Annotated in this window: 62 protein-coding genes (1 of these 62 running past the window's edge); 31 read left to right on the top strand and 31 right to left on the bottom strand. The window is 31.5% G+C overall.

Features of this window, described 5'->3' with window-relative positions:
* From ABD771_RS09265 to rlmF, 3 genes are all read right to left on the bottom strand, one after another.
* A protein-coding gene (locus tag ABD771_RS09265; RefSeq protein WP_345093834.1) for an energy transducer TonB crosses the window boundary here: on the bottom strand, positions 1 to 142 show its 5' portion. Its footprint begins 1,070 nt before the window's first position; the window shows 142 of its 1,212 coding nt (coding positions 1-142); the start codon lies at positions 140 to 142; its stop codon lies beyond the left edge, outside the window.
* 240 nt (positions 143 to 382) lie between these two features.
* On the bottom strand, positions 383 to 2,371 hold the full coding sequence (uvrB, locus tag ABD771_RS09260) for an excinuclease ABC subunit UvrB (RefSeq protein ID WP_345093832.1): 1,989 nt from the start codon (positions 2,369 to 2,371) through the stop codon (positions 383 to 385).
* Positions 2,372 to 2,414: 43 nt separating this feature from the next.
* Positions 2,415 to 3,368 carry a 23S rRNA (adenine(1618)-N(6))-methyltransferase RlmF gene (gene rlmF / locus ABD771_RS09255; protein WP_345093830.1) on the bottom strand — a complete coding sequence of 318 codons (954 nt, stop codon included), beginning with the start codon at positions 3,366 to 3,368 and terminating at the stop codon, positions 2,415 to 2,417.
* Positions 3,369 to 3,440: 72 nt separating this feature from the next.
* Here rlmF and ABD771_RS09250 point away from each other — a divergent pair, with 72 nt between their 5' ends.
* Positions 3,441 to 4,298, top strand: coding sequence for an alpha/beta fold hydrolase (locus ABD771_RS09250; RefSeq protein ID WP_345093828.1), 858 nt, complete (start codon positions 3,441 to 3,443; stop codon positions 4,296 to 4,298).
* 3 nt (positions 4,299 to 4,301) lie between these two features.
* Here ABD771_RS09250 and ABD771_RS09245 read toward each other — a convergent pair whose 3' ends face one another.
* The 4 genes from ABD771_RS09245 to ABD771_RS09230 form a co-directional block, all read right to left on the bottom strand.
* The gene (locus ABD771_RS09245; RefSeq protein ID WP_345093826.1) at positions 4,302 to 4,964 is read right to left on the bottom strand and encodes a thiamine diphosphokinase; all 663 of its coding nucleotides are present in this window, start codon (positions 4,962 to 4,964) and stop codon (positions 4,302 to 4,304) included.
* A 36-nt stretch (positions 4,965 to 5,000) separates the two neighbouring features.
* A complete protein-coding gene (locus tag ABD771_RS09240) occupies positions 5,001 to 5,369 on the bottom strand; it encodes a four helix bundle protein (protein ID WP_345093824.1) in 369 nt (122 codons plus the stop codon).
* A gap of 81 nt (positions 5,370 to 5,450) precedes the next feature.
* The gene (locus ABD771_RS09235) at positions 5,451 to 6,263 is read right to left on the bottom strand and encodes a DUF4249 family protein (protein ID WP_345093821.1); all 813 of its coding nucleotides are present in this window, start codon (positions 6,261 to 6,263) and stop codon (positions 5,451 to 5,453) included.
* 4 nt (positions 6,264 to 6,267) lie between these two features.
* Positions 6,268 to 8,640, bottom strand: coding sequence for a TonB-dependent receptor (locus ABD771_RS09230; RefSeq protein ID WP_345093819.1), 2,373 nt, complete (start codon positions 8,638 to 8,640; stop codon positions 6,268 to 6,270).
* Between the two features lie 127 nt (positions 8,641 to 8,767).
* Here ABD771_RS09230 and ABD771_RS09225 point away from each other — a divergent pair, with 127 nt between their 5' ends.
* Complete coding sequence (locus tag ABD771_RS09225; RefSeq protein WP_345093817.1) at positions 8,768 to 9,484, top strand: hypothetical protein; 717 nt, start codon at positions 8,768 to 8,770, stop codon at positions 9,482 to 9,484.
* 45 nt (positions 9,485 to 9,529) lie between these two features.
* Here ABD771_RS09225 and ABD771_RS09220 read toward each other — a convergent pair whose 3' ends face one another.
* The 4 genes from ABD771_RS09220 to ABD771_RS09205 form a co-directional block, all read right to left on the bottom strand.
* The gene (locus ABD771_RS09220; protein WP_345093815.1) at positions 9,530 to 10,753 is read right to left on the bottom strand and encodes an NADP-dependent isocitrate dehydrogenase; all 1,224 of its coding nucleotides are present in this window, start codon (positions 10,751 to 10,753) and stop codon (positions 9,530 to 9,532) included.
* Positions 10,754 to 10,973: 220 nt separating this feature from the next.
* The gene (rplS, locus tag ABD771_RS09215; RefSeq protein WP_345093813.1) at positions 10,974 to 11,324 is read right to left on the bottom strand and encodes a 50S ribosomal protein L19; all 351 of its coding nucleotides are present in this window, start codon (positions 11,322 to 11,324) and stop codon (positions 10,974 to 10,976) included.
* Positions 11,325 to 11,454: 130 nt separating this feature from the next.
* Positions 11,455 to 12,132 carry a tRNA (guanosine(37)-N1)-methyltransferase TrmD gene (gene trmD / locus ABD771_RS09210; RefSeq protein WP_345093811.1) on the bottom strand — a complete coding sequence of 226 codons (678 nt, stop codon included), beginning with the start codon at positions 12,130 to 12,132 and terminating at the stop codon, positions 11,455 to 11,457.
* Positions 12,133 to 12,148: 16 nt separating this feature from the next.
* Positions 12,149 to 12,949, bottom strand: coding sequence for a class I SAM-dependent methyltransferase (locus ABD771_RS09205; protein WP_345093809.1), 801 nt, complete (start codon positions 12,947 to 12,949; stop codon positions 12,149 to 12,151).
* Positions 12,950 to 13,036: 87 nt separating this feature from the next.
* Here ABD771_RS09205 and ABD771_RS09200 point away from each other — a divergent pair, with 87 nt between their 5' ends.
* Both ABD771_RS09200 and ABD771_RS09195 read left to right on the top strand, forming a co-directional pair.
* Positions 13,037 to 13,969 (top strand): peptidylprolyl isomerase, encoded by a 933-nt coding sequence (locus ABD771_RS09200; protein WP_345093807.1) that lies wholly within the window; start codon positions 13,037 to 13,039, stop codon positions 13,967 to 13,969.
* 86 nt (positions 13,970 to 14,055) lie between these two features.
* Positions 14,056 to 14,385, top strand: a complete 330-nt coding sequence (locus ABD771_RS09195) for a cytochrome c (RefSeq protein ID WP_345093805.1) — start codon at positions 14,056 to 14,058, stop codon at positions 14,383 to 14,385.
* 141 nt (positions 14,386 to 14,526) lie between these two features.
* Here ABD771_RS09195 and ABD771_RS09190 read toward each other — a convergent pair whose 3' ends face one another.
* Complete coding sequence (locus tag ABD771_RS09190) at positions 14,527 to 15,384, bottom strand: alpha/beta fold hydrolase (protein WP_345093803.1); 858 nt, start codon at positions 15,382 to 15,384, stop codon at positions 14,527 to 14,529.
* A 132-nt stretch (positions 15,385 to 15,516) separates the two neighbouring features.
* Between ABD771_RS09190 and ABD771_RS09185 the strand changes: the two genes are divergently transcribed.
* A complete protein-coding gene (locus tag ABD771_RS09185) occupies positions 15,517 to 15,852 on the top strand; it encodes a tRNA-binding protein (RefSeq protein WP_345093801.1) in 336 nt (111 codons plus the stop codon).
* Here ABD771_RS09185 and ABD771_RS09180 read toward each other — a convergent pair.
* The 4 genes from ABD771_RS09180 to ABD771_RS09165 all read right to left on the bottom strand — a co-directional run bounded on the left by ABD771_RS09180 (position 15,849) and on the right by ABD771_RS09165 (position 19,142).
* Positions 15,849 to 16,064, bottom strand: coding sequence for a hypothetical protein (locus tag ABD771_RS09180; protein WP_345093799.1), 216 nt, complete (start codon positions 16,062 to 16,064; stop codon positions 15,849 to 15,851). The genes ABD771_RS09185 and ABD771_RS09180 overlap by 4 nt on opposite strands.
* A gap of 12 nt (positions 16,065 to 16,076) precedes the next feature.
* Complete coding sequence (locus ABD771_RS09175; protein WP_345093797.1) at positions 16,077 to 16,868, bottom strand: WG repeat-containing protein; 792 nt, start codon at positions 16,866 to 16,868, stop codon at positions 16,077 to 16,079.
* Positions 16,869 to 16,935: 67 nt separating this feature from the next.
* A complete protein-coding gene (locus tag ABD771_RS09170) occupies positions 16,936 to 17,316 on the bottom strand; it encodes a PUR family DNA/RNA-binding protein (RefSeq protein ID WP_298302381.1) in 381 nt (126 codons plus the stop codon).
* 68 nt (positions 17,317 to 17,384) lie between these two features.
* Positions 17,385 to 19,142, bottom strand: a complete 1,758-nt coding sequence (locus ABD771_RS09165; RefSeq protein ID WP_345093795.1) for an ABC transporter ATP-binding protein — start codon at positions 19,140 to 19,142, stop codon at positions 17,385 to 17,387.
* Positions 19,143 to 19,335: 193 nt separating this feature from the next.
* Between ABD771_RS09165 and ABD771_RS09160 the strand changes: the two genes are divergently transcribed.
* From ABD771_RS09160 to yajC, 3 genes are all read left to right on the top strand, one after another.
* A complete protein-coding gene (locus ABD771_RS09160) occupies positions 19,336 to 20,439 on the top strand; it encodes a Glu/Leu/Phe/Val family dehydrogenase (protein ID WP_345093793.1) in 1,104 nt (367 codons plus the stop codon).
* 84 nt (positions 20,440 to 20,523) lie between these two features.
* Positions 20,524 to 21,465, top strand: coding sequence for a transcription antitermination factor NusB (gene nusB / locus ABD771_RS09155; protein ID WP_345093791.1), 942 nt, complete (start codon positions 20,524 to 20,526; stop codon positions 21,463 to 21,465).
* A gap of 31 nt (positions 21,466 to 21,496) precedes the next feature.
* Positions 21,497 to 21,769, top strand: coding sequence for a preprotein translocase subunit YajC (gene yajC / locus ABD771_RS09150; protein WP_345093789.1), 273 nt, complete (start codon positions 21,497 to 21,499; stop codon positions 21,767 to 21,769).
* Positions 21,770 to 21,836: 67 nt separating this feature from the next.
* Here yajC and ABD771_RS09145 read toward each other — a convergent pair whose 3' ends face one another.
* The 7 genes from ABD771_RS09145 to ABD771_RS09115 form a co-directional block, all read right to left on the bottom strand.
* Positions 21,837 to 22,412: a YdeI/OmpD-associated family protein gene (locus ABD771_RS09145; protein WP_345093786.1), complete on the bottom strand. Its 576-nt coding sequence runs from the start codon at positions 22,410 to 22,412 to the stop codon at positions 21,837 to 21,839.
* A gap of 32 nt (positions 22,413 to 22,444) precedes the next feature.
* Positions 22,445 to 23,698, bottom strand: a complete 1,254-nt coding sequence (gene pepT / locus ABD771_RS09140; protein WP_345093784.1) for a peptidase T — start codon at positions 23,696 to 23,698, stop codon at positions 22,445 to 22,447.
* Positions 23,699 to 23,704: 6 nt separating this feature from the next.
* Positions 23,705 to 24,046, bottom strand: a complete 342-nt coding sequence (locus tag ABD771_RS09135) for a hypothetical protein (RefSeq protein ID WP_345093782.1) — start codon at positions 24,044 to 24,046, stop codon at positions 23,705 to 23,707.
* A gap of 75 nt (positions 24,047 to 24,121) precedes the next feature.
* Positions 24,122 to 27,472, bottom strand: coding sequence for a preprotein translocase subunit SecA (gene secA / locus ABD771_RS09130; RefSeq protein ID WP_345093780.1), 3,351 nt, complete (start codon positions 27,470 to 27,472; stop codon positions 24,122 to 24,124).
* Positions 27,473 to 27,578: 106 nt separating this feature from the next.
* Complete coding sequence (locus ABD771_RS09125) at positions 27,579 to 27,800, bottom strand: DUF2795 domain-containing protein (RefSeq protein ID WP_022828503.1); 222 nt, start codon at positions 27,798 to 27,800, stop codon at positions 27,579 to 27,581.
* A gap of 120 nt (positions 27,801 to 27,920) precedes the next feature.
* The gene (locus tag ABD771_RS09120; RefSeq protein ID WP_345093778.1) at positions 27,921 to 28,490 is read right to left on the bottom strand and encodes a cob(I)yrinic acid a,c-diamide adenosyltransferase; all 570 of its coding nucleotides are present in this window, start codon (positions 28,488 to 28,490) and stop codon (positions 27,921 to 27,923) included.
* A 226-nt stretch (positions 28,491 to 28,716) separates the two neighbouring features.
* Positions 28,717 to 29,415, bottom strand: coding sequence for an ABC transporter ATP-binding protein (locus ABD771_RS09115; RefSeq protein ID WP_345093776.1), 699 nt, complete (start codon positions 29,413 to 29,415; stop codon positions 28,717 to 28,719).
* A gap of 157 nt (positions 29,416 to 29,572) precedes the next feature.
* On the opposite strand from ABD771_RS09115, the gene ABD771_RS09110 reads away from it, so the two are divergent.
* A complete protein-coding gene (locus ABD771_RS09110; protein WP_345093774.1) occupies positions 29,573 to 30,250 on the top strand; it encodes a hypothetical protein in 678 nt (225 codons plus the stop codon).
* A 58-nt stretch (positions 30,251 to 30,308) separates the two neighbouring features.
* Here ABD771_RS09110 and ABD771_RS09105 read toward each other — a convergent pair whose 3' ends face one another.
* The gene (locus ABD771_RS09105) at positions 30,309 to 31,088 is read right to left on the bottom strand and encodes an O-methyltransferase (protein WP_345093772.1); all 780 of its coding nucleotides are present in this window, start codon (positions 31,086 to 31,088) and stop codon (positions 30,309 to 30,311) included.
* A 77-nt stretch (positions 31,089 to 31,165) separates the two neighbouring features.
* The gene (locus ABD771_RS09100; RefSeq protein WP_345093770.1) at positions 31,166 to 33,022 is read right to left on the bottom strand and encodes an ABC-F family ATP-binding cassette domain-containing protein; all 1,857 of its coding nucleotides are present in this window, start codon (positions 33,020 to 33,022) and stop codon (positions 31,166 to 31,168) included.
* Positions 33,023 to 33,061: 39 nt separating this feature from the next.
* Here ABD771_RS09100 and ABD771_RS09095 point away from each other — a divergent pair, with 39 nt between their 5' ends.
* The 10 genes from ABD771_RS09095 to ftsY all read left to right on the top strand — a co-directional run bounded on the left by ABD771_RS09095 (position 33,062) and on the right by ftsY (position 40,795).
* Entirely contained in the window at positions 33,062 to 34,186 is a 1,125-nt protein-coding gene (locus tag ABD771_RS09095; protein WP_345093768.1) for a glycosyltransferase family 2 protein, read from the top strand.
* Between the two features lie 76 nt (positions 34,187 to 34,262).
* Positions 34,263 to 35,570, top strand: coding sequence for a dihydrolipoamide acetyltransferase family protein (locus ABD771_RS09090; protein ID WP_345093766.1), 1,308 nt, complete (start codon positions 34,263 to 34,265; stop codon positions 35,568 to 35,570).
* Between the two features lie 142 nt (positions 35,571 to 35,712).
* Positions 35,713 to 36,489, top strand: a complete 777-nt coding sequence (locus tag ABD771_RS09085) for a 3'-5' exonuclease (protein ID WP_298303249.1) — start codon at positions 35,713 to 35,715, stop codon at positions 36,487 to 36,489.
* Between the two features lie 38 nt (positions 36,490 to 36,527).
* Positions 36,528 to 37,139, top strand: coding sequence for a fumarylacetoacetate hydrolase family protein (locus tag ABD771_RS09080; RefSeq protein ID WP_345093764.1), 612 nt, complete (start codon positions 36,528 to 36,530; stop codon positions 37,137 to 37,139).
* The gene (locus ABD771_RS09075; protein WP_345093762.1) at positions 37,139 to 37,483 is read left to right on the top strand and encodes an Hpt domain-containing protein; all 345 of its coding nucleotides are present in this window, start codon (positions 37,139 to 37,141) and stop codon (positions 37,481 to 37,483) included. The genes ABD771_RS09080 and ABD771_RS09075 overlap by 1 nt, the downstream gene beginning before the upstream one ends.
* Before the next feature lie 255 nt (positions 37,484 to 37,738).
* A complete protein-coding gene (locus tag ABD771_RS09070; protein ID WP_345093760.1) occupies positions 37,739 to 38,989 on the top strand; it encodes a CinA family nicotinamide mononucleotide deamidase-related protein in 1,251 nt (416 codons plus the stop codon).
* A 74-nt stretch (positions 38,990 to 39,063) separates the two neighbouring features.
* Positions 39,064 to 39,300, top strand: a complete 237-nt coding sequence (rpmB, locus tag ABD771_RS09065) for a 50S ribosomal protein L28 (RefSeq protein WP_035126302.1) — start codon at positions 39,064 to 39,066, stop codon at positions 39,298 to 39,300.
* A 27-nt stretch (positions 39,301 to 39,327) separates the two neighbouring features.
* Positions 39,328 to 39,510 carry a 50S ribosomal protein L33 gene (gene rpmG, locus ABD771_RS09060; protein ID WP_035126304.1) on the top strand — a complete coding sequence of 61 codons (183 nt, stop codon included), beginning with the start codon at positions 39,328 to 39,330 and terminating at the stop codon, positions 39,508 to 39,510.
* 44 nt (positions 39,511 to 39,554) lie between these two features.
* Complete coding sequence (locus tag ABD771_RS09055) at positions 39,555 to 39,707, top strand: DUF4295 domain-containing protein (protein ID WP_345093755.1); 153 nt, start codon at positions 39,555 to 39,557, stop codon at positions 39,705 to 39,707.
* Positions 39,708 to 39,841: 134 nt separating this feature from the next.
* A complete protein-coding gene (gene ftsY / locus ABD771_RS09050) occupies positions 39,842 to 40,795 on the top strand; it encodes a signal recognition particle-docking protein FtsY (protein WP_345093753.1) in 954 nt (317 codons plus the stop codon).
* 227 nt (positions 40,796 to 41,022) lie between these two features.
* Here the strand turns inward: ftsY and ABD771_RS09045 are convergent, their stop codons facing one another.
* The gene (locus ABD771_RS09045; RefSeq protein WP_345093751.1) at positions 41,023 to 42,102 is read right to left on the bottom strand and encodes a serine hydrolase domain-containing protein; all 1,080 of its coding nucleotides are present in this window, start codon (positions 42,100 to 42,102) and stop codon (positions 41,023 to 41,025) included.
* 104 nt (positions 42,103 to 42,206) lie between these two features.
* Here ABD771_RS09045 and ABD771_RS09040 point away from each other — a divergent pair, with 104 nt between their 5' ends.
* Positions 42,207 to 42,626 (top strand): lipocalin family protein, encoded by a 420-nt coding sequence (locus ABD771_RS09040; protein WP_345093749.1) that lies wholly within the window; start codon positions 42,207 to 42,209, stop codon positions 42,624 to 42,626.
* A 7-nt stretch (positions 42,627 to 42,633) separates the two neighbouring features.
* The gene (locus ABD771_RS09035; RefSeq protein WP_345093747.1) at positions 42,634 to 42,930 is read left to right on the top strand and encodes a DciA family protein; all 297 of its coding nucleotides are present in this window, start codon (positions 42,634 to 42,636) and stop codon (positions 42,928 to 42,930) included.
* A 77-nt stretch (positions 42,931 to 43,007) separates the two neighbouring features.
* Here ABD771_RS09035 and ABD771_RS09030 read toward each other — a convergent pair whose 3' ends face one another.
* Both ABD771_RS09030 and bshC read right to left on the bottom strand, forming a co-directional pair.
* Entirely contained in the window at positions 43,008 to 43,427 is a 420-nt protein-coding gene (locus tag ABD771_RS09030; RefSeq protein ID WP_298115186.1) for a nucleoside-diphosphate kinase, read from the bottom strand.
* An 81-nt stretch (positions 43,428 to 43,508) separates the two neighbouring features.
* On the bottom strand, positions 43,509 to 45,101 hold the full coding sequence (bshC, locus tag ABD771_RS09025; RefSeq protein ID WP_345093744.1) for a bacillithiol biosynthesis cysteine-adding enzyme BshC: 1,593 nt from the start codon (positions 45,099 to 45,101) through the stop codon (positions 43,509 to 43,511).
* 113 nt (positions 45,102 to 45,214) lie between these two features.
* Between bshC and ABD771_RS09020 the strand changes: the two genes are divergently transcribed.
* The 10 genes from ABD771_RS09020 (at position 45,215) to ABD771_RS08975 (ending at position 54,972) form a co-directional block, all read left to right on the top strand.
* Positions 45,215 to 47,401 (top strand): B12-binding domain-containing radical SAM protein, encoded by a 2,187-nt coding sequence (locus tag ABD771_RS09020; protein WP_345093742.1) that lies wholly within the window; start codon positions 45,215 to 45,217, stop codon positions 47,399 to 47,401.
* Positions 47,402 to 47,622: 221 nt separating this feature from the next.
* Positions 47,623 to 48,114, top strand: a complete 492-nt coding sequence (locus ABD771_RS09015) for an ankyrin repeat domain-containing protein (RefSeq protein WP_345093740.1) — start codon at positions 47,623 to 47,625, stop codon at positions 48,112 to 48,114.
* 6 nt (positions 48,115 to 48,120) lie between these two features.
* Positions 48,121 to 48,885 carry a T9SS type A sorting domain-containing protein gene (locus tag ABD771_RS09010; RefSeq protein ID WP_345093738.1) on the top strand — a complete coding sequence of 255 codons (765 nt, stop codon included), beginning with the start codon at positions 48,121 to 48,123 and terminating at the stop codon, positions 48,883 to 48,885.
* Between the two features lie 63 nt (positions 48,886 to 48,948).
* Positions 48,949 to 49,335 carry an OB-fold protein gene (locus ABD771_RS09005; protein ID WP_345093736.1) on the top strand — a complete coding sequence of 129 codons (387 nt, stop codon included), beginning with the start codon at positions 48,949 to 48,951 and terminating at the stop codon, positions 49,333 to 49,335.
* Between the two features lie 11 nt (positions 49,336 to 49,346).
* Complete coding sequence (locus ABD771_RS09000) at positions 49,347 to 50,210, top strand: DUF5777 family beta-barrel protein (RefSeq protein WP_345093734.1); 864 nt, start codon at positions 49,347 to 49,349, stop codon at positions 50,208 to 50,210.
* A gap of 2 nt (positions 50,211 to 50,212) precedes the next feature.
* The gene (locus ABD771_RS08995; protein WP_345093732.1) at positions 50,213 to 50,560 is read left to right on the top strand and encodes a hypothetical protein; all 348 of its coding nucleotides are present in this window, start codon (positions 50,213 to 50,215) and stop codon (positions 50,558 to 50,560) included.
* A 12-nt stretch (positions 50,561 to 50,572) separates the two neighbouring features.
* Positions 50,573 to 51,118 carry a YceI family protein gene (locus ABD771_RS08990; protein WP_345093730.1) on the top strand — a complete coding sequence of 182 codons (546 nt, stop codon included), beginning with the start codon at positions 50,573 to 50,575 and terminating at the stop codon, positions 51,116 to 51,118.
* Between the two features lie 153 nt (positions 51,119 to 51,271).
* Complete coding sequence (locus tag ABD771_RS08985; RefSeq protein WP_345093728.1) at positions 51,272 to 51,757, top strand: biotin/lipoyl-containing protein; 486 nt, start codon at positions 51,272 to 51,274, stop codon at positions 51,755 to 51,757.
* Between the two features lie 107 nt (positions 51,758 to 51,864).
* On the top strand, positions 51,865 to 53,307 hold the full coding sequence (gene accC / locus ABD771_RS08980) for an acetyl-CoA carboxylase biotin carboxylase subunit (protein WP_425556469.1): 1,443 nt from the start codon (positions 51,865 to 51,867) through the stop codon (positions 53,305 to 53,307).
* A 123-nt stretch (positions 53,308 to 53,430) separates the two neighbouring features.
* Complete coding sequence (locus ABD771_RS08975; protein ID WP_345093724.1) at positions 53,431 to 54,972, top strand: acyl-CoA carboxylase subunit beta; 1,542 nt, start codon at positions 53,431 to 53,433, stop codon at positions 54,970 to 54,972.
* 61 nt (positions 54,973 to 55,033) lie between these two features.
* Here ABD771_RS08975 and ABD771_RS08970 read toward each other — a convergent pair whose 3' ends face one another.
* From ABD771_RS08970 to ABD771_RS08960, 3 genes are all read right to left on the bottom strand, one after another.
* On the bottom strand, positions 55,034 to 55,501 hold the full coding sequence (locus tag ABD771_RS08970) for a hypothetical protein (RefSeq protein WP_345093722.1): 468 nt from the start codon (positions 55,499 to 55,501) through the stop codon (positions 55,034 to 55,036).
* Between the two features lie 238 nt (positions 55,502 to 55,739).
* Positions 55,740 to 56,111: a peptidase associated/transthyretin-like domain-containing protein gene (locus ABD771_RS08965; protein WP_345093720.1), complete on the bottom strand. Its 372-nt coding sequence runs from the start codon at positions 56,109 to 56,111 to the stop codon at positions 55,740 to 55,742.
* 206 nt (positions 56,112 to 56,317) lie between these two features.
* The gene (locus ABD771_RS08960) at positions 56,318 to 57,250 is read right to left on the bottom strand and encodes a hypothetical protein (RefSeq protein WP_345093718.1); all 933 of its coding nucleotides are present in this window, start codon (positions 57,248 to 57,250) and stop codon (positions 56,318 to 56,320) included.
* Positions 57,251 to 57,383: the final 133 nt, after the last annotated feature.

The raw sequence follows: 57,383 nt of genomic DNA, 5'->3' as shown, positions 1-57,383 counted from the left end.
TAAAAATTTCTTGTTTACTTTCTAATTCGTAATATTCATAATTTGCATTTCCATTTTTAAATTTTCCATTATAAGTTTTTAAATTTTGTGAATAAACAAAAACTGATAAAGTAAAGAATATTAAAAGAAGTAATTTTTTCATGATGTTTTTTCCGGTTTTTCGGTACAATGACGCACAACTAGTGTATGAGTCTGACGTTATCATCCTAATACACCCAAATTGGGTAGGATTAGCGCCATTCGATTGCGTATTTTATTCAAATCTACAAAACTAAAAGTTATTTTGCAAAAAAGTACTAGTGTATCTTTTAATAATACTCCATTGGTTTCTGTCCCTTTGCAGCATGATATTTTGGTTGTTAAAGTAGTTGTTTGTACTAATTTATATTTTTTCTTGCAAGGCTTTAATTTCATCTCGATATTTAGCAGCTTGCATAAAGTCTAATTCTTTGGCTGCTTTTTCCATAGCTTTTTTTGCTTCACGGATTTTCTTTTCAATTTCGGGTTTTGATAAGTACAAACTTTCAGGTTCGGCAGCTTTTAAAACTTGGTTTTCATAATATTGTGTTGAAACCGAATTTCCTGCTAAAGCACTTCCCAAACTTTTATTTAAAGCTTTTGGTTCTAAACCGTGTTTGGTATTATAATTCATTTGTTTTTCACGACGGTAGTTCGTTTCGTCAATGGTTTTTTGCATCGATGCCGTGATTTTATCGCCATACATAATAGCCTTTCCGTTAACGTTTCGAGCCGCACGACCAACAGTTTGTGTAAGTGAGCGATGACTTCTTAAAAATCCTTCTTTGTCGGCATCCAAAATAGCAACTAATGAAACTTCGGGTAAATCTAGACCTTCACGAAGTAAGTTTACACCAATTAAGACATCAAACAAACCTTTACGTAAATCTTGCATGATTTCCACACGTTCTAGTGTATCAACATCGGAGTGAATGTAACGGCAACGAATGGCAACTTTCGTCAAATATTTGGTCAATTCTTCAGCCATTCTTTTGGTTAAAGTGGTAACTAAAACGCGTTCATCTACTTCACAACGCTGCTGAATTTCCTCAATTAAATCGTCAATTTGGTTCAAACTCGGACGTACTTCTATAATTGGATCTAATAAACCTGTAGGACGAATAACTTGTTCTACATAAATTCCTTCTGATTTTTGCAATTCATAATCGGCTGGAGTTGCTGAAACATAAATGACTTGGTTTTGCATGGATTCAAATTCCTCAAACTTCAACGGACGATTGTCCATGGCCGCAGGAAGACGGAAACCATATTCAACCAAATTCTCTTTTCGACTTCTATCGCCACCATACATAGCATGTACTTGCGAAATCGTTACGTGGCTTTCATCAACAACCATCAAGAAATCGTCTGGAAAATAATCCAACAAACAGAAAGGTCGTGTTCCAGGTAAACGTCGGTCTAAATAGCGAGAATAGTTTTCAATTCCGGAGCAATACCCTAGTTCTCGAATCATTTCTAAATCGAAATTGGTGCGTTCTTCCAATCGTTTTGCTTCTAAATGTTTGCCAATTTCTTTGAAATAATCGACTTGTTTTACCAAATCTTGTTGGATATCCCAAATGGCCGCTTGTAGAACATCAGGTGAAGTCACAAACATATTTGCTGGATAGATATTTAGTTTTTCGTATTTTTCTAAAACTTGTGAACTTCTGGCATCAAAGGCTTCAATTTCTTCAATTTCATCGCCAAAAAAGTGAATTCTAAAAGGTTCGTCGCCATAACTTGGGAAGATTTCGACAGTATCGCCTTTAATTCTGAAATTTCCTGGAGTGAATTCGGCTTCGGTTCTTGAATATAAACTTTGAACTAATTTGTGTAATAATTTGGTTCGAGAAATCACTTGATTTTTTTGAACAGAAACCACATTTTTCTGAAATTCTACTGGATTTCCAATTCCATAAAGGCAAGAAACAGAAGAAATTACAATAATATCACGGCGTCCAGAAAGTAGGGCAGAAGTAGTGCTTAAACGAAGTTTTTCTAATTCTTCATTGATGGATAAATCTTTTTCAATATAAGTTCCAGTTACAGGAATAAATGCTTCTGGCTGGTAATAATCGTAGTAAGAAACGAAGTATTGTACCGAATTATTTGGAAAAAACTGCTTAAATTCTGAATATAATTGTGCCGCTAATGTTTTGTTGTGCGCCAAAACCAATGTAGGTTTTTCTACATTTTGAATTACATTGGCAACGGTAAATGTCTTTCCCGAACCTGTAACTCCTAATAGCGTTTGGTATTTTTCGCCATTGAGAATTCCATTTGAAAGTTTTTCAATGGCTTGTGGCTGGTCGCCTGTAGGTTCGTAGGAAGAGATTACTTGGAATTTCATTTTTGGCAAAATTTCAGAAGAGCAAAGTTACAAAGTTTGATAGTTATTCAGCAGAAAACTTCCATTCTTTCTGTTGTTTTTCGCTCAAGAAAGTCCAAGCTACAAAACGACTTATTTTTTGTCCTTGAGCCATTTCTACCGTTTTAATTTCAACTGCTCCAACTTTGTTTAAAGTTTTGTAAATGCTTCGTAAATTATCTTTTTTGGAAACTAAAGAAGTGAACCAAAAAACTTGCAAAGGATATTTTACACTTTCATAAATCATTTGAGTTATGAAACCAATTTCGCCACCAGTGCACCAAAGTTCTGCGTTTTGACCACCAAAATTTAGAACTGGCTTAGTTGATTTAGTATCTTCCAAATTATTTACTTTTCGTAAAGAAACTTTAGTTGCTTCCTCTTGCGATGAATGAAATGGCGGATTGCAAATTGTAAAAGCAAATTTATCTTCTGGAAGGATAATATTTTTAAAAATAAATCTTGGTTCCACTTGCAATTGTAAACTGATGGCTTCAATCAAATGTGGATTTTTTCCAATGATTTTTTTGCAATTTTGAAGTGCATTTTCATCGATATCAGTTCCTACAAAACTCCATTGGTATTCATGATTTCCTATTATTGGATAAATACAATTGGCTCCAATGCCAACATCTAAACCAATTACATTTTCACCTTCAGGAATGATTTTGTTATTTGAATCTGCTAATAAATCAGCTAAATAGTGGATATAATCAGCTCTTCCTGGAATTGGCGGACACAAATAATTTTTAGGAATTTCCCAATATTCAATTCCGTAATTTGAAATTAATATAGCTTTGTTTAATGCTTTTACCGCTTCAGGATTTGCAAAATCTATAGTCTCAATATCGTGTTCATTGACGAAAATATAATTTTTTAAAATAGGATAATTGTAAATTAATTTTTCAAAATCGTATCTAAATCTATGTTGATTTCTTGGATGTAATGTAGTTTTTTCTGTGATTGTTTTGTTCTTCATTTTGTCATTTCTCTATATCAAATATAGGAAAAAATACCTTACTTTTATAAGATAATAAAATAAAAAATAGTCATGAAGGAAATCAAATTTAGAAAGCGTTATATTCTCTACATTGTTATGATTTCCTATTTGATTATTTGTCAATCTTGTATGAAAATGCGAATGAGTAGTAAAAAAACGAAAGTCTTTTTTACAACTTCAAAAATTGAATTTACTGATTCTATTATAAAGTTAGATGAGCATAACGTTCATTATATTCAAACAGGTCAAAAAGATTTTCCTACTTTATTTTTTATTCATGGTTCGCCTGGAAGTTGGGATGCCTATAAAGAATATTTGAAAGATATGTTGCTGTTGAAAAAGTATAGAATGATTGCTATTGATAGGCCAGGATTTGGGTTTAGTGATTTTGGAACTGCAGAAAATCTACAAGTTCAATCGAAAATTATATTTGATTTTATTGAAAAAGTTGCTAATAATAAACCAATTATTCTTGTTGGTCATTCGATGGGCGGACCAGTTATAACAAAATTAGCTGAAAATAATCCAAAAAAATTCCAACAATTAGTTATTATTTCGGGTTCAATCGATCCAAAAGCTGAAAATCCGGAAGTTTGGCGGTCTTTTATCATGAAAAAGCCACTAAGATATTTGATACCAGGAGCTTTGCGACCTTCAAACGATGAATTATGTTGGTTAAAAGAAGATTTAAAAACAATGAAATCTAATTTGAAGAATATAGTTTCTAATGTTGTGATTATTCATGGAACAAAAGATAGATTAGTTCCTTATTCTAATATGAAATTTATGCAAGATGAATTTATAAATTCCAAGAAAGTAGATACATTATCAATTAAAAATGCCGACCATTTTATACCTTGGACGCATTACAATATTATTCGAGATGCGTTGTTGGGAATTAAACTTTAGTATTTAATCAAAACATTCCATCAATAGTAAATCGCCATCAGAATGTTCGATTTTTACAATTCCATCTTCTGTTACATGGTTGCTGCTTCCTGTTCTGTATCCAATGGTAAGCTCTTCATTAGTTAAAGGATAGAATAAATTTTGTGTTGTAATTCCCCTTACTTTTCCGATTGGAATTAATGAAATCGGAGTATTTTTAGTATACCATTTTTCAAATTTATTAGGTAATAAAAACACTTTAGAATGGTCGTCAAGAATTACAATTTTTAATTTGTTTCTATAACCAACAATATTCGTGATATTTGTAATAGTATGATCGGCACGTTTTCCTGTTGCCCATACCACATTTACTGCTTTGTGACCTTTTTCAATTAAATAATCAAATGCTTTTTCTAAATCGGTTTTGTCTTGATTTGGAGTGTGAACAATTTCTAGCGGAAACTGTTTCTCTTTATAAATTTCTGGATTAAAATCATCGTCAAAATCTCCTAAAAGCACATCAATTTTTATGTCCAATTGTAAAACTCTGTCAATGGCGTTATCTAAAACTACAACTATTGGCGACCATTCTAATAATTGTCCTAAGAGTTCAAAACTACACGATGCTCCATTTGCAATAATTAATGCAGGTTCTTGATCGTCGCGAACTATATGATGTGATGACATTTCTGAAGTACAAATTACGAAGTTAGAAGTACGAAGTTATTTTATAGAATTATTTCTTGTTGTTTTAATTGACGCTATTGTAATAGCTAATAATTCTCCTGATTCTTTTAATAATAGATGAAATTCGTTATTTAATTTTAGGTTTTCAATTTTGGATATTTCATAAAGTAGATCAAGAAAAAAATTACTTTCATCAACTTCTTCTTCAACTATTTTCAATTTATTAATAAAATCTGCTTTAGATTTAGCTCTTTGCGATGCTCTATAATTTGCTCCTACCGAACTTGAACATCTAATGAGTTGATTTACATAAGCATTGTATTCTCTTGTTTTAGGCAGCTTTGTACATAATAACATACAATCAATTGCAAATTTTCTTGTTCTTTGTTTTAAATCATTTGTCATTTTGGCGTGTATTTGTTTTCAAAAATAAACTTTTTTTTCAAAATATTTTACTTCTAACTTTGTACTTCTAACTTCGTACTTCTATTGAACAGTATAATTTAATGTGTCAATTTCTGATAAATGAAAATAACCTAATGGATAATTGTCTTGGTTGCTTTGGTTTATGATGTTTCCTCTCAATGTTGCTGGTGGAGTTGCAAATGGACTTCCTCCTGCACTTCCAGCAATGTTTAATAATTTGTTCATGTAGTTGAAATAGCGAATTGAAATTCCTTTCAAGCTAAAACTTAGAACATCACCAGATTTTAAATCACTATCAGTGTAAAATCCGAACATTTGATTTCCTTGAAAGAACTCATCTTTAATAACTCCAAATTCAGGTAATAATTTTTCCGAGTTTTTTACTCCAATTAAATAGTTATTATCTTCTAATCCATTGTCTTGATAGAAAAATTTTACTTGAATTTCATCTCCTCCAAAACCTTGTACTGTAGTTTGTTGTGTGCTATCAATGGTTGGTGTTGCTAACAATTTTTCGGTTGAAGTATAGGTTTGTCCTGAATATTGAATGGTTAAAGTATAGTTTTCATTAATAACAGGAACAAAATTTGAACAAACATACTCGCCAGTATTTGGAATTTCTAAGAAATTGAAAACAGTGTCAGAACTATTTTTAACGAAAACAACTGCTCCAGAAACAACAGGTATTGTATTGCTATAATAATCTGTTGTAAGAGTAAGTTTTATTTTTTGATCGTTTCCGATAGTTCCTTTTTGCCATAAAATATTGGCATCAATAACCAATTTTGGATTGGCAGTATCTAAATCTATATTGACTTTGTCTTCGCAACTTGCAAAAAATAGTAAAGTTAAAATGTAAATTATATTTTTCATTTTGTTAGAATTTAAAGTTGTAAGAAACTGCAGGAACAATTCCGAAAATAGATAATTTTATGGCTTCATTTTGTCCTGAATCTTGATTCTGTCTAAAACTTATTGAAGCAGCATTTTTTCTTGCATATAGATTATAAACGCTAAAAACCCATTCGCCTTTCCAACGTTTATTGTCACTTCTTTTAGGAGTTAATGTTGCAGAAATATCTAAGTGATGATATAAAGGTAAATTGTTTTCATTACGTAAACCATAGCTTGGAACAGTAATTCCTTGATAAGTATATTGTCCGTTTGGATACGTTACAGGTTGACCAGTTTGAAGTACAAAGTTGGTACCAAAATTCCATTTTTTATTTAATTTATAGGAACTTGTAATTGCCACATTATGGGTTTTATCGTAAGCAGAACGGTACCAATTTCCATTATTGATTCCTGTTTCATTTGCAGTTCTTCCTGGAGTTTTTTGTTCGGAACGTGAAAGTGTATAAGAAATCCAACCGTTAAATTTACCAGTATTTTTCTTGAACATTACTTCTAGACCATAAGAACGCATTTCACCATTAAGGATGACTTGTTCGATGGCTTCATTTGCAATTAAATCGGCACCATCGATGTAATCCATTCTGTTTTTTACTTTTTTGAAAAAACTTTCTACTTCGAGAGAATAAGCATCTTCTTTAAAATTCGCAAAATATCCAACAGCTATTTGATCAGCTATTTGTGGTTTGATGAAATTATCACTAGGTGTCCAAACATCCAATGGAGTAGGTGAAGCGGTATTAGTAACTAATTGTAAATACTGAACCATTCGGTTATAACTAGCTTTAACTGATTTGTTTTCATCCAATTCGTAAGCAACAGAAAAACGTGGTTCTAAATTATTAAAATCCGCAATTACCTTATTTTTACCATAAAACTCTGTTCCAATTGGAGTTGCTTTTTCATAGATTTTTAAATCATTATCAAAAGTTACTGCTTGATTGTTAGCATAAATATTTTGAGTAGAATTTCCTAAACGATAGAATAAACTATATCTTAATCCGTATTCAATATTGATATTGTCTGTTAGCTTTTGTTCGGCTCCAACATAAAAAGCTGGTTCGAAAGCGAACTTCTTTTCCAATTGTCTAAAGTTAATTCCAGAATCACTTCTAGATGGTTCAATAGTTCCTGGGTTGAAATCATAATAAATACCATTGGCACCAAAATTCATTTTAATTTTATCAGATAAATAATATTTGAAATCATATTTAATGTTATAATTTTTTATACCAGAATCCCAATTAAAGCCAACAAAATCTAAGTTAAGTCCATAATAATAATCGCTATAAATCAAAGACAAATTAGAAAATAATTGGTCTGAAAATAAATGGTTCCAACGCAAATTTAATGTTGAATTACCGTAGGTATTTGTAAAGCTTTGATTTAATGAGAAAACATCTCTACCAAAATATCCAGAAAGGTATAAGTTGTTGTTTTTGTTTAGTTTATAATTTAATTTGGTATTTAGATCATAAAAGTAAGCTGAATTTTCATTGTTAGATAGTTTCAGAAATAAGTGAGCATAAGAGCCACGACCAGCAACAATAAAAGAACCTTTGTTTTTTACAATTGGGCCTTCAGCAAGTAATCTACTCGATATTAAACCAATACCGCCATTCATATGAAAGCCTGTGCTGTTTCCGTCTTTTTGATAAATATCTAAAACGGATGATGCTCTTCCACCAAATCTTGATGGAACACCACCTTTATATAATTTTAAATCTTTAATTGCATCTGGATTAAAAACAGAGAAAAATCCAAATAGGTGTGAAGAATTATAGATAGTTGCTTCATCCAAAAGTACTAAATTTTGGTCAGCTCCACCACCTCTAACATTGAAACCCGATTGTCCTTCGCCAGCATTTGTTACGCCTGGAAGAAATAATATGGATTTAATAATATCTACTTCTCCCAATACAACTGGCATCTGTTTTATTGTAGTAATTGACATTTTGTTGACACTCATTTCAGGTTTTCTAGTATTTGTACCAACTTTTTCTTTTATAACGACTTCTTGTAACAATTCGCCACTTTCAATTAAACTGTAATTTTTTTTTATGTCTTGATTTAATGAAATTTTTTCTTCAATAGTTTCATAGCTTATGTAACTGATGCTTATTTCATAATCGCCTTTGGGAAGTGTAAGTGAATAAAAGCCATATTCATTGGTAATTGCTGATGATTTGGTTCCTTTTACAATAACGTTTACACCTATTAAAGTTTCATTATTTTTTTTATCTGAAATGGTCCCACTAATGGTAAATTTTTCTTGCGAAAAACTTGACATTGAGGTAAGAATAAACAGAAATATTGATAATAATCTATTGAAAGGCATAGTCTTTGATTTAGTTTTGCAAATTTGATAATTTATTAGGCTTGTTGTTGCGTAACGAATGTTAATGTATGGTTAATAATTAAAAAAGGGTATTTCTTTTTTGAATATATTTACACTTTAATTAGATATGGTAAGGATTGTTTTTTTTGTAGTATTTTTAATTTGTTTTTCATTTAGTTCTCATGCACAATTTGAGCAAACTAAAAGAAAGGTAAATATTAGTGCGATGCCAGACAAAGCTAAAAAGAAGAAAGCTATTTTACCAGAAACTCCTCCTACTACAGTTACACCAGAAATAAAATTTGAAAGTCAATATTTTAAAAAGGAGGATGACATATTATTGAGAAGTTTGCCTAAATTACCTAAAGTAGGTGAGGTAGAAACTCCAAAAACCTATGAAGTAAGAAGTGTTTCTGAAATTTACACTGAAAAAGTGCAGGCTAAAATGGCTCAAGAAGGAATTTCAAGAGAAATTTTAAATAGCGATATTTTTCTTGGAGAATATACAGTTTATACAAATGAAATTAAGATTTCTGCAAGAGATTATAGTGCCATTGATGGTGATTTAGTTAGAATTTGGTTAAATGGTGAAATAGTTACTAAAGTAATTGATTTAGAGTCTGGCTATCAAAGATATGATTATGTTTTGAAGGAAGGTTTAAATGTAATTCAAATTGAAGCACTCAATATAGGCTTGTCATTCCCAAATACTGGACAGTTTTCATTTGTTGATGGAAATGGTAAAATGATAACAGAACAGTTTTGGGGATTGAATGAAGGTTATCGCGCAACCATAAAAGTATATAAGAAAAAAGGTTTAGAAGAAGAGAAGGAGAATAAATAAAAAAGACGACCTATTGGTCGTCTTTTTTATTTCTAATTTAGAAAATTATGCTAATTTTTTATCTAAATTTTCTTTGATAGCTGCTAAGAAATTTTCTGTAGTTAAGTAATCTGCAGAAGTTAATCCCTCTGGTTTTACTAACATAGCTAAATCTTTAGTCATTTTACCACTTTCAACAGTTTCGACACAAACTTCTTCAAGCTTGTTGCAGAAATTAATTAACTCTTGGTTTCCGTCTAATTTACCTCTGTGTTCTAAACCTCTTGTCCAAGCAAAGATAGATGCAATTGGGTTTGTAGAAGTTGCTTTTCCTTGTTGGTGTTGACGATAATGACGAGTTACTGTTCCGTGTGCTGCTTCTGCTTCAACTGTTTTTCCATCTGGAGTTACTAATACAGAAGTCATTAATCCTAATGAACCAAATCCTTGTGCAACTGTATCCGATTGAACGTCTCCGTCATAGTTTTTGCAAGCCCAAACAAAACCACCATTCCATTTCATTGCAGAAGCAACCATGTCATCGATAAGTCTGTGCTCATAAGTCATTCCGTTAGCTTCAAAATCAACTTTGTAATGTTGTTGATACACTTCTTCAAAAATATCTTTGAATCTTCCATCGTAAGCTTTCAAAATTGTATTTTTTGTAGAAAGATATAAAGGCCATTTTTTAGTCAAAGCCATTTGAAAAGAAGAATGAGCAAATCCATAGATACTTTCATCGGTATTATACATAGACATTGCTACACCATCACCTTTAAAGTCATAAACTTTCCATTCTGTAGTTTCACCAGCTTCATTAGTGAAAGACATGGTCAATGTACCTTTTCCTTTTATAACTTTATCAGTCGCTTTATATTGATCTCCAAAAGCGTGACGACCAATAACAATTGGTTTAGTCCAACCTTGAACGTATCTTGGTACATTACTCATAATAATTGGTTCACGGAAAACAGTTCCACCAACGATATTACGGATGGTTCCGTTTGGAGATTTCCACATTTCAGAAAGATTGAATTCTTTTACGCGCTCTTCATCTGGAGTAATAGTAGCACATTTAATACCGACATTATATTTTTTAATTGCTTCAGCAGAGTCAATTGTAATTTGGTCTTTAGTTGCTTCTCTGCTTTCAATTCCTAAATCGTAGTATTTGATATCTAAATCTAGATATGGAAGGATTAGTTGTTCTTTAATGAAACTCCAAATAATTCGTGTCATTTCATCGCCATCCAATTCAACTACTGGATTGGCTACTTTAATTTTTGCCATAATGTATAATGTTTTGTTGTTTGTTTTTATAAAAATTCGCGGTAACAAATATAAGAATAAGTAGTTAATTTTATTATAGTTCAGCTACGAAATCGATTGATTTATGAATTTGATATTTTAAAGAACTTAAATTATGAATTTGATAATTTAGGGTTATTTTTTTTGCATAAAAAAAGCCTCGATATTATCGAAGCTTTTTTTATTGATAGAAAGTTTAGAATTATCTTCTTCTTTCTTTGATTTTTGCTTTTTTACCAGTAAGTTCTCTAAAGTAGTAGATACGAGCTCTTCTAACTTTACCTCTTTGGTTCAATTCAATTTTTTGTAAAGCAGGCATGTTAACTGGGAAGATACGTTCTACACCAACTGCACCAGACATTTTACGGATTGTAAAAGTTTCAGTGATACCAGCTCCTTTTCTTTGAATAACAACTCCTTTAAAAAACTGAGTTCTAGTTTTTTCACCCTCTTTAATTTCGTAGTAAACAGTGATAGTATCACCAGCTCCGAATGTAGGGAAATCTTTTTTTGTTGATAATTCGTTATTAACGAAATCTACTAAATTTGCCATTTTTAATGCTAATTATGGTTTAAAATCTGAGCAACATTCACGGTTTTCGCCAGAGGTTGGTCAAATGTGGGTGCAAAATTAATTATAAATTATGAATTATGAATTATAAATTGAAAAATATTTAAAAAAACTATTCTTCCAATAAATCAGGTCGTCTATTTTTTGTATGCTCAAACGCCATATCTTCTCTCCATTTGTCAATTTTAGCAAAGTGACCACTCGTTAATACTTCTGGAACTTTCCATCCTTTATAGTCAGCAGGTCTTGTATATATAGGTCCCGATAGAAGTCCGTCTTGAAAACTATCTGTTAGTGCCGAAGTTTCATCAGATAATACGCCTGGTATTAAACGAATTATAGCATCGCAGAAAACAATTGCTCCAATTTCGCCACCACTCAAAACATAATCACCAATTGAAATTTCTTTAGTAATAAAATGGTCTCTTACTCGTTGGTCAACTCCTTTGTAATGTCCGCATAAGATTATAATGTTTTCATACATTGATGCAGTGTTTGCCATCTTTTGATTTAAAGTTTCTCCATCAGGAGACATATATATGATTTCATCATAAGTTCTTTCGCTTTTCAAATGGGCTATACAAGCATCAATAGGTTGAATCATCATCACCATGCCTGCACCACCTCCAAATGGATAATCATCAACTGATTTCTGTTTATTAGTAGTGTAGTCTCTTAAATTATGAAAATTTACTTCTACTAATCCTTTATCAATAGCACGTTTCATAATTGATGCTTCAAATGGACTTCTAAGTAATTCAGGTAATAAAGTGATAATATCTATTCTCATTTGGCAAAGATAAATATTATTTTTTAGTTCCATGTATAGAATAAACCATTGGAATTTTATTTCCAAAATGTTTTATTCTAAATTTATTAGGTTCAAATTCTTCAGTTTCATTAAAGCAGTTGTATGGCGAATAATCATATTCATTGAAACAATTTATCTGTAAACCATTGTTTATTAATGAATTTAATAGTTCAGAAGTTGGATGATTCCAAGTCATTGTTTGTGTTGAAAGTTCAGCTTCTTTATCAGCATAAGTTCCAGATTCGTCTTCAATAATTGGCTCGACATTGAAATAGTTATAAAAAACTTCCTTAAAATCATTGTCAAACATCCAAACAATAGGATGAAAATCAGCCATTATAAATTTTCCATCATGTTTTAAAAAATGTGAGATAACTTTTGCCCATTTATCTAAATCAGGAAACCACCCAATAGTTCCATAACTTGTGAAAACAATATCGAATTTTTCATCAATAAACTTTGGAGCATCATAAATATCACAACATACAAATGTGGTATCTAAATTCAATTTTGATGCAAATTCTCGTGCTCTTTCAATAGCTTTATCAGACAAATCAACACCAGTTGCTTTTGCACCCTTTCTCGAAAATGTCATCGTATCTTGACCAAAATGACATTGTAAATGTAAAATACGTTTTCCTGTTATATCACCAAGTAATTCTAATTCAATTGAATTTAAAGTTGATTTTCCGTCTAAAAAACCTTGCATATCATAAAATTCAGACGCAATATGAACATCGGTTTTATTGTTCCAAGTTTGTTTATTTATGTTTATGTAATCCAATTTATTTTCCATTTCAAAATATTTTAAAATCAAATGTACTATTTAAATCGAAACAATTAAATTTTTGTAATTTTGCACTTCAAATAAAAATACAATAGAATGGAAAACGGAATATACGCTAAATTCAATACTTCTAAAGGTTCAATTTTAGTAAAACTTACACATGATTTAACACCAGGAACAGTTGGAAACTTTGTAGGATTGGCAGAAGGTCAATTAGAAAACACTGCAAAACCAATGGGAAAACCATATTACGACGGATTAAAATTTCACAGAGTAATTCCAGATTTTATGATTCAGGGTGGATGTCCACAGGGAATTGGTACTGGTGGGCCAGGTTATAGCTTTGAAGATGAATTTCATCCTTCATTAAAACATGATAAACCAGGCGTTTTGTCTATGGCAAATTCTGGTCCAGCTAGCAATGGTTCACAGTTTTTTATTACACATGTTCCAACAAATTGGTTAGATAACAAACATACTGTTTTCGGGCATGTTGTAGAAGGTCAAGATGTTGTAGACGCTATTGCTCAAGGTGATTTAATTGAAACGCTAGAAATTGTTAGAGTAGGTGAAGAGGCTGAAAAATGGAATGCAATTGAAGCTTTCAGAACATTTGAAGGTTCAAGATTGAGAAAATTAGAAGAAGCTAAAAAGCAAGCCGAAGAAGCAATGGAAAAGTTAGCGGCTGGTTTTGATAAAACTGAAAGTGGTTTGAGATACAAAATCATCCAAAAAGGAAATGGTAAAAAAGCAGAAGCAGGAAAAACGGTTTCTGTTCATTATACCGGACAATTAGAAAATGGTAAAACATTTGATTCCTCTTACCCAAGAAAAAAACCAATTGAGTTTAGACTTGGTCAAGGTCAGGTTATTGAAGGTTGGGATGAAGGAATTGCTTTGTTGCAAGTTGGAGATAAAGCTCGTTTTGTAATTCCATCTTATTTAGGATATGGTGCAAGTGGTGCTGGTGGTGTAATTCCTCCAAATGCAACTTTAGTTTTTGACGTTGAATTGATGGACGTTAAGTAAATATTGTAAATAAAATGTAAAAAAACAATCCCGATAGATATTCTGTTGGGATTTTTTTTATTTTTACTTTACAAAAATCAACAAATATGAAAACAAAAATTTTAGCGGTTGCACTTTTAGCAATTGTACTTTATTCTTGTGGAGGATCAAAATCTGTTCCACCTCCACCACCTCCACCACCACTAAATATAACATATAAGGTTCCCACAGTTGAAGCGAAGCAAGCAGATAGCGCTTCTGACTTGGCCGAAGGAAAAAGTTTATACGAAAATAATTGTGCAAAATGTCATTCGTTATACAATCCCAAAGACTTTTCTAAAGAGAGTTGGAAGCCAATTCTTCTGGATATGCAAATAAAAGCAGGTATTTCTGATGAGCAAAGAGAGAAAATTTATAATTATGTAATCTCAAATTAAAAAAAATCCGTCAAACGACGGATTTTTTTTGGGATAGTGTTTGACTTATTATCTTTGAATATTATTTTCTTTCAATACATCATAAAATTTACATAGATAATTTTATCATGTATTGAAGATAAATTTTGTTTTCTATCAAATTTAGGAGTTCAAAAATTTAATAAGATCTTTGTTTAACCGATCTCTTTCTGTATAAAAAAGTCCATGTGGTGCATCTTCATAAATAATGAATTCATTATTAAGAATTAACTCACTTGCTTTTTTTGATGAAATTTCTATTGGAACAATGTCATCTTTATCACCATGAATAATTAGAGTTGGGACATTCATCAGTTTCATTTCATCTCGAAAATCGGTTGTTGAAAAGGATTTAGCACATTCTAAAGTTGCATGTGGTGAAGCAACCGAGCATAACATTCTGTAATATTCTAATAATGGTGTACTCAATGGTTTATTTATCAAGGTAACACCAAAAAAAGTTTTTCCAAAGTGATCAATAAAGTCAATTCTATCTTTTTTAATTGTATTAGTTCTTTCTTCGTTTTTTTCAGGAGTTGCACCTTCAGGATTGTCTTCTGTTTTTAATAAAAATGGTGTTATCGATGCAATTAAAACTGCTTTTGAAATATTTTTTCCACCATGACGACTAAAATAACGAACTACTTCACCGCCACCCATTGAAAACCCAACAAGAGTAACATCGGTTAATTCTAATTGGTCAATTATTGCTTTCAAATCATCAGTTAATGAATCATAAGAATAGCCATTCCATGGTTGAGATGATTTTCCAAAACCTCTTCTGTCGTATGTGATTACTCTAAAATTATTTTCTACTAAAGTTTCAACTTGGTATTCCCACATTTCATTTGAAAGTGGCCATCCATGAATTAAAATCACAGGTTTTCCTGATCCATAATCTTTTACATATAATCTAACATTTGGAGTCGTTTGAATGTATTTGTCCGTTGATTGTTCTAAAGTTGTTTGGGAAGTGCTCATTTTTTTCTATTTTTAATTGTTTTTTTCTTTTATAAAATTACAATCATCAATAAAAAAAGTTTTACACAAAAATTTTAAATACTTACAAATTTATTAGATTTGGCAGTGTGCAAATACATTTATTATAGAATTATGGAACCAATTACTTGGAATGATTTTGAAAAAATAGAAATGAGAGTTGGAACAATTCTTGAAGCAAATGATTTTCCCGATGCAAGAAAATCTGCGTATCAATTAACAATTGATTTTGGTGCTGAAATCGGAATTAAAAAATCGTCAGCACAAATTACTACACGTTATTTTAAAGAAGAATTGATTGGAAAACAAATCATAGCAGTTGTGAACTTCCCAAAGAAACAAATTGGAAAATTCATGAGTGAATGTTTAGTTTTAGGTTCTGTAAATGAGGATGAAGTAGTTCTTTTATCATCCGATTTAAAAGTAGAAAACGGTTTGCGAATTGCTTAATTTTGTTTTCTACGTTTATTAGCCATATACATATTAAAAACTGAAAGTAAAATAAATAATACAGGAACAACAAAGTAGAATTTTCGTTCTTCAAAGGAATTGTTTTGTTGAATATGTTGGAAATTTTCATAAATAATATACAACCAAAATAAAATGATTATTAGATTCAAATGAAAAGCATACTTGTTTAAAAAAGCTAGAATTTTTTGCATAGTGTAAGTGTTTTATATTTTATTTCCTTGTTTGTCAATGATAAAAGTTTTTCCGTTTAAAGTTACTGTAGTGGTGCCATTTTTAAAATTTTCTGCCATTTCATAGATAAAAGGAATTGCAATTGTTCCAGATTTGTCAACAAAGCCAATTTTCCCATTTAACAATAAAAGACATAATCCATCCCTAAAAAAGTTGGCTCTTTCATACATACAAGGAATTATTTCTTTAAAATTGATATCAACATAACCCCATTTTTTATCGCGATAAACTCTTGCCAAACCATTATCAAAGCCATCAATTGTATCATAAATTAGAGGAAGTAAAACTTTTCCGTTGACATTAATTATGCCACATTTACCTGATTTTCTTACAATAGCGATACCGTTTTTAAATTGGTCTGCAATGTCATAGATTAAAGGAATAGTTACTTTACCATCGGTATTACAATAACCGTATTTTCCTTTATTTACAACAACTGCTCTTTCATCTTTAAAGTTCCCAACATAATCATATATGAGTGGAATGATTTCTTGTCCAGTTTTTGAAAACGAACCCATTTTATCTCCCAATTTCACCCAGATTTTATCTTCAGAAAAGAAACCCATTTGATCATAAATTGATGGAATAGTTTCTACGCCTGTGCTATCAACTACTCCAAATTTAGAATGATTGGTTACTTTTTTATAACCGTTACTATTATATTGAACTTTTGCTTTATTTAAAACAGTATCTTCCTTTTTAACTGAATTATTTTGTGCAAATGCAGTACAACAAACCAATAAACAAAAGATTAAATGCTTCATAACTTTAAAAAATGGGTAGAAATTAAAAACTCCAAAAATCTTTCAACTTTTGGAGTTTATATTCTATTTAAATATCATCAAAATCAATATCGGTAAAGCTAGTAGTCTTTGGTTCTTCTTCGCCTTCAGTTTTTTCGGTGAAATATTCTTTCTTGAAATCTTTTTGGTGTCTTTCAGAAATTACTTCTTCACCTTTATTGTTTAAAACAAATGATGTCATTTCGTCTAGAATCTCTTTGAAAGCTGTAAAATCTTCTTTATACAAATAAATTTTATGCTTTTTAAAATGAAATGATCCATCTTCTTCTGTAAATTTTTTACTTTCAGTAATGGTGATGTAGTAATCTTCAGCTTTTGTAGCTCTTACATCAAAGAAATAAGTTCTTCTTCCTGCTCTCAATACTTTAGAAAAAATTTCATCTTTTTCTAACATGTCGTGTTCTCTCATATTCGTTCTGTCAATTAGTGTAGTTTTTCTTTTACGAAAATGATAAAAAAAATGTTACGATGCAAGAATTATTCTACTTCTTTTTCAGAAAGTTGTTTGTAATAAAGTTCTTTATAATAGCCTTCTTGGTTTACTAATTGATTATGAGAACCTTGTTGGATGATTTTTCCTTCTTCTAAAATAATAATTATATCAGCATTTTTTGCTGAAGAAACTCTATGACTAACAATTATTGTGGTCTTATCTTTAGAAATTTCCAGTAAATTATTCAAAATTTGCTCTTCGGTTTCTGTGTCAACTGCTGATAGACAATCGTCAAAAAGAAGAATTTCAGGGTTTTTTATAATCGCTCTGGCAATAGAAACACGTTGTTTTTGTCCGCCAGAAAGTGTAATCCCTCTTTCACCAAGAATGGTTTCATATTGCTGATTGAAATTTATAATATTATCATGTACCACAGATTTTCTTGCAGCTTCAAATACTTCTTCGTCAGTAGCATTTTCTTTTCCAAACTTAATATTATTCTTTATAGAATCGGAAAACAAAAAGGCATCTTGCGGAACAATTCCGATACTGTTTCTTAAATCATATAAATTTAGTTCTGCCAAAGGAGTTCCGTCCATCAAAATGGCTCCAACTTTAATATCGTGCATTCTAGTAATTAATGTAAGAATACTCGATTTTCCCGAACCTGTTTTACCTAAAATTGCAAGAGTTTGTCCTTTTGCTACTTTAAATGAAACGTCTTTCAAAGCTTCAATATTGGTATCATCATAAGTAAAACTTACATTTTTAAATTCAATTTCTCCTTTAATTGCAGAATGATTTGGATTGGTATTTTTAATTTCAGGTTCCACTTTCAAGAACTCATTCAATCTTTTTTGAGATGCTTCAGCTTCTTGAACTAACGATGAAACCCAACCAATTGTGGCAACAGGCCAAGTTAGCATGTTTACATATAAAATGAATTCTGCAATTTTTCCGATGCTATCAATTTCTCCATTTATGTACATCATTCCACCAAAATAAATCACAACCAAGTTACTCACTCCAATTAAAGTAACCATCAACGGACCAAAAAAGGATTGAACATTGGCCAAACTCATACTCTTTGATTTGCTTTCTTTTGCTAAATCAATAATGTTGTTTTGATGTTGTTTTTCCAAACCATAAGCTTTTATAACTCTAATTCCTGAAAAAACTTCTTGTGTGTAACTTGAAATTTTAGATAAATATTGCTGAAAAATAGTACTTCGTTTGTTGATTTCAACACTCAATTTGAAAATGATAAACGATAAAATAGGCAAGGGTAGAAGTGTGTATAATGTTAATCTTGGTGAAACATTATACATATATATAATCACAATTGTAAAAGTAATTAACGTATTTATAGTGTACATCACAGCTGGTCCAACATACATTCGCACTTTGGCAACGTCTTCACTAATTCTACTCATCAAATCTCCAGTACGATTTTGTTTGTAAAAGTTCTGATCTAAAACCTCATAATGCTTAAAAACTTCATTTTTTAAATCAAATTCGATATGACGCGACATTACAATTAAAGTTTGACGCATCAAGAAAGTTAAAATCCCTGCAATTATTGTAGTTCCAACAATTAAAAGGATATTTTCTATCAATTGACTTTTAATTATTTCGTTACTTATGTTGTTTTTGTGAAAGTCTTCAATGGCTTTAAATGACTTACTAATCAATTTTGGTGTAAACAATCTAAAGATTTGTGCAACAATTGTGATGACAATACCTAATAAAAATCGGTATTTATATTTGACAAAATATTTATTTAAATATTGTAATTCTTTCATTTTAATTCTTTAATTATTTGTAGAAATACTTCTATAATTGTTAAAATGATAGAAATACTTCATTTTTAAAATATTCAGTAAAAATTAATTTTATTAACAATATGCTAATTAAAACTAAATTTCATGAATTATTTTGAATAAAAAGTTAAATTTGCGATGACTTATTGATAAAGTCGCAACCAAATATATTTTTATGACTACAGAAATCACAACTCCAAAAGAGCTTCAAAAAATGGATCCAGTCTTCGGACAGCTATCATTTGATAATCACGAGCAAATTGTTTTTTGCAACGACAAAGATACAGGATTAAAAGCAATAATTGGTATTCACAATTCAGTTTTAGGTCCAGCTTTAGGTGGAACTAGAATGTGGAATTATGCAAACGAATGGGAAGCATTAAACGATGTTTTACGTCTTTCTCGTGGCATGACTTATAAATCTGCAATTACAGGTTTAGATCTTGGTGGAGGAAAAGCCGTTATTATTGGTGACGCTAAAACTCAAAAAACGCCAGAAATGATGCGTAAATTTGGTGAGTTTGTTCATTCCTTATCAGGAAGATATATCACGGCTGAAGATGTTGGTATGGTTACTGCCGATATGGATACTGTCCGCGATGTAACTCCATACGTTACAGGAATTTCTGAATCTCGTGGTGGATCAGGTAATCCTTCTCCAGTAACCGCTTATGGTGTTTACATGGGAATGAAAGCTGCTGCTAAATATCAATTTGGTTCAGATAAATTAGATGGTAAAAAAATATTAGTTCAAGGAATCGGTCACGTTGGTGAGACTTTAGTTGAGTATTTAACTAAAGAAGGTGCTTTGGTTCAAATTGCCGATATCAATGAAGGAAGACTTGAAGAAGTTAGTAAAAAGTATGGCGCTTCAATTTATTCAGGAAGCGATTTATATACTGCAGATGTTGATATTTATGCACCTTGTGCACTTGGAGCCACTATCAATGACGATACAGTTTACAAGATAAATGCTAAGGTTATTGCTGGAGCAGCAAACAATCAATTGGCAAATGAAAACGTTCACGGACCAATTTTGCAAGAAAGAGGTATTGTTTATGCACCAGATTTCTTAATCAACGCAGGTGGAATTATCAATGTTTATGCAGAAATTGCTCATTACGATAAAGCAGAATCAATGCGTAGAACAGAAAACATCTACAATACAACTTTAGAAATTTTTGATTATGCTAAAGCAAACAATTTGACCCCTCAAAAAGCAGCAATGGCTATTGCAGAACTTAGAATCGAACAAAGAAAAAAAGAAAACGCTAAATAAGTAGCGTTTGAAAAAAATAGTTTTATTTTTGCAAAGCGAAAGAGCATTTTCTTTCGCTTTGTTAATTTTTAAAAGTTCTTATCCGTGTTAAACAGAAGACATATCCGTATAAAAGTGATGCAAGCTATTTATGCTATGCACCAAAGTGGTTCTGACGATCTTGAAAAACAAGAAAAATTTTTGCAAGCTAGTCTAGAAAATATTTTAGATTTATATCTAATTATGTTGTCTTCTTTAGTCGAAATTCGAAAAAAGGAAATAGAATATATCGAAATTGCTCAGAAAAAGCATCTTGCTACACCAGAAGAGCGAAATCCAAACCAACGTTTTGTTAATAATCCTATTCTTGTTGCTTTAGAAGAAAGTAATTCCTTAAGTATTGCTCTTGAAAAAAGAAAAATCAACAACTGGCAAGCAAATGATGATACGATTTTGTTGCTTTTGCAAGATATAAAACAAAGCGATTTGTATCAGAATTACATGGCTAAAAAGGCGGTTACTTTTGATGAAGAGCGTTTTTTTGTGGTAGATATGTTCTCTGAATTGATTGCTCCAAATGAAAAATTATATTCTTACTTAGAGGATTTTAAATTAACTTGGGTAGACGATATTCCTGTTGTAAATACTCAAATTCAAAAACAATTGCGTCATATGTCGGCAGATGCTGATTTGATAAAAGTTCCTGCAATTTATAAAGACGAAGAAGATAAAGATTTTGCCTCAGCATTGTTTAGAAAAACGATATTAAATGAAAGTGAATTAGCAAAAGAGTTTATTGATAAAACGCCAAATTGGGATGTAGAACGAATAGCCGAATTGGATACAATAATTTTGAAAATGGCTATTTGTGAATTTTTGAAATTTCCATCAATTCCTTTGAAAGTTACTATTAATGAATATTTAGAACTTGCAAAAGAATATTCTACACCAAAAAGTAGTCTTTTTATTAATGGAATTTTAGATAATCTTGTAAAAGATTTCCAAAAAAACAATAGAGTTAATAAAGCCGGAAGAGGCTTAATTTAATATTAAACATAACATTTAAAATAAATTTATCATGAATTACACATTAATTATTCAATTAGCACTTATGTTTGGTGTTTTATATCTTTTTATGATTTTGCCACAGCAAAAGAAAGCAAAAAAAGAAAAAGAATTTGAGAGTGGTTTAAAAGTAGGTGACAAAATTATCACTAAATCAGGAATGCATTGTAAAATTTCTGAAATTGCTGAAACTACAATTGTTGTTGAAACAATGTCAGGAAAATTAAAAATGGAAAAATCGGCAATCTCTCTTGAAATGAGTGCTGCTTTGAATAAGAAAGCATAAGTTTAGATTCCAATATTAAAAAATCCCAAATTTCAAATGATGAAGTTTGGGATTTTTTTTGACCATTTTATCTGTATTTATTATTCAAACCAGTGTTATTTAGAATCATTGGTTTGATTTTTTCAAATCTTGCAAGTTTAGTTTTTTCTTGCTTTGCGGTTTCAATATATTCAAGAAACTCATTCTGTTTTGAAGATGTAAATTTTTCAAAAGCGTTTGCAAGTTCTTTGTCTGCGTCTAATTCAGTATCTAAAAAATCACAAACTATTCTTGACTTCTTAGCAGGTTTAATCGATTTTCCTTCTTTTTCATTTGTAATAGCTTCTTTGATGTAAGCTAAAATTTGCTTTTCGTTGATTTCCTCTTTAGAAGTAAATCGCCACTGACGAAGTGCTTTGGTCACGCCTTCATTTGCATTAACTAAAACATTTAGTTCGTCTTTTAGAAATACGCCATTAAAAAACCAAATGGTAAAAAAGTTTTTGAATCCACCAATTCCGATAACGTTTTTATTATTTACAATATAAACAATTCCGCCCCATTTTGTGGTTTCAATAAGTTCAGTTTTGTTGATTATAGATTTTAGAATCTCTAGTTCTTCTTCCCATAAATCATTACTATTCCAACTTTTTTTATCCTCCATTTTTTGATAATCTTATTTCAGAAATAAAAGAATTATTTCTCTGGAAAATCTGTTTTAGCTGTTAGTTCAGCAATTTTTACAATTACATCAACGGCTTTTTGCATACTTTCTACTGGAACATATTCATATTTTCCATGAAAATTATGCCCACCAGCAAATATATTCGGACATGGTAATCCCATATAAGATAATCTTGATCCGTCAGTTCCACCGCGAATTGGTTTTATTAATGGTATGATTCCTAATTGCTTCATAGCTTCTTCGGCTAAATCTACAATGAACATCATTGGTTCAACCTTTTCGCGCATGTTGTAGTATTGGTCTTTAACTTCTGCGATACAAATATCTTCGCCAAATTGTTGAGCGAATTTTTTATTAATTTCTTCAGCAATTTCTAAAACTTTATTTTTTCTTTCTTGAAATAAATTGGCGTCATGATCACGAATGATTAGTTCAACCACACTTTCTTCAATACTTCCTGAAAGACCTACAACATGGTAGAATCCTTCATAATCTACTGTTTCTTGAGGAATTTCATTCTTTGGTAATTGGTTTATAAAATCATTTGCAATAAGCATTGAATTTATCATTTTACCTTTAGCATAACCAGGATGTACACTTTTCCCTTTGAATTTGATTTTTGCTCCAGCGGCATTAAAGTTTTCATACTCTAATTCACCAATTTGACTTCCGTCCATAGTGTAAGCCCATTTTGCACCAAATTTCTCTACATCAAAAATATCAGCGCCACGACCAATTTCTTCATCAGGTGTAAATCCAACTCTTATTTTTCCATGCTTAATTTCAGGATGTTGCACTAAATATTCCATAGCGGTAACAATTTCTGTTAATCCAGCTTTGTCGTCAGCTCCCAAAAGTGTTAATCCGTTTGTTGTAATTAAAGTTTGACCTTTATACAATAATAAATCTTTAAAATAACTTGGAGAAAGAATGATATTTTGCTCTTTATTTAGAACAATATCGCCACCATCGTAATTTTCAATAATTTGTGGTTTTACATTTTTACCAGTAAAATCTGGAGATGTATCATAATGCGAAACAAATCCAATTGTTGGAACTTCATGGTCAACATTGCTAGGTAATGTTCCCATAACGTAGCCATTTTCATCAATTGTAACTTCGGTTAATCCAATAGTATTTAACTCTTTAACTAATAAATTGGCAAGATCTAATTGTTTTTTAGTACTTGGTGTTGTTGGAGAATTTGCATCCGATTCGGTATCGATAATGACATAGCTTATAAAGCGGTCGATGATATTTTGCATGTTTTTTTATAAAATATTTGTATTACTTAATCCTTTGAATAATCTAAATAAACCATAAATAATAGCTCCGTAGGTTATAACACCTACTCCTGAAAAGGTAATTGCTATTCCAACTACAAGCCATATGGCACCATAGATTATATCTTTGTTGGCTGCTGCTCTTTCTGCATCCATTAATTTGTCTTCGCCATCAGCAATTAGTTTTTTTGCTTCTTCTTCGTCGATTCCTTTTTCTAATAAAGTAGCAATAATTAATCGTTTAGGTTGTTCAGCAATAAGGCTAGAAATAACATACTCTTGAACGCTTTTTGGGTTTTCTTGATCGGATAATGTTTTGTTTTCAAACATATAATTATTTTTTTCAAATATAAAAAAATCCTCAACTGCTTTCACAATTGAGGATTGTATTTTGAGCAAATTTACTTATTCGTTAACTATAACCCATTCACCACTTGCAATCATGCTTTCAGCTTTTTTATATTTCAAGCTTTCTGTTTTTCCACTCATAACGTGTTTGATAGTAATAGTATCGTTTCTGTTAATCTTAGGTTGATCACGAACGATAGTCTCTGTTACTTGACGTTGTTGTGTTTGTCCGGCTTCACGGTTTTGTTCTGCTAGGGTGTCGCTATTTGGGATTTCATCTTTAGATTCAATGTAATCTTGCTTACGTTTTACTTCTCTTGCTTCTTGTATATTATTGTTTTGCTGTGGTAAATCACCTTTAAACAAGAACGAAATAACTTCTTTATTTACGCCATCTAACATGGTTCTAAATAAATTAAAAGCTTCTAATTTATAAATCAGTAATGGATCTTTTTGTTCGTGAACGGCTAATTGAACTGATTGTTTCAATTCATCCATTTTACGTAAATGTTTTTTCCAAGCTTCATCAACAATTGCTAGTGTGATATTCTTCTCAAAATCAGCAATTAATTGTGTTCCATGAGATTCGTATGCTTTTTTCAAATCGGTAACAACATTTAATGATTTGATACCATCTGTAAAAGGAACTATAATTCTCTCAAATGTGTTTCCTTCTTGCTCATAAACATTAGCAATGATAGGGAATGCTTCTCTTGCACTTCTTTCTGTTTTTTCAGTGTAATATTGCATTGCAGCTTTATAAACTTTACCAGTCAATTCCATTTCTGATAATTTTGCAAAATCACCTTCTGATACTGGTGAAGTTATCGAGAAATAACGAATTAATTCGAATTCAAAGTTTTTAAAATCATTACTTGCTTTATTATCACCAACGATTACTTCGCAAGTATCATACATCATGTTGGCAATATCTAGTTTCAAACGTTCTCCATGTAAAGCATGACGACGACGTTTGTAAACTACTTCTCTTTGTGCATTCATAACGTCATCATATTCTAACAAACGTTTACGAGTACCAAAGTTATTTTCTTCTACTTTTTTCTGAGCTCTTTCGATAGATTTAGTCATCATAGAATGTTGAATCACTTCACCTTCTTTCAATCCCATTCTATCCATAACTTTTGCAACTCTATCGGAACCAAATAAACGCATTAAGTTATCTTCAAGAGAAACATAAAATTGAGAACTTCCTGGATCTCCTTGACGACCAGCACGACCACGCAACTGACGGTCAACACGACGTGAATCATGACGCTCAGTTCCAATAATTGCTAAACCACCAGCAGCTTTTACTTCAGGAGTTAATTTAATATCGGTTCCACGACCAGCCATATTGGTTGCAATGGTTACTACTCCAGGTTTTCCAGCTTCAGCAACAATTTCTGCTTCACTTTTGTGCATTTTGGCATTCAATACGTTGTGAGCAACACCACGCATTTTCAACATTCTACTCAATAATTCTGAAATTTCAACCGATGTTGTTCCAATTAATACAGGTCTTCCTGATGCAGATAATTGAGTTACATCTTCAATAACAGCATTAAATTTTTCACGAACAGAACGATAGATTAAATCTTCTTTATCATTTCTAGAAATCCCTCTGTTGGTTGGAATTTCAACTACGTCTAATTTGTAAATTTCCCAAAGCTCACCAGCTTCTGTAACTGCAGTTCCTGTCATACCAGCTAATTTGCTGTACATACGGAAGTAGTTTTGAAGTGTAATTGTAGCAAATGTTTGCGTTGCAGCTTCAATGGTTACTTGTTCTTTTGCTTCAATAGCTTGGTGTAATCCGTCTGAATAACGACGACCATCCATAATACGACCAGTTTGCTCATCAACTATAAGAATTTTGTTATCCATTATAACATATTCTACATCTTTTTCAAAAAGAGTGTAAGCTTTTAGTAATTGCGTAAGTGTATGAATACGTTCAGATTTGATTCCGAAGTCTTGAAATAATTTTTCTTTTGCTTCAGCTTCTTTATCTTTCTCTAGATTTTGTTTTTCAATAGCTGCAATTTCAGTTCCAATATCTGGAAGTACGAAAAAGCTTTCATCAGTATCTTGTGATAGGAATTTGATTCCATTATCAGTCAATTCTACCTGATTGTTTTTTTCTTCAATTACAAAATATAATGCTTCGTCAACAATTGGCATTTTGCGGTTGTTGTCTTGCATGTATTCATTTTCAGTTTTTTGTAAAAGTGCTTTTACACCTTCTTCACTCAAAAATTTAATAAGTGCTTTGTTTTTTGGAAGCGAACGATAAGCTCTCAACAACTGAAAACCACCATCTTTAGTATTTCCTTCTTTAATCAATTTTCTTGCTTCTGCTAAAAATCCATTAGCAAGTTGACGTTGAAGATTGAATAAATTTTCAATTTTTGGTTTCAATTCGTTAAATTCATGACGATCACCATCAGGAACTGGACCAGAAATAATTAAAGGAGTTCTTGCATCATCAATCAATACAGAGTCAACCTCGTCGACAATGGCATAATTGTGTTTTCTTTGAACCAAATCTTCTGGCGAATGTGCCATGTTATCTCTAAGGTAATCAAAACCAAATTCATTGTTTGTACCATAAGTAATATCAGCTTCATAAGCTTTTCTTCTTGCATCAGAATTTGGCGAATGGTTGTCGATACAATCAACTGTTATTCCGTGGAATTCAAATAAAGGTGCTTTCCAAGTACTATCACGTTTTGCTAAGTAGTCATTTACAGTTACTAAATGAACTCCATTTCCAGTTAACGCATTCAAGTAAAGTGGAAGAGTAGCCACCAATGTTTTTCCTTCTCCTGTTTGCATTTCTGCAATTTTCCCTTGATGTAAAACGATACCACCAATCAACTGAACGTCATAGTGAATCATATCCCAAGTGATTTCTTTTCCTGCAGCATTCCATTGGTTTGCCCAATTTGTTTGATCGCCAACAAGAGTAATGTATGGTTTTGTAGCAGAAAGTTCTCTGTCTTTTTCTGTTGAAGTAACTGTAATTGTAGTATTTTCTTTGAAACGTCTTGCAGTTTCTTTAACAACTGCAAAAGCTTCAGGAAGAATTTCCATTAATACTTTTTCTGAAATTTCGTAAGCTTCTTTTTCTAGAGCATCAATAGCATTATAGATATCTTCTCTTAAATCGATGTCTGATGTGTTTTCAGCATCTGCTTTTTTTGCAGCAATTTCAGCATCTTGTTTTGCACGAGCTAACTTAATTTTTTCTTTGAATTCGGCAGTTTTTGCTCTTAACTCATCGTGAGATAAAGCCATTAATGCTGGTTCAAGTGCTTTAATTTTAGCAATATAAGGTTGTGTAGCTTTTACATCTTTTTCAGATTTATCACCTACGAAAATTTTAAGTATATTATTAATGAAACTCATAATGGGTTTGTATTTGTTTTTTTATTATCCCTAATTTGGGTGTGCAAATTTAAACAAAAAAAAAGCCCCAAAGGAGACTTTTTTCTGTTGTGTTAGTTTATTTTTTTTAATATTCGTCCTCGTTCCAAAGATAATCTTCGTCAGTTGGATAATCTGGCCAAATTTCTTCCATTGATTCATATATTTCGCCTTCATCTTCAATAGACTGAAGGTTTTCAACTACCTCAAGCGGAGCACCAGCTCTAATTGCGTAGTCTATAAGTTCATCTTTGGTTGCAGGCCACGGTGCATCACTTAAATAAGATGCTAATTCTAATGTCCAATACATCTGCTTTCGATTTTATAATTTATGCAAAAATAAATTTTTAACTGAAATAGTCAAGTAAAAATTGATTTATTTTATAATTAAAGTTAAGAACGTTTGTTTTTGTTGGTTTTAGAAAGCAAATTACTTTCTAGGTATCCACTGAACTTCGTCAGCTTTTAGGTCAAAGGACAACTTTCGTGCCAAGACAAAAAGATAGTCAGAAAGTCGGTTTAGGTATTTAATTACTAGTTCATCTGTTGGTTCTATGTCATTTAAATGCACTGCTAAACGTTCGGCACGACGGCATACACAGCGTGCTATATGACAATATGACACCGTTGTATGACCACCAGGAAGTACAAAATGTGTCATTTGTGGTAAACTATTTTCCATTGCATCAATTTCTTTTTCTAAATAGTCAATGTCAGTTTCTAAAATCCCTAGATTTTGTAAACGTTTTTCACCATTTTTTAGTGTTTCTTTTTCTGGTGGTGTTGCTAATATTGCTCCAACAGTAAAAAGTCGATCTTGAACTTCAATTAATACATCTTTGTAGTGCGAATTTATTTCTTGGTCGCGAATTAATCCAATGTGTGAATTTAATTCGTCAACAGTTCCATAACTTTCAATTCTGATGTGGTGTTTTGGAACTCGTGTACCGCCAAAAAGTGCTGTTGTTCCGGTGTCGCCAGTTTTTGTATATACTTTCATTTTAGACTTTTAGATTTTTAGATTTTTTGACTGTCAGATTTATGTCTTTGTCAAAAAAATCAAAATTGTTTTTCAAAGGTAACAAAAATTAATATGGATTGCCAACTAGCCCTGATGGGAATGGCGTCTCGTCTTTTGGGACGAGACAGAATGGACAGCAGGAATAAGGATTACAGATAAAGCCCAAGCGATTCGCTCCTAAATCCATTAAAACTAAAAGAAAGATTTATAAATGACCTTCGTTTAATTTATCGCTTTCGATAATTCCGTCACGTAATCGGATGATTCTGTGAGCATATTTGGCAATGTCTTCTTCGTGAGTTACAAGAATTACAGTGTTTCCTGATGCGTGAATGTCTCCAAAAAGTTTCATGATTTCCACCGATGTTTTACTATCAAGGTTTCCTGTTGGTTCATCGGCAAGGATGATTGAAGGTTTGTTAACCAAAGCTCTTGCTACTGCAACACGCTGACGTTGACCTCCAGAAAGTTGATTAGGTTGGTGATCCATTCTATCTTCTAATCCAACTTGGGTAAGTACTTCTGTAGCTCTTTTATTTCTTTCAGATTTCGGATAGCCTGCATAAATCATTGGTAAAGCAACATTATCTAAAGCGGTTGTTCTTGGCAAAAGATTAAAAGTTTGAAAAACAAAACCAATTTCTTTGTTACGAACTTCTGCCAAATCATCATCGTGCATTTGAGAAACATCTTTTCCGTTAAGAATGTAGGTTCCAGAGGTTGGTGTGTCTAAACATCCTAAAATATTCATCAATGTTGATTTTCCTGAACCAGAAGGTCCCATTAAAGCAACATACTCACCTTTATTGATTTGCAAATCAATTCCTTTCAATACATAAATTGTTTCGTTTCCGAGGATGAAATCTCTTTTGATGTCTGAGATTTTTATAAGAGTGTTTGACATGATAATTTGGACTAATAAATGATTAGTAGTTTAAAACTGTATAAAGTTACAAATTCAAAACTAAAAAATGACATTTATATAAGTTTAACATTTAATTATATAACATTACAAATAGATGTTGGAAGTAGTTTTACATAAATATTAAAACTTATAAATTATGAAAAAAAGTATGTTAAAATTTGGAATCCTTTCGATGGTTCTAATAGGAATGGTTTCTTGTCAAAATAAGGAAAAAGAGGCTGCAGATAAAAGAATCAGTGAACTTGAAAGCTATGTAGATTCATTGAAAATGGCTGACACAGATGAAATGATGGCAAATTGGGATCAAATTGCTACTGATTTTGATAGAAAAAGTGCTGATGCAAATGAATCTTTAGTTGCACTTGATGAAGCTACAAAAACTGCATCTCAAGAAAAAATTAATGCAACTGTTGCAAAATATGATGAGTTGAAAGTTAGTATGGAAACAAAAAAAGCAGCAACAATTTCGGCTAAACCAAATCCAAGTCAGCTTTTAAGAGATAGACTTTTTGGTGCTGGAAAAATTGGTGACGATATGAGTTTTGCATGGGTTAATAAAGATAATATCTTGAAAACATATGAAACTTTTTTCCAATCTTACAAAGACAATAAAGAAGATTTTTCAAGAGAAGATTATGATGAAATTAAACTAATGTATGAAGCATTAGATAACAGAAAAAATACAGTTGAAAAAGAAGGATTAACATCTGACGATAATAGCTCAATAGCTTCAATAAAATTGAAATTTGGACCAATGTTTAAATTAAACAGAATGGGTGCAAAAAGTAGAGAAACATCAGAAGCTAAAGAATAGAGGTTTTTGTTTATTATTAATTCAGGAAAATGGCAATCAGTGATGGTTGCCATTTTTTTTATACTCTAATTACAAAATGTTCTTTCTCTTGTTCGGTTCTAAAAAATACAATTCCCCATTGAAAGATGTCAATAGTTATGGTAACTTTTGGATGGTTTTTAATAATTTCCCAAGCATCTTCCATGTCTTTACTCCAATGAATATCGTCGAAAATCCAAACAGAATCGTTGGTAGTTGTTGGAAGTAATAGTTCAAAATACTCTAAAGTAGCTTTTTTTGAGTGATTGCCATCGAAGTATATCAGTTGGCAGTGTTCAGTGTTCAGTTGGCAGTTACTTAGATAGTCTTCAAATTTTGTGTTTATAAATTCAATGTTATTTAGATTTTGCAATTGACATTGATTTTTTGCAATTGACAATGTATTGGGACAACCTTCTAAAGTAATGACTTTGGCATTTATACTTCCTAAAGATAGGGCAGAAGTTGCTAATCCTAAAGAAGTTCCAATTTCAAGAATACTTTCTGGTTGAAAATAATTTACAATTCTAAATAAAAGTTCCGCTCTTTTTGGAGAAATTCCGGCGGTTTTGGCAATTTGGTTTATAGCTCTTGTATTGCTTTTAAAAACTCTTGAGCCAGCACCAAAATCGGTTACTTCGAAAGTGTTTTTATTTTGTAAAAGTGAATTCCTGTAGTTTTTTAAAATAGAATATTCAGGATGTTTTTTCTTGTCATAAAAACATTTGGTAACCAAATTATACACAAATGGTGAATGCACTCCATGTTGATTTTTGGAGTTCCAAAGGAAATTCAGATATGATTTTATAATTTGTAACATTATTTAGTGTTCAGTGTTCGGTGTTCAGTATTCAGTGCGTAACTGCCAACTGAACACTGAGCACTGAATACTTTTTATTATTCCATTTTTGAACTCAACTCAAACCAACGTTCTTCTTTCTGCTCCATGGTTTGAATTATTTTCTGCAATTCATTTGCTTTCGCTTCTATATCATTATCGGCTACTTTTCCGTCAGAGAATAGTTGCTCGATTTGTTTCTTTTGGTACTCTAAATCTTTGATTTCTTTTTCAATTTTATTAAATTCTTTTTGTTCATTAAAATCTAATCCTGAAGAAATAGTTTTAGTTTTCCAATTATTCTTTTCCTTGTTATCGTCTTTATTTGTTGGCTCACTCGAATCTTCATAAGCTCTAAAATCAGAGTAATTTCCTGGGAAGTTTTCTACAATTCCGTCACCTCTAAAAACAAATAAATCATCAACAATCTTATCCATAAAATACCTATCGTGCGAAACTACAAGCAAACAACCTGGGAAATCCAACAAGAAACTTTCCAATACATTTAAGGTTACGATATCTAAGTCATTCGTTGGCTCATCAAGTATTAAGAAATTCGGATTCTGAATCAAAACTGTACATAAATACAAACGTTTCAATTCGCCACCAGAAAGTTTTTCAACAAAATCGTATTGTTTTTTACTGTCAAATAAAAATCGCTCCAATAACTGCGATGCTGAAATCAATTTTCCTTTCATCAACGGAATATATTCACCGTATTCCTTTATAATATCAATTACGCGTTGTCCCGGTTTTGGATTGATTCCGCTTTGTGTGTAATAACCAATTTTTATGGTATCACCAGTAATAACTTTTCCAGAATCCGTCGGAATGGTTTGTGTCAACAAGTTCAAAAATGTCGATTTTCCGGTTCCGTTTTTACCAATAATCCCAATTCGAGCACCACGTTGGAAATCAAAACTAAAATTCTCTAAAATCTTTTTATCGCCAAACTTTTTTGAAATTTTATGCAACTCAATAATCTTGCTTCCAAGACGTTCCATGTTGATTTCTAGTTCGATTTTATTTTCTTTTCGGCGACTTTCTGCCTTTTCTTTAATCACATAAAAGTCATCTTGACGCGATTTTGATTTGGTAGTTCTAGCTTTAGGTTGTCTTCGCATCCAAGCTAATTCTTTTACAAAAAGGTTTTGCGCCTTATCAATAGAAGCATTTTCTGAAGCTAATCGTTCTTCTTTTTTCTCTAAATAGTAAGAATAATTTCCTTTGTAACTATATAATTTTCCGTTGTCTAATTCTATAATTTCGTTACAAACGCGTTCCAAAAAGAAACGATCGTGCGTTACCATAAACAACGTAATGTTTTCTTTAGCAAAATAACTTTCCAACCATTCAATCATTTCCAAATCCAAGTGATTGGTTGGCTCGTCTAGTATTAATAAATCAGGTTTGTTGATAAGAATAATCGCCAACGATAGACGTTTTTTCTGTCCACCAGACATGTTTTTTACTTTCAATTTGAAATCTTCCAACTTCAATTTGAACAAAATCTGCTTGAATTGTGTTTCAAAATCCCAAGCATTATGTCGGTCCATATCATCGAAAGCTTTTTCGTAAGCTTCAGTATCTTCTGGGTTTTCTAATGCTTTTTCATAGCGTTCAATTACATGTAGAATTTCATTGTCTGATGCAAAAATACTTTCTTCAACGGTCAACTCATCTTGCAATTGAGGGACTTGCGATAGGAAAGCCATTTTGATTTCTTTTCTAATCACCACTTGCCCAGAATCTGGTTCGTCTTCGCCATTAATAATTTTCATAATGCACGTTTTGCCCGAACCATTTTTGGCAATAAAAGCAATTTTTTGGTCTTTGTTTATTCCAAACGAAATATCTTTGAACAAAGTGCGTTCTCCAAATGATTTCGAAATATTTTCTACAGAAAGGTAATTCACAGTTGTATTTTTTTTGCAAAAGTAGATTATATTTGTCAAATGCAACTATCGGTTATCATCCTAAATTATAATGTACGCTTTTTTTTAGAGCAATGCGTTTTAAGTGTCCAAAAAGCACTTGAAAACATTGATGGCGAAATCATTGTAATCGATAACAATTCTTCAGATGATAGTTGTGCGATGATGAAAAAATTGTTTCCAAATATAAAACTCATTGAAAACAAACAAAATTTAGGTTTTCCTAAAGGGAATAACATTGGAGTTGCACAAGCCAAAGGAGAATATATTTGTATTTTAAATCCTGATACAGTAGTTGCCGAAGATACTTTTATTAAAATACTTGATACTAAAAATTGGAAGCCAAACAGCGGAATAATTGGTTGTAAACTTATTGACGGAACTGGAAAGTTTCTACCCGAAAGTAAGCGTGGCATACCAACTCCATGGGTTGCCTTCACTAAAATCTTCGGATTATATAAAATTTCAAATGTTTTTGGAAAATATTACGCCCAACATTTAACCGAAAATCAATCTGGAAAAGTTGATATTCTTGTAGGTGCTTTTATGGTTATGAAACGCGAATTATATAATGAAATTGGAGGTTTTGATGAAAATTGTTTTATGTATTCAGACGATATTGATTTGAGTTACATGGCTTTGAAAAAAGGTAAAACCAATTATTATTTTCATGAAACAACTGTAATACATTATAAAGGAGAAAGCACTATTCGAGATGAAAAGTATATGAAGCGCTTTCAAGAAGCTATGAATTTCTTTTATACTAAACATTTTAAGAAATCAGTTGTATTCGACTTTTTTATGAAAATTGGTGTTTTTGTTTTTTCGTTTATTAAGAAAAATCAATCTAAAGAAATAAAAAGAACGATTGATGAATATATAATTTTTTCTAAAGATTCATTAGAATTGGATTTGAACAAAAAAGAAACAATTTTAAATGATTTTTCAGAATTCAAAAACAATGTAAATTTGAATACTGAAATCATTTTTGATACAAAATCATTTAGTTATAAGGAAATTATAGATTTTATGAATTCAAATAAAAGTAAGAATTTAACATTTAAGAATTATATTTCTAATTCTAATTACCTTATTGGAAGCAATAATTCAATTGATAGAGGAGAAATCATAACATTAAAAAATTAGTGTATTCTTTACAAAATGAAGATAAAATTACTAATTTTGCAATCATTATAAAAAAACACAACTTTAGTTTAAAGATATGGCAAAGTTTGAATTGAAATTACCTAAAATGGGTGAAAGCGTTGCTGAAGCAACAATTACCAATTGGTTAAAAAACGTTGGAGATACCATCGCAATGGACGAAGCAGTTCTTGAAATTGCTACCGATAAAGTGGATAGTGAAGTACCAAGTGAAGTTTCAGGTGTTTTAGTAGAACAACTTTTTGGGAAAGATGATGTGGTAAAAGTGGGTCAAACTATTGCAATTATTGAAACAGAAGGCGGAAGTGTAGAAGCACCTAAAACTGCTGAAGTTGCAGCTCCAATTGTTGCTGAAGTTGCTAAAACTGTAGAAGTAGCTAAAGAAAATGTTGCACCAGCTGATTTTAGTGGTTCTGATAAATTCTTTTCGCCATTAGTAAAAAACATTGCTAAAGAAGAAGGTGTTTCAGTTGCTGAATTAGAAAGTATTTCAGGTTCAGGAAAAGATGGTCGTGTTACTAAAGAAGATATATTAAATTTTGTAAAGAATAGAACAAGTCAGCCAGTTGTAGCACAAACTGTTACTCCAGTTGCACAACCTATAATACAACCTGTTCAATCTACAACAACTTCTGCTGTTCCAGTTTCTGTAAATGGTGGTGATGAAATTGTAGAAATGGACAGAATGCGTAAATTGATTTCTGGTTATATGGTCGCTTCGGTTCAAACGTCTGCTCACGTACAATCGTTTATTGAAGTTGACGTAACTAATATTGTAAAATGGAGAGATAAAGTAAAAGGCGCTTTCGAAAAACGCGAAGGTGAGAAATTGACTTTCACTCCAATTATGATGGAAGCAGTTGCTAAAGCTTTAAAAGATTTTCCTGGAATGAATATTTCTGTTGATGGTGATTATATCATTAAAAAGAAAAACATCAACTTAGGAATGGCTGCAGCATTACCGAACGGAAATCTTATAGTTCCAGTAATTAAAAATGCAGACCAATTAAACCTTGTTGGAATGGCAAAAGCTGTTAACGATTTAGGAAATAGAGCTAAAGCAGGAAAATTAAAACCAGACGATACTCAAGGCGGAACATATACAGTTACAAACGTAGGAACTTTTGGTTCGGTATTTGGAACTCCAATTATTAATCAACCACAAGTAGGAATCTTAGCTCTTGGTGCCATCAGAAAAGTTCCAGCAGTTATTGAAACTCCAGAAGGTGACTTTATCGGAATTCGTCAGAAAATGTTCTTATCACATTCTTATGACCACAGAGTTGTAGATGGTGCACTTGGCGGAAGTTTTGTAAAACGTGTAGCCGAATATCTTGAAGCATTTGATGTAAATAGAGAATATTAAAAAAAAATAAAAAAATATAAATTGTAACCCTTTCAATGATAACAAATTGAAAGGGTTTCTTAATTTTTGATTAAAACTTTTTAAATAATCGATAAACGGTAACAACATTATTTTATATTTGTCAGCTAACATTTTTAAAAAAATGGAATTAAAATTAAACAGACCAATTTGCTTTTTCGACCTTGAAACTACAGGAATTGATGTTGCTAAGGATAGAATTGTAGAAATCTCAATCTTCAAAGTATATCCTAACGGGAATAAAGAAAGCAAGACATGGTTAGTAAACCCAACAATTCCAATTCCACCTCAAACAACTGCTGTTCATGGTATTACTAATGAAAAAGTTGCTAATGAGCCAACCTTCAAAGAATTAGCATCTCAAGTTCATAATATGATTAAGGATTCTGATTTGGCTGGATTTAATTCAGATAGATTTGATATTCCGCTACTAGCTGAAGAATTACTTCGTGCTGAAGTTGATTTTGATATGAAAAACAGAGTTTCTGTAGATGTTCAAACTATTTTTCACAAAAAGGAAGAGCGAACTTTAAGTGCAGCTTTGAAATTTTATTGTGGTACCAATTTAGAGAACGCACATTCTGCAGAAGCGGATACTATGGCAACTTATGAAATTCTAAAAGCACAATTAGATAGATATGATGATTTAGAAAATGACATGAAATCATTAGCTGAATTTACAACTCGTAAAAAATCAGTTGATTTTGCTGGTTTTATTGCTTTGAATAATGAAGGAAAAGAAATTTTTACTTTCGGAAAAAACAAAGGTCAATTAGTAGAGGAAGTGCTTGAAAAAGAACCAGGATACTATGGTTGGATTCAAGGTGCTGATTTTCCTCTTTACACTAAAAAAGTATTGACAGGAATTAAACTAAGAAAACTTAATAATAAACTAAGTTAAAAGTAGGGTTTTTATCTTACAAATTGTTACTACTACTTATGAAAATAATTTGCATCGGAAGAAATTACGTTAAACATATCGAGGAACTTCAAAATGAACGTCCTGATGAGCCTGTAGTTTTCTTAAAACCGGATTCTGCAATTTTGTTAAAACAACATCCTTTTGTAATTCCAGAGTTTAGTGATGATGTGCACCATGAAGTTGAAGTTTTGGTTAAAATAAATAAAGTCGGAAAATATATAGATACAAAATTTGCTCACAATTATTACGATGAAATCGGATTAGGAATCGATTTTACTGCAAGGAATTTGCAAGCTAAGCTTAAAGAAAAAGGTTTGCCTTGGGAAAAATCTAAAGCTTTTGACGGTTCAGCGGTAATTGGTGAATTTTATCCGAAAAATGAGTTTATTTCATTAGAAAATATTAACTTTGAGTTACATAGCAATGGAAATGTAGTTCAAAAAGGAAATTCGAGTCACATGATTTGGAAAATTGATGAACTTATTTCACACGTTTCTCAATATTTTACATTAAAAAAAGGAGATATTATTTTTACAGGAACTCCAGAAGGAGTAAGTGCTGTAAAACCAAACGATATATTAGAAGGATTCATAGAAAATAAAAAATCATTTAGAATACAAGTTAAATAATGGCAATAAATTATAACCTCTCAAAAGTTTACGCTCTTTCGGATAATGATCCGGAATTTGTAATGCAAATTATCTCACTTTTTGTAACCGAAGTGCCTCAAGATTTGAAACAAATAGAGCAAGGTATTAAAGATAAAGATCACAAGCAAGCTTATGCTTATGCACACAAGATTAAGCCAACTCTAGACTTATTAGGAATGACAATGGCTTACGAAGAAATTCTCCAAGTCGAAGCATGGACAAGAGCAGAAGGTAAGAAGAAAGAAATTGAAGCTACTTTTGATAGCATTCAAGGTCAAGTTGATAAAGCAATAAAAGAAATTAAAAAAGATTTCGAAATATAATAGTTAGAAGAGAGCTAATGGCTTGGGATTTATTTTCAAGCCATTTTCAGCTTTCTTCAGTATCTTTTATTTTGTTGCCTGAGGCACTCGAAGGCAACAAAATAAAAGGATACTTGCTCCAATCCGGACTAAGTTGCGTTTCATTTTTTTTATTTGTACTATCTTTGCTAATCAAATTAATAATCGAAATCAATTTTTTTTGATATGATTGAAGTGACTGCATCACACAGTTGAAAAACAAATACTAAACTTCAAATGAAAGCAACCATAGTTACCATAGGTGACGAAATCCTAATAGGACAAATCATCGATACCAATTCAGGATACATCGCAAAAGCATTAGATAAAATTGGAGTTCAAACCCACGAACTACTATCAATAAGTGATGATAAGCAACACATTTTAGACACTTTTAAGTCGCTACAAAACAAAGTAGATTTTGTTGTTATAACTGGAGGATTAGGCCCAACAAAAGATGACATCACAAAGCATACATTTTGTGAATACTTCAACGATACATTAGTTGTAAATAAAGAAGTTGAATCGCATGTTATCGAATTGATTGAATCAGTAATGAAACGTCCAGCATCTCAAATGAACAAAGATCAAGCACTTGTTCCGTCAAAATGTGAGGTTCTTTTCAATAAAGTCGGGACAGCACCAGGTATGTGGATGAAAAAAGAAAATACAGTCTTTATTTCGCTTCCAGGCGTTCCTTATGAAATGAAATATATTGTCGAAAACGAAATCATTCCTAAAATAGTAAAAGAGTACAAACGACCTTACATTTTACACAAAACAATAATGACCTATGGACAAGGCGAAAGTCTTGTTGCTGAGCGAATTGAAAACTGGGAAAACAATTTGCCAGATTTTGTAAAATTAGCTTATTTACCTGCTCCAGGAAGAGTTCGTTTGCGTTTAACAGCTCGCGGAACTGAGAAAGAAATTCTCGAAAAAGCAATCGATAATAATGTAACATCGTTGGCTAAACTAATTGGAGATATTATTGTAGGATTTGATGAAGATGAAACAATCGAAGTCGTTTTAGGACGATTGTTAACGCATCATAAGAAAACAATATCAACAGCCGAAAGTTGTACTGGAGGAAAAATTGCACAAGTTTTGACTTCAGTTGCAGGAGCATCTTCCTATTTTCGTGGAAGTGTCGTTAGTTATGCAACAGATACAAAAGTTTCAGCTTTAGGAGTTTCAGAGGAAACAATTAATAAATACACAGTTGTTAGTAGTCAAGTTGCAAAAGAAATGGCAATAGGTGTCCAAAAACTAATGAAATCTGATTACGCAATTGCCACAACAGGTAATGCTGGACCATCAAAAGGTGATGCAGATGCAGAGGTCGGGACCGTTTTTTTAGCTTTAGCTACACCAAGTGAAGTAATAGTGGAAGAATTTAATTTTGGTCAACCACGTGAGAAAGTGATAGATAGAGCAGTAAATAAAGCATTTGAAATGTTACAAAAAGAAATTTTAAAAAATCTGTAATATTTTTTTGTGTATAAGGTTTCTTTTTTGTTTCTTTGCACCCTCGATTTGAATAACGATAAAAGATAAGCATAATGTCAAGAGTTTGTGACCTTACAGGTAAAAGAGCGATGGTAGGAAATAATGTTTCTCACGCAATGAACAAAACTAAGAGAAAATTTTCTGTAAACTTAGTTAAAAAACGTTTCTATCTTGCTGAAGAAGACAGATGGGTTACTTTAAGAGTAGCTGCTTCTACAATTAAAACAATCAATAAAAATGGATTAGCAGCTGTGTTAAAAACAGCTAAAGCTAATGGTTTTATTAAATAATTCCTTATCCAATAAAAATAAAGCAAGATGGCAAAGAAAGGTAATAGAATTCAAGTAATTTTAGAGTGTACTGAGCACAAAGGAACAGGTCTTCCTGGAACTTCACGTTACATAACAAACAAAAACAAAAAAAATACTCCAGACAGATTAGAGATTAAAAAATTTAATCCAATCTTAAAGAGAATGACTGTTCATAAAGAAATTAAATAATTAGAAATTTCACATTTGTTGAATTTCAAATACACATTTTAATCATGGCAAAGAAAACCGTTGCAACGTTACAAACAGCTTCTAAGAGATTAACAAAAGCTATCAAAATGGTAAAATCTCCTAAAACAGGTGCTTATACTTTTGTTGAAAGCATTATGACTCCAGAAGAAGTGGATGCTTTCTTACAAAAGAAATAATTCATAAAATAGATATATATCAAAGCTACTTTCGTATGGAAGTAGCTTTTTTATTTTTATATTTGTCTCTAATTTTATTGATAAGGACTAAAATCTTTTTTAGCAACCTTATTTTTAATACATAAATTGAAGAAATGAGTTTTTTTAAAAGAATATTTTCATCAGAAAAAAAAGAAACACTAGATAAAGGTTTAGAAAAAACTAAAACAACGTTTTTTTCTAAATTAACTAAAGCTATTGCTGGTAAATCTAAAGTTGATGATGAGGTTTTAGATAACCTTGAAGAGATTTTGGTCTCATCAGATGTTGGTGTTGAAACTACATTAAAAATCATAAAAAGAATTGAAGCAAGAGTTTCTAATGATAAATATTTAGGGACAGAAGAATTAAATCAAATCCTTCGTGAAGAAATTGCTTCTTTATTGTCTGAAACAAAGTCTGGTGAAGAATCAGAATTTAAAATTCCAGCTAATAAAAAGCCATACGTAATTATGGTTGTAGGAGTTAATGGTGTAGGAAAAACAACAACTATTGGTAAATTGGCGTTTCAGTTTAAAAAAGCAGGTTATAAAGTTGTTCTTGGAGCTGCAGATACCTTTCGTGCCGCAGCAATTGACCAATTGCAAATTTGGGCTGATAGAGTAGGAGTTCCGATAGTAAAACAGCAAATGGGAAGTGATCCAGCTTCAGTAGCATTTGATACTTTACAAAGTGCTGTAGCTCAAAATGCCGATGTTGTAATTATTGATACAGCTGGGCGTTTGCACAACAAAGTAGGTTTAATGAACGAGCTTTCTAAAGTTAAAAAAGTAATGCAGAAAGTGGTTGAAGATACACCAAACGATGTGCTTTTAGTTTTAGATGGTTCTACTGGGCAAAATGCATTTGAACAAGCCAAACAATTTACTGCTGCAACTGAAGTTTCTTGTTTAGCTGTAACAAAACTAGACGGAACTGCAAAAGGTGGTGTAGTTATTGGTATTTCTGATCAATTTCAAATTCCAGTTAAATATATTGGTGTAGGTGAAGGAATTGAAGATTTACAAGTTTTTAATAAATATGAATTTGTAGATAGCTTTTTTAAATAATTGCTTAAAAATCAAATTTTACCTATATGAATAAAATTGTATCTTTTTTTAAAACATCCTCACCGATAATTTTGATTTTAATTTGTTTCGGATTAGGAGTTTTAGCAAAACTTATAGAAAAGAAATTCTCGGATATAGCTATGGGTATACAACTTATAACTTTTATATTATTTGTGTATGCATTGAAAAGAATTTTTGATAAAATATTTAAATAAAAAATAAGCGCTTTATTGATATAAAGCGCTTATTTTTTGCCATAGTGTTTGGTCAAAATCAGATAAAGCAAAATTTACTCCATCTGCAACTTCACCCATTCTAATGATTACCATTTTTTTACTTGGTACTACATAAATCTTTTGGTCATTTTTACCTAAGGCACAATACATATCAATCGGTGCACTCGGAATGATACTTCCATTAAATTGAAATTGTGATTGAGGTAAATGATAAGAAGACTTCCCATTTAGCCACCACAAGTAACCATACGATTGATTTATGTTTTGCGATGTAGTTGTTGCGTTATTGAAGAAAGCTTCATTTACAACTTGATTACCATTCCATTTTCCTTTATTTAAAGCCATTAATCCAAAACGAGCCATATTTCTTGAAGTACTCCAATATACACTAAGTCCATCACCAGAATTTACCCATGCTCCTCCTGTCATACCAAGTTTATCTCTTAGTTTTGTATTGAAGTAGTTGGTCCAAGTTTGTCCACTTGCTTGTGCAATAACATCTTGAAGTTTTACATAAACATTATGATAGGCCCAACGAGTACCTGCATCTGCAACATACTGAAGATTTGAAGGAGTTACATCATCACCAAGAGCATCGTTCAAACCAGAGTTCATGCACAAAAGATTCTTACATGTAATTAAGTTTTCTTTTGCTAATGGTGCGCTTGTCCATCCAGTTCCTAAATAATCAGACACTTTATTATTAATATTAATTAATCCTTCCTGTTCGGCAATTCCAGTGACAGTTGATGTCAAAGTTTTACCTGCACTTGCCCAATACCAAGGTGTTGTTGCAGAATGTCCGTTGAAATAATTTTCTAAAACGATTCTTCCGTTTACTAAAACAATAAACGATTTGGAATGTTTCAATTCCAAATAGTCTAATAAAGGTTGAACGGCGCTTTGATTCCAACCTAAAGAAGAAATTGACTTTGTTTCCCAAGTGTCACTTCCATCATTTGTCGGAAAATACATTGTTTCTTCAGGAGTGCTAGGAGTACTTGTATCAGAATCGGAGCTACAACTGAAAATCAATAAAGAAAGCGCTAAAAGAGTAATATATTTTTTCATAATTGGGAGGTTTTTAATTAAGACAATAGATTATCAAAAAGGTTTAATCAAAAATACTTTTTTATTATTTAAAATATGTTGTAATTTTAGGTTTTATTAGAATTATGAAAAATACAATTACACTTTTTCTATCGTTATTACTTTTAGTTTCTTGTAATCAGTCCATTACAGATGAAGATATTGCTAAATTAAATGGCTACTGGGAAATAAAAAAGGTTGTTTTAAAAGACGGTGAGAAGAAAGATTACAAGATCAATGAAACAATTGATTATTTTCAGTTGAAAGATAAAAAGGGTTTTCGTCAAAAAGTAATGCCACAACTTGATGGAACATACAAAACTAACAACCTGAAAGAAGAGATTTCAATATCTAATGAAAATGGTAGTTATTTTGTTAATTATTCAACAAGTTATGGTAAGTGGAAAGAGGAAATTATTGAACTTCAAGATTCTGTTTTAGTTCTAAAAAATAAAGATGATTTAGAATATAACTATAAAAGATATAAACCTTTTTCTTTAAAGTAATTTTAAAATGGCAAAAAGAACAAGCAACGAAAGTTCTATATCAGAAGTTTTGCAACAGTTTATTCAAGTTAATAAACTAGAAGCTGGTATGGATAAAATTGATGTAGAACAGGCTTGGAAATCACTTATGGGAAATGGTGTAAATAGTTATACACAGGAAGTAATACTGAAAGGAACTACCTTGTATGTCAAATTAACTTCGGCTGTTTTAAGAGAAGAATTGAGTTATGGCAAACAGAAAATTATTGTGATGCTCAACGAAGAACTTCGAAAAGAAATAGTAAAGGATTTAGTTTTAAGATAAAAAAAAATCCCGATTCAATTAAGATTCGGGATTTTGTATTTAATAAATATCTGATATCAAATATCTAAAATTTAATATTAGAACTGCTCTCTTCCAGAAAAATGGAAAGCACCTTCGATAGCAGCATTTTCATCAGAATCTGAACCGTGAACTGCATTTTCTCCGATTGAAGTAGCATATTTTTTACGGATTGTTCCTTCTGCAGCATCAGCTGGATTAGTAGCACCAATTAAAGTTCTGAAATCTTCTACAGCATTTTCTTTTTCTAATATAGCCGCAACGATTGGACCTCTTGTCATGAATTCAACTAACTCACCGAAGAATGGTCTTGCAGCGTGAACAGCATAAAAAGCTTGAGCATCAGCAACAGTTAATTGAGTTAATTTCAAAGAAACGATTTTGAAACCACCTTCAGTAATCATGTTTAAAATCCCACCGATGTGTCCGTTTTCAACAGCATCAGGCTTAATCATTGTAAATGTTCTATTTGTAGCCATTTTTATTTTAATTTATTTGTTTTTTATTTCAATTCGCGTGCAAAAGTAGTGTTTTTTTGAAGAATTACAAGAAAATATCGTTTATAAAGTGATGATTTTAAATTCTTGTGAAAGCGGATGGAGTTCTGTTAATAATTCTTCAATTAATGTGTTTCCAAATTCTAAATAGAATTCACTAAAATTAGCTTTACGTTCCTGTAAACTTTGATTTGGAAACAGTTCGTTTTGTAGTGAAACAATTCTCACAAGTTTTTCTGTGTGAACTCTTTTTTCGGCTTTTAAAAGGCGTTTTTCAAGATTATCTAGACCTTTTATTTGTTTGATTTCTTGAGCTTTTACTGCTCCAATAAATGATTTGTCGGTTTGATTAGCGATGGTATATAAGTTCTCAAATTGTTTTTTCAAATGTTCTTTTTGTATAGAAAAATCTATTGTAAATTCAGAAAAATCTTTAGTTTTTGAATCTAACAATACTCTTTGCTTAGAAAATAAATCACTCCACGATAGTTCTAATTTATCTGCTCCTTCATCTTGCTTTTGTGTAGTTAAAAGAACTGAATTTCTTAGTAACAAAATTGGAAAAGTAATATTGTTCTCTTCAAAATTAGATTTCAATTCTAACCAATAAGCCAACTCGCCACCACCACCAATATAGCACAGATTTGGTAAAATAACCTCTTGATATAAAGGTCTCAAAATTACATTTGGACTAAACTTTTCAGGATGATTTTCTAATTCGTTTAGAACTTCAATTTCAGAAAATTGAGTTGTGGTGTTGTTTACTTTATAAATTCCGTTTTCAAAAATAATTCGTTCACGTAAATTATCTTCAATGTAAAATAGATTAATTTCACGCGGATTTACTTGTACGAAATATTCTTTCAAAAGTTCGTTGGTTTCTGTAACTTTTTTAAATGATGTTTGTTCTAAAAGCTCTTTTTTAACAAAAGGAATAAATAGTTTTTTTAATTCAATTGAATCACCATCAATAATCACCAAACCTTCACTTTGGAATAATTCGTTAGCTAAAAATCGAGTTGCATCTGCTAAATTTGAATGTTTTAAATAAGCATTTTCAAATAGATTTTTTAAAAAATTGGCATTATTTGAAGTTCCAATCTCTTTAGAAAATAAATCGAAAACTTTATCTAAACCTTCTGTTGATAAACGTCCTACAGGTCCAGTACTCTCATGATTCCATCTAAAAACTTTACCTTGGTAATTGAAATAATTGATTTCATCAAAATCATGATCTTCGGTAGCCATCCAATAAATGGGTACGAAATTATTTTCAGGATATTCTTTTTTTAATTGTTTGCAAAGATTGATCGTAGAAACAATTTTGTATAAAAAATATAGTGGTCCTGTAAATAAATTCAACTGATGACCAGTAGTAATTGTGAAAGTGTTAGCGTTGTTTAAAAGTTTAATGTTGTTTAAAGTTATTTTGGAAACTTCAAAATTTTGATATTGCTTTTCAAGTTCAGAAACTAAAATTTCTCTTTTGCCATTGCTATTGAAGTTGCTGCTTTTTTCTTCAATTTGCTTCTCAAAGTTTTCGATAGTTGGAAAATGATTGTATAGCGGCTTTAACTCTGACCTTTCATCTAAATAATCTATCATCAATTTAGTGAAATATCCTGAATTTTGGTACGTTATACAATCGCTTGGCATGTTTAAAATTTTTTGTAAAAATACTTAAAAATCAAGTTCAAAATACATTTTCAAATTCACAAAAAATAGTTAAAACCTTAATTATTAATTTTACTTTTGCAAAAACATTTCCATTGAAAGACCTTCTTCTAATAACGCCACCTTTTACCCAACTGAATACACCTTATCCAGCAACGGCTTATATTAAAGGTTTTCTGAATACTAAAGGAATTTCTGCTTTCCAAATGGATTTGGGAATTGAAGTCATTTTAGAGCTATTTTCAAAAAATGGTTTAGAGAATTTATTTCAAGTTTCAAGTTTCAAGTTTACAGAGTTTGGTCAAAATTCGAATCGTATTTATTCTTTGCAAAACGATTACATCAAAACCATCGATGCCGTAATTGCATTTCTTCAAGGTAAAAATCCTTCTTTAGCACGTCAAATTTGTAGTGGAAATTTTCTTCCAGAAGCTTCACGATTTTCACAATTAGATGATATGGAATGGGCATTTGGAACCATGGGAATGCAAGATAAAGCCAAGCATTTAGCCACATTATATCTAGAGGATTTATCCGATTTTATTGTAGAATGTGCCGATGAAAATTTTGGTTTCAGTCGTTATGCGGAACGTTTGGGAAGAAGTGCTAATTCGTTTGATGAATTGTATAATCATCTTAAAAGTGAACCAACTTACATCGATAAAATTACACTCAAAATTCTAAAGGATAGAGTAGAAGCAGTGCAACCAAAACTAGTTTGCTTTTCTGTTCCCTTTCCAGGGAATTTATATAGTGCTTTTCGTTGTGCTCAATTCATGAAAAGTAATTTTCCAACAATCAACATCGCGATGGGTGGTGGTTTTCCAAATACCGAACTGCGTGAACTAAAAGACAAACGAGTTTTTGAATTCTTTGATTTTATAACTTTGGATGATGGTGAACTTCCAATTGAACTGCTGACTTTGAATGTTCAAAATCCAAATTCTGAGGAGTTTAAAAGAACTTTGAAATTAGTGAATAAGGAAGTTACCTATGTTAACAATTCATCAAAACCAGATTATAAACAAAGCGAAGTTGGAACTCCAGATTATTCTGATTTGCAACTTCAAAACTACATTTCGGTTATCGAAATTGCCAATCCAATGCACAGTTTGTGGAGCGATGGTCGTTGGAATAAACTTACCATGGCACATGGATGTTATTGGGGAAAATGTACTTTTTGCGATATTTCTTTAGATTATATTAAATTATACGAACCTATTGCCGCTAAAATTCTAGTAGATAGAATGGAGGAGTTAATTCTGCAAACAGGTGAAAACGGCTTCCATTTTGTAGATGAAGCTGCGCCACCAGCATTGATGCGTGAAGTTGCTTTGGAAATTATCAAAAGAAAGATAGTAGTTTCGTGGTGGACCAATATTCGATTTGAGAAAAGTTTCACATCCGATTTGTGTCTTTTATTAAAAACATCAGGTTGTATTGCGGTTTCAGGAGGTTTGGAAGTTGCTTCCGATAGACTTTTAGAGCTAATTAAAAAAGGAGTAACGGTAGAACAAGTTGCACAAGTAACAAGAAATTTCACCGAATCTGGAATTATGGTCCATGCCTATTTAATGTATGGTTATCCAACACAAAGCGTTCAAGAAACGGTTGATAGTTTAGAAATGGTGCGACAACTTTTTGAATTAGGAATTTTACAAAGTGGTTTTTGGCACCAATTTGCCATGACGACACATTCACCTGTTGGAATGTTTCCTGAGGAATTTGGAGTAATTCCTGAGCAAAATGAAATTACTTTTGCCAATAACGACATAAATTTTAAAGATAAAACCGGAATCAATCACGACAAATTTAGCTTCGGATTAAAAAAGTCATTGTTTAATTATATGCACGGAATTTGCTTCGACTATGACCTTCAAGATTGGTTTGATTTTAAAATTCCAAACACAAAAATTCCTTCCGACTATATTGTTTCTTGTCTTGAAAAAGAAACGGATTTTAACATTAAATCTTCTGCAAAAATTGTTTGGATAGGAGGAAAGCCAACTTCAGAAATTTTTACAAAATCTAAAAAAGGAAACTCGTGGGAAATGACCAAATTAACTTTTCATGATAAAATTGAAACCTTTGATATTTCTATAGAAAATGACAAGGCTGAATGGTTGGTTGAAACTCTAGAAAAAGTATCTGTTTTCGGTGATTCCAAATTCACATTTTCTCAATTAAAATCTGATTTTGAAAACTCTTTCGAGGATTTTGAATTGTTTTGGTATTCAAAACCAATGGCTACTTTAAGAACATTTGGACTTTTAGTTTTATAAAAAAACGTTATCGATTTTTTAATTACTTGCATGCTATTTCTTTTGATTTGAAAATAGTTGTACAAATGAAATACAAATTCTAATTCTTATCGTATATGCAGTCATTAAGAGTTAAAAAATTCTATTTCATAAACATTTATTTACACTCAAACTATAATACATATCATAAAATTGATAAATTTGTAAAAAAAAAAGATAAATTGCGAAAAATTCTGTTAATTTTGTTTATATCAATAAATGCTGTTTTTGCTCAAAATGTTAATTGTTTTGATGTGGCTAGAAAGGGTAATTTATCTGATATTAAAGCACTTTTTGAAAAAGACAAAAGCATTATTGACGCCATTGATGATAAGGGTTCAAGCATGCTTATATTAGCTTGTTATAGAGGTAATGATGAAGTGGTAAGTTTTTTATTGGACAACAATGTCGATGTGAATTTTGTTTCAAAAAACGGAACAGCTTTGATGGCTTGTGTTGTAAAAAGTGAATTTGAATTTATAGATAAATTACTACTAAAAGGAGCGAAAATAGATGTAACTGACCAAAATGGTATAACAGCATTAATGTTGGCGGTTCAGTTTAATAATCCAGAAATGGTTAAAAAATTATTGAACGCCAAAGCCAATAAGGAGCTTAAATGCAATCAAAATAAAACGGCTTTTGAATATGCCGTAGAATTTAATTACAAAGAAATTATAAACTTGCTAAAATAAATTACTATGAAAAAAATTACCTTTTTATTATTTGCTCTTGCTTGCTTTAAGGGTTTTTCACAATCGAAGTCGACCGGAGTTATTAATTTAACTTCAAACATGACGGCAAACTTTACTTTGAACAATACTACTTCTAAAGTCACTTTGGTTTTAACAGGTCCATCAGATAGATGGTTTGCACTTGGTTTAGGTGTTGATTCTGGTTTTTCCATGTCTGCTGGTGATGTTGTGGTTTATTCAACTTCATTAACAGATAGAAATTATGTTGGGTTTGTTGCTCCAGCCAATGATGCCAGTCAAGATTGGACAACAATTACCAATACAGTAGCTTCTGGCATAAGAACTTTAACACTTGAAAGAGCATTAACAAATGCTGACACTAACGATTTTCAACTGCCTTATGCTTCTACCAATTCTATAAATTTAGCTTGGGCACGTTCGGCATCTGCAACAACAACTCTTGCTAGTCACGGAACTGGTAATAGAGGCTTTGCAACAGGATCTTTCACAACTTTGGGGAAAGAAGATTTTTCTTTAAATGCTACTTCAATTTTTCCAAATCCTTCTTCTGGTGAGTTTTCTATTAAAACTAAAACCAATCTATCCAAAGTAAACGTATATAGTCAAACAGGAGCTTTAGTTAAAACAATTGATGTTACAGATGAATCTAACGAAGTTGAAATAAAAGTTAGCGGACTTCAATCTGGAGTTTACTTTTTAGAATTGCAAAATGATTCTGAAAAATCTTGGAAAAAGGTTATCGTTAACTAATAGAAGTAAAATCTATTAACATTAGAGTTTGCTTAATTGTGAACTCTATTTTTTTTTTTAAACATGAGTAAAAAAGTAAAGATTTTAATAGGACTAATTGTGATTATAACTACAGGTTATTTTGGATACAATTATATAATGACTGGAGGAGCTAGAGATGTTCAAACTGAAAAATCGGAATACACCACATCTGCAACTAACGTTTTTACTGAGTTTTCCAATAACTCAGAAACTGCAACTGCTAAATATTTAAACAAAACAGTTGAAATTTCAGGAAAAGTCACCAATGTTGGTGAAAATGTAATCACTTTGGATGAGAAGGTTTCTTGTCAATTGCAAGTTGCTGAAAAAGTTGCTATTGGAAGTCAAGTTAACATTAAAGGACGTGTAACTGGTTATGACGACCTTTTAGAAGAATTAAAATTAGATCAATGTTTAATCGTAAAATAAGAACAAGAAAAATGAAATTATCTAAAATTGCTTTTTCAGTATTTTTTCTATTTGTATTTGGATTTTCCAATGCACAAGATGATTTATTGAATGAATTAGATTCTGTTAGCAAAGGAAAAAAAGAAATTGAAATTGCTGCATTTAAAGGCTTGCAAGTATGTACAATGCAGTCTACCAAACTTGCTGCTAAAGGCGAATGGTATTTTTTGGTTTCTCACAGATTTGGTGACTTAACAGATGGTTTAGATAATTTCTTCGGATTGGATAATGCATTAACTAAAATTGGAGGTTTGTATGGAGCAACAGATTGGTTAACATTCGGTATTTCTCGTCATACCTTGAATAAAAACTATGAATTGTCAGCTAAGTATAAGTTTGCTAATCAAGAAGTTGATGGTTTTCCGGTAACTATCGTAGGTTACAATACAATAGATATCAACTCTAAGTTAAGTAAAGATGAGTTTCCAGAATTGAAATCATCAAGTAGATTTGCTTTTAGTACACAATTACCTATATCAAGAAAGTTTTCTAACAGTTTTTCTTTGGAGTTAAATCCAATTTATATTCATAAAAACTTATATGAGCCATTATTTGAAGAAAAAGATAATTTTCTTTTAGCACTTGGTGGACGATACAAGTTGTCTAAAAGAATCAGTTTGAATATGGAATATGCAGCTCGATTGAATGCTAGAGAAACTAGTTTTTATCACAATCCAGCAACAATTGGTATAGATATTGAAACTGGTGGGCATGTATTTCAATTGCTCTTCTCCAACAGTCAAGCGATGAACGATGTTAGTTATTTTACCAATGCTAACAGAATAACAGAAGGAAAAGGTATATATTTTGGTTTTAACTTATATAGAGTGTTTTAAATATGAAAGCATTAAAAATTATAATAGTATTGATGATTGCCTGTTTTATTGGGTTTTCATGTGAGACACAAACCTATTCGGAAATTTCTGGAGAGGTTGTTAATCCAACATACACAGACAATGTAAAACCCATTATTGTAAACAATTGTTTGTCATGTCATAGCGTTGCAGGAGGCGAATTACCAACAATGGAAACCTACGCACAAGTAAGAGATGCAGCTGAAAACGGAAACATGATTTGCAGAATTGACGACCAATCTTGTGGTGCAGTAATGCCGCAATCTGGAAGAATGCCTCAAACAAGAATTAATACAATCAAAAAATGGGCAGCTAACGGATTTCCTAACTAAAAAGATTTGAAAATGAAAAAGATAATATTATTTACAGGATTATTGTTTTCTACTTGCTTGTTTTCACAAAAGATGATGACACGTTCTGGAGAAATAAAATTTGAAGCATCAATGCCTGCCTTCGAAGAAGTTGCAGCAAAAAACAATACTGTTTCATGTATTTTCGATAAATCTACAGGTGATATTGCTGTTTTGGCATTGGTGAAAGCATTTCGATTTAAAGTGCCTTTAATGGAGGAACACTTTAATGAAAATTATATTGAAAGTGATAAATTCCCAAAAGCTACCTTTAAAGGAAAAGTTATCAATTTTGATGCTGCAAAAGTAGCTGCAGGTAAAGCAGCTTTCGATGTTGAAGGTGATTTAACTTTACATGGTGTTACTAAAAAAGTAAAAACTAAAATTACATTTGTACAATCTGGTGAAAAGCTAGTGGCTACTTGTAATTTTAAAGTTAAACCTGCAGATTATAATATCAAAATACCATCTGTAGTTAAAAGTAAAATTGCAGAATCAGTAGAAATTGATTTAAAATTTGACTTAGAAAAGAAAGTATAATTTTAAATTCAAAACCATAAAAAAAGACTCCAGCTTATAAGTTGGAGTCTTTTTTTATATTTAAGCTATATTAAATTTTCAATTTTCTGATAATTATCAGTTCCGAAAACGTTTTCTTTTGCTAAATTTACTTCCAATAAAAACTAATCAAATATGAGCAATAATTACAAGCTTTCTGTTAATCATTCAACTTCGTTTGATTTATCAGAAAGTGACCTCAAAAACCTTGATGCCGTTAGTGTGGAAAAAGACAAGTTCCACGTTTTGAAAAATCACAAACCTTACAAAGCGGAGATTGTTTCTGCAGACTTCTTAGCAAAAAAATATACTGTTAAAGTAAATAACAATACGTATGAAGTTGCTATTGAAGATGCTTTGGATATCCAAATCAAGAGCATGGGAATTGAACGTGGCAGAACTAAAGTGGTTAATGCTATCAAAGCTCCAATGCCAGGATTAATTCTAGAAATTAATGTAGAAGTTGGACAAACAGTTAAAGAAAATGATTCTTTATTAATCCTTGAAGCCATGAAAATGGAAAATAGTTTCCTTTCACCTCGTGATGGAGTAATTAAATCTATTGCTGTAGAAAAAGGTCACGCTGTAGACAAAGGACAATTGTTAATTGAATTTGAATAGGAAAAATAGAAACAAGAATTAGGAGGCAAGAAACAAGTGGCATAATAGTGTCTTTCTTCTTGCAGTAAAGCGGTCTTTCTTCTTAAAATCTTTAAAATATGAAAAAAATAACCAAAATATTAGTTGCCAATCGTGGTGAAATTGCCATAAGGGTAATGAAAACAGCAAAGAAAATGGGTATCAAAACGGTAGCCGTATTTTCAACTGCCGATAGAAATGCACTTCATGTAAAATATGCTGATGAAGCAGTTTGTATTGGAGAAGCCGCTTCAAGCCAATCGTATTTGCGTGGTGATAAAATCATTGAAGTTTGTAAAGAACTTAGTGTTGATGCAGTTCATCCTGGATATGGATTTTTAAGTGAAAATTCTGCTTTCGCTGAAGAATGTGAAAAAAACAACATCATTTTCATCGGACCAAAATCGAAAGCCATCGAAATGATGGGAAGTAAATTAGCCGCAAAAGAAGCGGTGATGAAGTATGATATTCCAATGGTTCCTGGAGTTGATCATGCGATAACCGATTTAGAAGAAGCAAAGAAAACTGCCAAACAAGTTGGATTTCCAATTCTGATAAAAGCTTCAGCTGGTGGCGGTGGAAAAGGAATGCGTATTGTAGAAAAAGAAGAAGATTTTGAATCTCAAATGGATAGAGCAATTTCTGAAGCTACAAATGCTTTTGGTGATGGTTCGGTTTTTATTGAAAAATATGTAACCAAACCGCGTCATATCGAAATTCAAATTATGGCTGATAGTCATGGAAATGTTTTGTATGTATTTGAAAGAGAATGCAGTATTCAACGTCGTCATCAAAAAGTAGTAGAAGAAGCGCCATCATCTATTTTAACTCCAGAAATGCGTAAAAAAATGGGAGAAGCCGCTGTAAAAGTGGCTCGTGCTTGTGATTATCTTGGAGCTGGGACAGTTGAGTTTTTATTAGACGATAAACACAATTTCTATTTCCTCGAAATGAATACGCGTTTACAAGTAGAGCATCCAGTTACTGAAATGGTTTCAGGTTTGGATTTGGTCGAATTGCAAATAAAAGTAGCTCGTGGAGAAGCTTTAGAAATCAAACAAGAAGATTTAGTAATTCACGGTCATGCTATGGAACTTCGTGTATATGCCGAAGATCCAATGAATGATTTCTTACCAAATGTTGGAAATTTAAGTACTTATAAGTTACCAGAAGGCGAAGGAATTCGTGTAGATAATGGTATCGAAGAAGGTATGGATGTTCCAATTTATTATGATCCAATGCTTTCTAAATTGGTTACGTACGGAAAAACACGTGAGGAATCAATCGAATTAATGATTAAAGCTATCGACAATTATCATGTAGAAGGTGTTGCTACAACTTTACCTTTCGGAAAATTTGTAATGGAACACGAAGCATTCCGTTCAGGTGATTTTGATACTGGTTTTGTAAAAGCTTATTACAGTCCTGAAAAACTGAAAGCAAATCTAGATATAGAAGCTGAAATTGCAGCGATGGTTGCCTTGAAACAGTATTTAGAAGATAAAAAAGTGTTACGATTACCTATTAATTAAAGAAAATAGAAGAAAGACCACTGCGTTGCAAGAAGAAAGGCAAATTAATAGATTACCTGTCTTGCAGTGAAACGGTCTTGCTTCTTTCAGTAAAGCTGTCTTTTTTCTTAAAAACAAAAATAAATGGAAGATAAAATTAAAATATTAAACGATAAAATAGCTTTAGCCAAATTAGGCGGAGGCGAAAAACGAATTGCATCGCATCATGCCAAAAAGAAATTAACGGCTCGTGAGCGTGTGGAATATCTTATGGATGAAGGTTCTTTTGAAGAAATCGGAATGTTGGTAACGCACAGAACGACCGATTTCGGAATGGAAAAAGAAATCGTTTACGGCGATGGTGTTGTTACAGGTTACGGAACAATTAATGGTAGAATAGTGTATGTTTTTGCACAAGATTTCACCGTTTTTGGAGGTTCATTATCAGAAACTCATGCTGAGAAAATCTGCAAAGTAATGGACATGGCTCTAAAAAGTGGCGCGCCAATGATTGGATTAAACGACTCTGGTGGAGCAAGAATTCAAGAAGGTGTTCGTTCGCTTGGTGGTTATGCCGATATTTTTTACAGAAATGTACAATCAAGTGGTGTAATTCCGCAGATTTCTGCCATTATGGGACCTTGTGCTGGTGGAGCAGTTTATTCACCTGCTATGACCGATTTTACTATGATGGTAGAAGGAAATAGTTATATGTTTGTAACTGGTCCAAATGTGGTAAAAACCGTTACTAACGAAGAAGTAACTTCAGAAGAATTGGGCGGAGCGAGTACGCATTCTACTAAATCTGGTGTGGCACATATTACTTCACCAAACGGAATTGAATGTTTGGAAGACATCAAAAAACTATTGAGTTATTTGCCACAAAACAACAGAGAAACTACACCAAAATTACCTTATGTAACCAACGAAGAAGTTCGCGAGAAATTGGATACTATTGTTCCTGATAATGCCAACAAGCCTTATGATATGCATGATGTAATTGACAACATCATCGACGAAGATTCTTTCTTTGAAATTCATAAAGATTTTGCAGAAAATATTATTGTAGGTTTTGCTCGTTTAGGAGGAAGAAGCATAGGAATTGTAGCAAACAATCCTAAATTTTTAGCAGGATGTTTAGATGTAAAATCCTCTATCAAAGCGGCTCGATTTGTACGTTTCTGCGATTGTTTCAACATTCCTTTATTGGTTTTAGAAGACGTTCCGGGATTCTTACCTGGAACCGACCAAGAATGGAATGGTATCATCGTTCATGGTGCTAAATTATTATATGCTTTCAGTGAAGCTACTGTACCTAGAGTTACTGTAATAACTCGTAAAGCTTATGGTGGTGCGTATGACGTAATGAACTCTAAACACATTGGTGCTGACATGAACTTTGCATGGCCAAGTGCAGAAATTGCTGTAATGGGAGCCAAAGGAGCTTCAGAAATTATCTTCAAAAAAGAAATTAGCGAAGCAGCCGATCCAGCAGCTAAATTATTAGAAAAAGAAGCAGAATATGCCGAGTTGTTTGCAAATCCTTACACAGCAGCGCAACGTGGTTTTATTGATGAGGTTATCTTACCAAAAGATACTCGAAGAAAACTATTAAAAGCTTTCAGTATGCTTGAAAATAAAGTAGTTGATACACCAAAACGCAAACACGGAAACATTCCGTTATAATTATTTTTTTCATAAGTTAAAAACCCGTTTTGTATTGCAAAACGGGTTTTTTTGTGAGGCTTTACACTTGACCTTTTCTTGGAAATTCAGGCTTTTTTGGAATAATATTGATTTCTTTTTTTAATTGAAATGTAGTTTTACCCGAGGCAATTTTTAAAAAGACTTTGTAATTTCTAGGAGTAGTAAAAGTAGTGTCCAATTTGATAGCAAAATCACCATTTAGGGCTTTTTCATTTGAAGATAAGACGATTATAAACGAGTCATCGGAGTTCTTTTTTATTTCATAATTTACTGAAACAGCTTCATTCATTACTGGAATTAGAATACTATTTGACCAATCATTAATAACCATTGGTTGCTCAAATTTTAGATATTTATCTACTTCAGTAGGATAAATTTGTTTTCCATCGAGCACTATTTTTTGTATGTCCCAATTACCTTCAATACTGATTCTGTTGGGTTTGTAAAAAGCAAAATACAATACAAAAACCACTAGAAGACTAATAAATACTATTTTAATTCTTTTCATTGGTTGGGAATGTTGTATTTTTTGAGAAAGGTTTACACAAAATTCGCATTAATTACCTAAAAATGGCGAGTAGCCATAAACAGCCTTTTTTGCTAACGTCTTGCGTCTTGCGACAGCTGCGACGATTTATTACTAATGATTCCAAGTACAAAACTTGGCTTTGAATTTTCGCAGAAAATTCGGGAAAACACCAAGCCACGCAGTTGTTGCAAACTGCTGTTATGCGTTCGTAGTTCTTTCAATAGCCTTTCAGTTTGCCTTTTTTCAGAATCTTATTTTTTGAATAATATATTACTCTTCTTTTTTTCAAATTAACTTTTACAAAGTCAACATTTTCCAATAACTTGAATTTTATACGCGGACCAAGAAAACTTAATTCTATATCAACATTTAAGTCAATCAAATTCAATTCTGCTTTGCCATTTATATCAGTTTGAGTTTCTATGGTTGGTTTTGAATTTTTGATCATAATATTTACTCCGGGCATTGGCTGTTTTTCTTCGGCAAGTATTTCAAACACAACTTTTCTTGTTTCAGTTTGGCTGTAACAATTAAGTAACCCAAAAATGGATAAAACTAAAATCAAGTATTTTGCCTTTCTGTTTTTCAATTACCTTTCCCTTTATAAAGCAGTTTCTTAAACTATGACGCATAACGTATGTGGCTTGCACCAGTTGCTGCTGCAATCACTGACCAAAACAAATCTACTGAATTTCTTTGAAAGATAAAGTTGTAGTCACCAGATTATTTTTCCACGAAGACAAAAATAGCAAGCGCATGCCCAGCAATTGGTGCAAACCATTGTTATACAACGTTTTATTTTGTGTAAAGATAATTTTCAAAATTATTATTCACGTCATAAAAGTCATATTCAAATTTATTAATCCAGCAACTTATAATTCCACTTTTAATTTTTTGGTCAGTTTTGATGATTTCATTTATTCGATTGTTAAGTTTATCATCTATTTCAAAGTTCTGGTTTTTATTTAAATATAAAATAGTATTTGCAATTAAAAGCCTTGCCGTTGGACTTGGTGAATAAATCAAATTCTTTAGTGAAGCAAAATCTTTTGATACAATAAAGAATCTTATATAATCAAAAGTTGGCGAATCTAATCCGTTTAAAATATAATATGGTTCTTCCAATTTTGAGCCATGCAAAACGTCATTAAAATAACTCAATGCTTCTGCTTTTTTTGAGTTTTCATTAAATTCAACAAGATATAAATCACCATGTTTTTTTATATATTCTTGTACATTACTTTCAATAATTTTGTCAAAAGTTAATTTGTCATTTTTGCATTCAACTACAAACTTAATGTCAGCTTTTAGATAGTTGAAAACGATTTCTCTATCGATATCAATAGTAAACCTAATTTTTAAAATTTTATTTTCAAAATATAATGCACTTATATATATAGAACCATAGCCACCATAATCTTGATGAATTGATGTTTTTAGGTTGTAACCACAATCATAAGTTTTATTAGCGAAATTACCTTCACCTGAAATAAAGTTTGGAAAAACTCTTTGAATATCCTCAAGAGTATTAAATTTAGTGTATAGTTTATTTAGTTTTTTAATGCTTTCTCTGTCAATATCAACCCAATCTAATTCAATAGGTTTTTTATTTTCTACTTCGGAATAATTACAGATATTAATTGTAAAATCATTTATAGTGTCAAGACTTTTGTTTTGACTGTAAATTGATTGAAAAAAAAGTGTAAATATTATTATTTGATACTTCATTGAAAAGCAATTTTTTAAAATGTTGTATAACGTCAGACTGTGAAAAAACTTCACAATCTCATTAACAAATATAGTTAAAAACTTGTACTAAAAATAGAATTTTTGTAGTTTTAATGATGCAACATATTCAAGG

It is taken from the genome of Flavobacterium chungnamense, assembly GCF_039539165.1.
GTDB classification, from domain to species: domain Bacteria; phylum Bacteroidota; class Bacteroidia; order Flavobacteriales; family Flavobacteriaceae; genus Flavobacterium; species Flavobacterium chungnamense.
The sequence above is the reverse complement of the archived record's forward strand: the minus strand, read 5'-3'. Positions and strand labels throughout refer to the sequence as shown.

Coding starts and splice junctions, on each gene's coding strand:
- ABD771_RS09105 (WP_345093772.1), bottom strand. CDS start 31,088: ATGTTACAAATTATAAAATCATATCTGAATTTCCTTTGGAACTCCAAA.
- ABD771_RS09235 (WP_345093821.1), bottom strand. CDS start 6,263: ATGAAAAATATAATTTACATTTTAACTTTACTATTTTTTGCAAGTTGC.
- rplS (WP_345093813.1), bottom strand. CDS start 11,324: ATGGCAAATTTAGTAGATTTCGTTAATAACGAATTATCAACAAAAAAA.
- pepT (WP_345093784.1), bottom strand. CDS start 23,698: ATGCAAAATATCATCGACCGCTTTATAAGCTATGTCATTATCGATACC.
- ABD771_RS09145 (WP_345093786.1), bottom strand. CDS start 22,412: ATGGAGGATAAAAAAAGTTGGAATAGTAATGATTTATGGGAAGAAGAA.
- ABD771_RS09165 (WP_345093795.1), bottom strand. CDS start 19,142: ATGAAAGAATTACAATATTTAAATAAATATTTTGTCAAATATAAATAC.
- rlmF (WP_345093830.1), bottom strand. CDS start 3,368: ATGAAGAACAAAACAATCACAGAAAAAACTACATTACATCCAAGAAAT.
- ABD771_RS09185 (WP_345093801.1), top strand. CDS start 15,517: ATGGAACCAATTACTTGGAATGATTTTGAAAAAATAGAAATGAGAGTT.
- ABD771_RS09195 (WP_345093805.1), top strand. CDS start 14,056: ATGAAAACAAAAATTTTAGCGGTTGCACTTTTAGCAATTGTACTTTAT.
- ABD771_RS08960 (WP_345093718.1), bottom strand. CDS start 57,250: ATGAAGTATCAAATAATAATATTTACACTTTTTTTTCAATCAATTTAC.
- ABD771_RS08995 (WP_345093732.1), top strand. CDS start 50,213: ATGAAAGCATTAAAAATTATAATAGTATTGATGATTGCCTGTTTTATT.
- ABD771_RS09120 (WP_345093778.1), bottom strand. CDS start 28,490: ATGAAAGTATATACAAAAACTGGCGACACCGGAACAACAGCACTTTTT.
- ABD771_RS09075 (WP_345093762.1), top strand. CDS start 37,139: ATGGCAATAAATTATAACCTCTCAAAAGTTTACGCTCTTTCGGATAAT.
- ABD771_RS09240 (WP_345093824.1), bottom strand. CDS start 5,369: ATGACAAATGATTTAAAACAAAGAACAAGAAAATTTGCAATTGATTGT.
- uvrB (WP_345093832.1), bottom strand. CDS start 2,371: ATGAAATTCCAAGTAATCTCTTCCTACGAACCTACAGGCGACCAGCCA.
- trmD (WP_345093811.1), bottom strand. CDS start 12,132: ATGAGAATAGATATTATCACTTTATTACCTGAATTACTTAGAAGTCCA.
- ABD771_RS09245 (WP_345093826.1), bottom strand. CDS start 4,964: ATGTCATCACATCATATAGTTCGCGACGATCAAGAACCTGCATTAATT.
- rpmG (WP_035126304.1), top strand. CDS start 39,328: ATGGCAAAGAAAGGTAATAGAATTCAAGTAATTTTAGAGTGTACTGAG.
- ABD771_RS09135 (WP_345093782.1), bottom strand. CDS start 24,046: ATGTTTGAAAACAAAACATTATCCGATCAAGAAAACCCAAAAAGCGTT.
- ABD771_RS09080 (WP_345093764.1), top strand. CDS start 36,528: ATGAAAATAATTTGCATCGGAAGAAATTACGTTAAACATATCGAGGAA.
- ABD771_RS09055 (WP_345093755.1), top strand. CDS start 39,555: ATGGCAAAGAAAACCGTTGCAACGTTACAAACAGCTTCTAAGAGATTA.
- ABD771_RS09170 (WP_298302381.1), bottom strand. CDS start 17,316: ATGAGAGAACACGACATGTTAGAAAAAGATGAAATTTTTTCTAAAGTA.
- ABD771_RS09090 (WP_345093766.1), top strand. CDS start 34,263: ATGGCAAAGTTTGAATTGAAATTACCTAAAATGGGTGAAAGCGTTGCT.
- ABD771_RS08970 (WP_345093722.1), bottom strand. CDS start 55,501: ATGAAAAGAATTAAAATAGTATTTATTAGTCTTCTAGTGGTTTTTGTA.
- ABD771_RS09095 (WP_345093768.1), top strand. CDS start 33,062: ATGCAACTATCGGTTATCATCCTAAATTATAATGTACGCTTTTTTTTA.
- ABD771_RS09175 (WP_345093797.1), bottom strand. CDS start 16,868: ATGAAGCATTTAATCTTTTGTTTATTGGTTTGTTGTACTGCATTTGCA.
- ABD771_RS09160 (WP_345093793.1), top strand. CDS start 19,336: ATGACTACAGAAATCACAACTCCAAAAGAGCTTCAAAAAATGGATCCA.
- ABD771_RS09110 (WP_345093774.1), top strand. CDS start 29,573: ATGAAAAAAAGTATGTTAAAATTTGGAATCCTTTCGATGGTTCTAATA.
- ABD771_RS09040 (WP_345093749.1), top strand. CDS start 42,207: ATGAAAAATACAATTACACTTTTTCTATCGTTATTACTTTTAGTTTCT.
- ABD771_RS09010 (WP_345093738.1), top strand. CDS start 48,121: ATGAAAAAAATTACCTTTTTATTATTTGCTCTTGCTTGCTTTAAGGGT.
- ABD771_RS09180 (WP_345093799.1), bottom strand. CDS start 16,064: ATGCAAAAAATTCTAGCTTTTTTAAACAAGTATGCTTTTCATTTGAAT.
- ABD771_RS09070 (WP_345093760.1), top strand. CDS start 37,739: ATGAAAGCAACCATAGTTACCATAGGTGACGAAATCCTAATAGGACAA.
- ABD771_RS09125 (WP_022828503.1), bottom strand. CDS start 27,800: ATGTATTGGACATTAGAATTAGCATCTTATTTAAGTGATGCACCGTGG.
- ABD771_RS08985 (WP_345093728.1), top strand. CDS start 51,272: ATGAGCAATAATTACAAGCTTTCTGTTAATCATTCAACTTCGTTTGAT.
- ABD771_RS09005 (WP_345093736.1), top strand. CDS start 48,949: ATGAGTAAAAAAGTAAAGATTTTAATAGGACTAATTGTGATTATAACT.
- ABD771_RS09200 (WP_345093807.1), top strand. CDS start 13,037: ATGGAAAACGGAATATACGCTAAATTCAATACTTCTAAAGGTTCAATT.
- ABD771_RS09205 (WP_345093809.1), bottom strand. CDS start 12,949: ATGGAAAATAAATTGGATTACATAAACATAAATAAACAAACTTGGAAC.
- ABD771_RS09035 (WP_345093747.1), top strand. CDS start 42,634: ATGGCAAAAAGAACAAGCAACGAAAGTTCTATATCAGAAGTTTTGCAA.
- ABD771_RS09030 (WP_298115186.1), bottom strand. CDS start 43,427: ATGGCTACAAATAGAACATTTACAATGATTAAGCCTGATGCTGTTGAA.
- ftsY (WP_345093753.1), top strand. CDS start 39,842: ATGAGTTTTTTTAAAAGAATATTTTCATCAGAAAAAAAAGAAACACTA.
- ABD771_RS09220 (WP_345093815.1), bottom strand. CDS start 10,753: ATGGCAAAAATTAAAGTAGCCAATCCAGTAGTTGAATTGGATGGCGAT.
- ABD771_RS09045 (WP_345093751.1), bottom strand. CDS start 42,102: ATGAAAAAATATATTACTCTTTTAGCGCTTTCTTTATTGATTTTCAGT.
- ABD771_RS09230 (WP_345093819.1), bottom strand. CDS start 8,640: ATGCCTTTCAATAGATTATTATCAATATTTCTGTTTATTCTTACCTCA.
- ABD771_RS09000 (WP_345093734.1), top strand. CDS start 49,347: ATGAAATTATCTAAAATTGCTTTTTCAGTATTTTTTCTATTTGTATTT.
- ABD771_RS09225 (WP_345093817.1), top strand. CDS start 8,768: ATGGTAAGGATTGTTTTTTTTGTAGTATTTTTAATTTGTTTTTCATTT.
- secA (WP_345093780.1), bottom strand. CDS start 27,472: ATGAGTTTCATTAATAATATACTTAAAATTTTCGTAGGTGATAAATCT.
- ABD771_RS09250 (WP_345093828.1), top strand. CDS start 3,441: ATGAAGGAAATCAAATTTAGAAAGCGTTATATTCTCTACATTGTTATG.
- yajC (WP_345093789.1), top strand. CDS start 21,497: ATGAATTACACATTAATTATTCAATTAGCACTTATGTTTGGTGTTTTA.
- ABD771_RS09115 (WP_345093776.1), bottom strand. CDS start 29,415: ATGTCAAACACTCTTATAAAAATCTCAGACATCAAAAGAGATTTCATC.
- rpmB (WP_035126302.1), top strand. CDS start 39,064: ATGTCAAGAGTTTGTGACCTTACAGGTAAAAGAGCGATGGTAGGAAAT.
- ABD771_RS08990 (WP_345093730.1), top strand. CDS start 50,573: ATGAAAAAGATAATATTATTTACAGGATTATTGTTTTCTACTTGCTTG.
- ABD771_RS09190 (WP_345093803.1), bottom strand. CDS start 15,384: ATGAGCACTTCCCAAACAACTTTAGAACAATCAACGGACAAATACATT.
- bshC (WP_345093744.1), bottom strand. CDS start 45,101: ATGCCAAGCGATTGTATAACGTACCAAAATTCAGGATATTTCACTAAA.
- ABD771_RS09085 (WP_298303249.1), top strand. CDS start 35,713: ATGGAATTAAAATTAAACAGACCAATTTGCTTTTTCGACCTTGAAACT.
- ABD771_RS08975 (WP_345093724.1), top strand. CDS start 53,431: ATGGAAGATAAAATTAAAATATTAAACGATAAAATAGCTTTAGCCAAA.